Below are 57671 nucleotides of genomic sequence, written 5' to 3' on the forward strand. Positions count from 1 at the left end.
CGGATAGCGTCTGGATCTGCGGGCGCGAAGGCGTGCTGCTGCACGGCAGCTACGCACGCGGGTTCACGCCGGTCAATCTGCGTCAACAGCTCAATCTTTTTCACATGATCACGCCCTATCGAGGCAAACTTGTGTTGCCTTCGAGCGTTCGTCCCGGCGGCCTGTTCGAATTCGATCCTGGCACTTCCGATATGCGACGCTTCTCTCCCACTCTCCCCAAGCTGCGCGGTGAATACATCTTCTATGCCGGTGCCGTCGGTGATGTTCTGTGGGTTGTTGGCCAGAAGGATATTTTTCGGTTCGATGGAAGCGAATGGGAGCGGATTGAGCATCCCAGGCTTTAGAACGGGATTACGTCTTTGGTGGGAGTGTAAAGAGCGACTCGAGCGTCCGAAAGATCGCGATCTAAGGAAAACCATGACCGCAGCAGAGTTTCTCGAGACGCGAGGCAAACCCCACGAGGCAAGAAGAATTTCCGAGGCCGAAGCGGAAAGTGCGGTCGGGCGTGTTCCGGAGGAGCTGAGACAGTTCTGGATGCAACACGGCGTGGGGTACTATGCAAACAGGAACTACTGGCTGTGCACACCGGCTCTTTTCGAGGGCTTCTTCCGCCAGATGCTAGCCAATGTGCCGGAATTGAATGCCGATGACCTCGCCGCCTTCGGATATTCGAGCCTGGGAGCCGTCAATCTCTGGCACAAGACAGGACGGCACTTCACATTTTCGCTCGATGTCGCACTGCTGATGGATTTGACGAGCCGAAGCCGAACCGATCCCCCGCCCCATGATCTGGAGGAGATCTATCGCGCGGCCGGTGTGGACATGCCTCAAAACGCGGTCGAGCTGTTTCTGGAAGCCAGGTCTGCGCCGGAGGACATCTGGAACATATTGTTGGCGGCAACCAGCACGGATTCATACAAGACGATTTATGACGATAGTGGTAAAGCCCTCACGCTGCAGCTCCGCCGAAGCCTCGGTGAGCTTTCGCAGGACGAGATCTATTTTCGAGATAGGACTGCGGGGGAAAATACGGCTGACCACTATCAAAAGCTGAATATTTCCGAGGCTGTCTCGCGCGTGCCTGACGAGGTTTACTATTCATTCGCAATCGAAGTCGGAGGGAAGCAGCAAATTCTATCCCAAACGATCCCCGCCGATAGCGTTCGGTAATTTGCTTCGACGCCCCGGCTTGCCGGCAACGCGTGATGTCCTGAAGGTTGGTCGGCACCTATTGAAGTGACGAAACATGAAGCCATTCGATCCACTCCGCCTTGACTGCGCCATTGCCCTGGCGAAAGACACATTCTGCGTCGTGTTCAGCGGCAAGGATTACGAGGATATGCACTCGTATATCCTCGTTTACGAAGGCCAGTTGGAACAACCATGGTCCCGCTCCGACGTGCCGCGCAAGATCGATGGCCTTGCTGGCAAAATGGGAGCGGATGGACGACCGATTATCTACGCCCTCAGCGATGAAGGTGATGTTTATACGCTGCCGATGGGAGAGGCCACCTCCCATCGAAAAATAGCAGGCGCTGGAGTCTATTCCGAAGATGCGACCGACCTTGGATATGTCAACTCCATCGCCCTAGTTGGCGATGTCTTGTTGGTAACCGGCTATCACTCGCAGCTTTATCGTCTGACCGAGAGCGGCATGGACTGGTTTCACAAGGAAAAGCTGCCGCAAGCACCAGAGACCTACGATTATCTTGTCTTCGGCGATCTGAATGGCTCGACTGAGAGCGATCTTTACATGAATGTGATCTATTCGCCCATCAGTACGCGACGGGCGCTTACCGAGGAAGAAAATGCTCGGCGTCGTGAGCTTATTGAACAAGGACGAATAGAAGAAGCATCCGCGATTAGAGATGCTGCCAAGCGAGGGGCGCCGCGGGTAAACGAAGGCCGTCTCTACCACTGGGATGGGCAGGAGTGGCGGATCGTCGCCAAGCCGCGTTCCGGAAAACATTATTCCGAGCCAGAAACCCTTTCCGATATTTTCATAGAAGCGAACGACAAGATCTGGGCTGTTGGCGGTAATGGCGTCATTTTGTGCGGGAATGCCGAACATGGATTTCAGGATATTTCCTTCAAGGGAAATGATGAAAAACTGCGTTCGATTACGAAATTCAAGGATCGCATGGTGATCGCATCAGACTACGCTTTGCACTGGTTCGACGGGCACCTGCTGTCCCCTTTGAAGCCTGTCCTTGATCCGAGCATCAATCGCAACATTCCGAACCCTCTCAAAGTCCAGGCCGTCGACGACGTTTTGTATTATTTCGACTCGAAGCATGGCGTGCACACCTTTGACGGTGATCGCTGGACAGAAATCGAAATTCCACCTGAATTGTTGGAACGCGATTTCAAAGGGTTGCCGTCCAAGCCTCGATGATTGACGCCACTGACGATGAAGATTTCGAGGAGCTCTACGGAGCATGGGAGCCGACGCTTTACGCCGCGACCATGGCGGATGACCGATATTTTGCGCTTCTGGTTGGCGGCCCGCGCTGGGATGATCCATATACGATAATTCTGACCCGCGATGCCGAAGCGCAGACATTCTCGCGCCTCGACGTGCGGCGCGAACTGCGAGATATCAGGGTCGTAACGCGGGCCGGTGATGCGGATGAGCCGTCCTATGTGGCGCTCAGCCTGAACGGTGACATTTATGTAATCACGCCCAAAGGCGCGGAGCATTCGGTCATTCCCGGGACGCAAGCCGAATCCGATGATGCGTCCGAAATCCTGTTCAGCTCCATTCTGCCGGTCGGGGATCAGTGGCTGGTTGCGGGCGACGAAGGTTTTCTGAAGCTTGGCAAGGAAAAATCCTGGCAGGATGTGTCTCCCCCGCTGCAGACGGAATATCCTTACAAGGTGCCCGATTGGACGATCCTCGGGACCAATCAAAACGGCGATATTTTCATCGTCGCCACGCAGGCGGCGAACACGCGCCATTTTAATCTTTATCCCGGCCACCCTCTTTATCGCGAGGATATGCCTGATGAAGAGCGCTTTGAATTGAAGAAAAAACTTTATGCTGAATTGGACAGCTATCCGCGCCTGAAAACACTTTTCACCGGGCGGCCCGGCGCCTGGAAGCAGCAGGCATTGCCGGATCGTATCGCTCGATCTCTTCCCGCTTATTCCTACGTCTCCGATGTCGAGAGCGATGGCCCCGAAGCCGACTATGTCATCGGTTCTGACGGCCTGGTGATGAAGGGCAATCCGCAAGCCGGTTTTACCGACATCTCGTCCATTGCCGACCGAGAGAAGAATTTCAAGGACGGCGTTCGCTGGCGCAATGAACTGATCCTTGCAACTGGCACCGAACTGTTCCGGTTCGACGGCCATTTTGCAAAGCCATTCGCGCCCAAGGTGAAGATGAGATCCGCCCCCTTCGTCCTGCTGCCGAGCGCGATCTTCGCTCAGAACGATAAGCTCTACGTGTTCGACTACGGGCTTCGCTTTTACTCATTCGACGATGAGAGTTGGCATCAGCACGACATTCCGAAAGAGCTTTCGCAGAGGCCGTTCAAGGGCGGTGGCGGGACGGGATCGCCTTGACGAAATCGCGCGGCTGACGAGCTTGACGAATGCCGATAAACTCGTTCAGGAACATAAGACGTGGCTGAAAAATCAAACTACAACATCTTCGAGATCAAGTGGTTCGACGAATTTCTCTCGGCTTACAAGATCGACAATATCATCAACCCAAGCGAAGCTGAGATAGAGGGCTATCGCGGGAAGCTGCCGGATTTTCTTCTCCGTTTCTGGGCTGATCATGGCTGGTGCAGCTGGTCCGACGGTCAGTACTGGCTTTGCAATCCCTCCTTGCCGAAGCCGGTGCTGGACTATGTCTTCCGGGGCGATCCGGAGCTTAATCCCGAAAAGATGCATGCCTTCGGCTACACCGCCTTCGGTGAAATCGATATCTGGTATGGCGACGCCATGATCAGGTTGAATCTCCTAATGAACAAGGTGCGTGTCGATCCTCACGGGTATAACGAGGAACAACAGCGCGAATGGACCGATGAGGTCATGCTGGGCTTGCGCTTCTCAGGGCGATTCGCCCCGGTCACGCCGCCGTGGGAGGATGAAAAACGGAAAAACATGATGCCTCAGGGCTTTGGAAACGCTGGGGCCTCTCGCATGGGGCCAAATCTACGGTTTTGCGCCCGCACTTAGCTTAGGAGGCCGCAACATTTTGAAGAATCTTCAAAAGATGCCATTGGTCGAGCATCTGGTCTTTCTGGCTTCCATGGAACCGCCAACCTATTACGACTATACGCCACCCGCTCGGGGAGAACGTGGTCTTGGTACGGTGACGCCGCGCCGAACGATCGGGCCACAAAGCCGATGAGGCCGCGGCTGGTAGATTTCGCCGAGGCGGAGAGTATTGGTTTATAAACCGATGAAAATTTGAGGATGGCGGCTCCCGCCCCGACACAATAGTCATGTTTTGACAGCAAAATTGAGATTGAAGAATGCCATCGGTCGCGGAGACGATTAAAGCAAATCTGAACCACGAGAAGCGCGACATCCGGGGCTGGGTCGCGGATTCCTTCAACAAGGAAATTCTCTACGACGAACCGCTTTCTGAAACGATCGAGCCATTCGTTCGTGACGGGAAGAGCGAAAAGAAGCTGGTTCCGGATGCGCTCGGTTCCATGGCAAGCTGGCATATGCGGATGGCGATGGACAAGAGCCTCAACGAAGCTCTTTATCCTGCCGACGAGATTGCGAGGTCCGGCATTTACCGGTTCTGGCACTACGAATGTGCGCATGCGGTCATGGAATCGGACGATCCGGCCGGCTACAAATTTCCAATGCGGCCGTTCACCGACGTTTCCACCATGCTGGCGCTTGGTTGGCTGAGCCATGCAAACCGCCTCGCCGAGACGATTTTCGACCGGTGGGAGGCACAGACCGACGGTAACGGCGCCGTCGCGTGGAAAGATCTGCCGCAATATCTGCCATGGCTTTCAGTCAAACTCTACAAGGCGTGGCGGGGGAGCGACGAGGCCTATGATCTGGAGCCGGATGACGGAGAAATGGGTGAATTTTCCCCATTGCTCGAAACGCTCTTCGATCCGCGACCCCATGCATTCGGCGAGGCATTGGCAAAAGCTGCGGACTTCCATGCATCGGGGTGCGGGACGGATGACTACGACGTCATCAACGAAGAAGAATTGTGGTTCTTCCCGGTCGAATTGCTGGCCGCATGCCGGCTCCGCCAGCAACGTGGCCTGGATCTGCCGCCGCTGGATTATCCCCTGTTCAACGCCACGCCGCTTTGCCGCTTCCAGAATGCGCTGCCGGTTCCGTTCGACGAAACCCTGGCAAAACTTCTGCCGGCTTACGCCGCCGCGACCAACAAGTTCGATCTGAAAGTCTGAACGGGCAGTGGTATGCGATGCCGAATACAATGCGGAATTCGATGAGCATGCCGAGTGTCGACTTCCTCGTGGATGGCGAGATTACCGCGCGGGAGGAGCAATCGGTCAACAAGGTTCACGTGGGCTTTGAACTCGCCCGCCATGCCAAGCGTGCCGTGGCATTCGGTGCGGAGCAAACTCAACCTGTAACAGCTCCCCAGGAGGAGGGTATGAGTAACTGGCAAAAGGCTGGTGTCGCGCTCGGCGTAACAGCGGCAGGCATCGGCGCTGTCGCTTGCGCGATTCTGGAGCCATGCGGCGCGGTCGCGCTCGGAGCTTTGGGACTCGGAACAGCAACAACGCTTGCAACGCGGTGAGGGTATTTCCTTGAGTGACGCAATGCATTTAACCAAGGAACTCGCCGCTCAGATCGACGGCTTCTCATTTGCCAATGGCCATGGTTTTGTGGAGACCCGCATCGGTTTTGCGGTGGAGCTGTTCTTTCTGGGCGGAAGCGAAAGCCGAACCAGACTGATACTCTGCGACATGCTCCGTCAATATCATGCGCTGTTTACGGATGCGCTGTCGCATTTTCTCAAGCTGAATACGAGCCGCCTGACGAAAATCACTGGCAGCGATTACTTGGACTATTATGAAAATATCGCGCGGAAGCTGAGTTCAACCGAACCCATGGACGCAATGGTGTTCGGATATCCTGGCAAGAAAGTTGTCGATGAGCCGACGCCTCTAAGCATTTCTTTCAAGTGTGCCGGCCCCGATCCCATGAGTCCGCTTGGAAGATCGATGATCTGCGCCTATTTTCCGGCGTCCTTTGTGGCAGAACGCGGCTACGGCATTTTGCTCGATCTTACGAAGCGGTGGGCATCATCGGTCGAGCTACTTCATGGCGGCGCGGGCTATAGTCTTTTGTTCGAGCATGGGGTTTTTGCCGGCAGCAATACTGTCGCAGAGACCGTTCTGCCCCCACTCAAACGTTTTCCTGGATTGGATTTTTCCGATCCGCTTCATTTCGAAGTAGAATCGGATCTCGGCGATGGCCGTCAGATCAAGTCGATCAACTGGCTGACCGTCATCAACAACGAGATTGTCGGGAAGCTGGGAGGGCAGGGTGCCCTTGCCAAAGAACTCGGGGAGACTTGCCCGATCCACGGTATCAACGGCGGCCTGATTATACAGGCAGGCAGCGAGCCGCAACTGGGCGATGTCAACCGCGGTCTGGTTCTCGACGATTATCGCCGCGTCGCAAAAGTCTTGGAGCCCGTTCTTTTCAAGGATTATCGGCGGGGCCTTTTTGTCCTACCGGCACCATACGACAAGATCGAAGAAACGCGGAGGTGGCTTCGAAGGTATGAATAGCTGGGTTGAAACAGGGCTCTACCATAACGGTATCCGAGATCGCGATTTCGGGAGATACGAATGACCGCAGCAGAGTTTGTTGAGACGCGAGGCAAACCTCACGAGGCAAGACAGATTTCCGAGGCCGAAGCGAAAAGCGCCCTTGGGCGCGTTCCGGAAGACTTGCGAGAGTTCTGGATGCAATATGGCGTGGGGTACTATGCAAACAGGAACTACTGGCTGTGCACACCGGCTCTCTTCGAGGGCTTCCTCCGCCAGATACTGGCCAATGTGCCGGAATTGAATGCCGATGACCTCGCCGCCTTCGGATATTCTAGCCTGGGAACCGTCAATCTCTGGCACAAGACAGGACGGCACTTCACATTTTCGCTCGATGTCGCGTTGCTGATGGATTTGACGAGCCGAAGCCGAACCGATCCGCCGCCCCATGATCTGGAGGAGATCTATCGCGCGGCCGGTGTGGATATGCCCGAAAACGCGGTCGAGCTGTTTCTGGAAGCCAGGTCTGCGCCGGAAGACATCTGGAACATATTGTTGGCGGCAACCAGCACGGATTCATACAAGGCGATTTATGACGACAACGGTAAAGCGCTCACACCGCAGCTTCGCCGAGGCCTCGGCGAGCTTTCGCAGAACGAGATCTATTTTCGGGGTAGGACTGCAGGGGAAAATACGATTGACCAATATCAAAAACTGAAAATTTCCGCGGCTGTCTCGCGCGTGCCTGACGAGATTTACTATTCATTCGCAGTCGAAGTCGGAGGGCAGCAGCAAATTGTCTCCCAAACGATCCCCGTTGGTAGCGTCCGGTAAATTTGCCTCGGCTTACCGCTGGCCCGCAATGGGCGAGAGCATATTTGCGCTGCGTTCGCTGGCGCGCCCGGCAGCGTCGGTTCGCTCTAAGGAGGAATTGTGGTCGTACCCGTCAAGTTCGTTGTCGCTTGCGCCGCAGCCGACGACATCTTCCTTATCGCGACGATCCCTGACGAACTGCCGAAGGATGCGGAATTTACCCGTCTTTACTACCTGTGCCCAGAAACGGAAGAGGTGTGGCACTACCGGGATTGGCCCAACGAGCAGGTGGTGTCGCTGTGCCTGCGCCGGGAGCGGGAAGGGGTGAGACGCGCAGCCTGCGCCCTGACAGGGGAAGGAGACATCGAGATCGCGAACTCTGCTGAGGAGACCTATGAAAAAATCTCCGGCGCAGGTCTGATGGGAGCGCGCGCTCTGGGCGCGGTGACGCGGATCAGAGAAATAGGCTCTACCTTGTTTGTCTGCGGCAATTACGGACAGGTCTATCGGCGCGACGAGATCGGTTGGACACCTATCGATGAGGAAATGGCGGAACTTGGCAAAAGCGCCCTCAGCCTGCCGCTCCCAGATGCCGCGTCGGTTTCCGACGACATGTTGCGCCAGTTTACGCAATCGATGCGGCAGGCGCCCAATTTCAACGATATTGGCGGCATAAGCGAAACAGACTTTTATGTTTGCGGCAACGGTGGAAATCTCTTCCATTACGACGGCAAGGCCTGGGCGAAGATCGACATCAGAACAGATGCGATCCTGACCGCCATCATTGCATCTCAGCAGACGAAGTCTTGGTCGTGGGCGAAGACGGCACCGTTTTGACTGGGAACGCCCGGGCTGGCTTCCGTAGCTTGGGCGAATTTTTCCCCGGCGATTACATCTGGTCGGTCCGCAGCTTCCAAGGGAGGACCTATTTAGGAACCTTGCACGGCCTCTACGTGCTCGAAGGTTCTCGTGTGAGGCTGCTCACGAGCGGAAAGTTGGACGGCAAGACACAGGTCATCAGTCTCGACAGTGTGTCTGATAACGCTTTGTGGATAGCGTCCAATCGTCATGCGTTCCGTTACGACGGCAACGCTTTCACGTTCTATGAGCATGGCGACAATGTCGCGTACTGACGGCGTCACGACAAGAAATCAGGAACACACCATGACCGACACCGAAGCAGAGCTGTTGCGGACATTCATTGCCGACGAAAACGAAGCCTTTGCCGGTCGGCGCCAGGGGAAATTCTGGCCTGCCAATCATTATCGTATCGGGCCTTTGGCGACCAAAGTTTCGGGCCTGCTCGATCCGAACGAGCAAGTCGATTTCTATTTCCACTTCATGCGCATTGCCGGCGGGGCGCCCTTGGTCGGAGACAAGGAAATGCCGCTGCTGCTCGAGGCCTATCGGCGGATGCTGCCGTTTCTCGATCTTGGCGGCCTCATCCCGATGTCGCGGCGGCACAAACTGCTGTTCGTGTTCGGCTTTGACGATACCGGCGCCCTGCCGAGCGGCGAGACGATTTCCGCCAAGGCGCTAAAGGCGCGCCTCAAGCTCATCGCGCAGGTCGGCAATTATACGACGATGCCCGCCCAGCGCGACAAGAAGGCGAAGTTTGTTCCCTTTGCCGACAAGGCGGTGCGCATTCTCGAGGTTTTCCAGCATCTCGGCTATCGCCACGACCGACGTTATGGCGAAGACCTCTATGATGTCACCAATCTCAGTTTCTGGGGCATGGTGTTTATCTGCCTGCTCAACAAGGCGACCCGCGCCGAGCTTGTTGCCGATATGATCGAGGGCAAATATGATCTGATGCGGCGCGTCGAGCAACTGGCGATGTTGCACCGCTATATCGAGACAGTTCTGCCGGATATCGCGCCTGACGAAGAGCGTTTCCGTTCGCTGGCGCGGCAGCTCAAGGACATCGAGCTTGCGCGCCGCAATGCCACCGAATCCGTCGCCCTGGCGCAAAAGCTGGGCCTGCCTTTTGTCGACGACGAGGACTGGGAAATCCATGTTGCGATCCCGCTGCGCGGCGCTGAAGGTCATCCGCTGATCGCCAGGAACGTCGTACGATTGCAGATCCGGCCGAACCCGGACTGGCAGTGGGAACTGAATGCACGCACCATCGAGCGCGGAGAGTTCTCGGAAAGCGAGAAAAAGACCTACCGGAACGATCTCGGGTTTCCCGTTCTTGGGTGCGGAAATCTTCATGCCTTTCCGACGTGGCTGAGACAGGTGCGGGAGAAAAACGGCCTGGATTTCGACATCGACGCGGCCGACATTCGTGTGGGCCGCAAGCGGGCGGCAGCCAAGCTTATCGCCCAATGGCTGGAGAGCTGAACGCGGATCGATCGCAGTGGCGGGCGCCGCCCACGCCACTGAAGCATCTTCCTAAGGGCGGTGCGAAATCTCTTTCGCCGATCTGAGCATAGGCCGTGCCACGATCGCAATGGCGTCGTGGCACGGTGACTTCTGTAAAACCGGCTCAGAAGGGATAGTGCTGGTCGGAATCCTCTACCGTGATCCAGCGCAGGTCGGTGAATTCGGCGATCGCCGCCTTGCCGCCGAAACGGCCATAGCCGCTGCCCTTGACGCCGCCGAAGGGCATTTGCGCCTCATCGTGCACGGTCGGGCCATTGATGTGGCAGATGCCGGATTCGATCCGTGCCGCAACGGCCATTGCCCGCTGGACGTTCCGGCTGAAGACGGCGGAGGACAGGCCGTATTCGCTGTCGTTGGCGATGCGGATTGCTTCTTCTTCACCGGAGACACGAATGATCGGCTTGACCGGGCCGAAGGATTCTTCCGCATAGACGCGCATCTCGGGCGTGACGTGATCGAGCAGCGTCGCCTCGACCACAGTGCCCGAGCGCTGGCCGCCGGCCACGAGTTTTGCCCCCTTGGCGATCGCATCGGCAATCAGCTCATCCATTTTCTTCGCCGCGTCGAGGCTGATCAGCGAACCGAGAACGACGTGGCCGCGCGGATCGCCGGCCGGCAGCTGGCTGGCGCGGGCGGCCAGTTTGGCGACGAACTGATCGGCGATCGTCGCGTCGACGATGATGCGTTCCGTCGACATGCAGATCTGGCCCTGGTTCATGAAGGCGCCGAAAATGGCGGCATTGACGGCACCGTCGATATCGGCGTCGTCGAGAATGACCAGCGGCGCCTTGCCGCCGAGTTCGAGGAGGGCGGGTTTGAGATGCCTGCCGCAGGTCTCGGCGATGATCTTGCCGACCTTGGTCGACCCGGTGAAGTTCACGCGCTTGACGGCAGGATGGGCAATCAGCGCCGCGACGATCTCAGGCGCATCCTCCGGCGCGTTGGTGATGACATTGACGACGCCGGCCGGCAGCCCGGCTTCGGTCAGCGCGGTGGCGATCATCCGGTGCGTGCCGGGGCATTGTTCGGATGCCTTGAGGACGACGGTATTGCCGCAGGCGATCGGCATGGCGATGGCGCGGGTGGCGAGGATGACCGGCGCGTTCCAGGGGGCAATTGCCAGGCAGACGCCCGCAGCCTGGCGAACGCCCATGGCGAGCGTGCCGGGCTTGTCGGAAGGGATGATTTCGCCTGATATCTGCGTCGTCATGGCGCCGGCCTCGCGCAGGATGTTGGCGGCAAACATGACATTGAAGCCGGCCCAGGGCGCGGTGGCGCCCGTTTCCTCGATCATCAATTGGGTAAACTCGCCCACCTTGGAATCCATGATATCGGCGGCCTTCATCAGGATGGCGCGGCGCTGGCCGGGGCCTGTCTTCGACCAGGCGCCGAAGGCGGCGCTGGCGGCATCGACGGCAGCGGCAGCATCTTCCAGGCTTGCCGCGGCGGCGCGGCTTGCGAGCTTCTCGGTGAAGGGATCGATGCGATCATAGGTGCGGCCGCCGGAGGCCGCGCGGTCTGCGCCGTTGATGAGGAGGGAAATATTCATCGGAGGTCTCCTTGGGACAAGAACTAGAAGCCGAGGACTTCGGCGTTGATGGAAGCTTCGAGGCCGCCGTCGGCGGCAAGATTGGCGCCGTTGATCCAGCGTGCGCCATCCGAGCAGAGGAAGAGCACGGCGGGCGCAATATCGGCGGAGGTGCCGGCGCGGCCGACGCGGGTGATGTCGCTATCGACCCTGGCGTCGCCGAGCACGGCGCGGAACTGCTTGAGGATCGGCGTTTCCACCGGTCCGGGGCTCACCGCATTCACCCGGATGCCGCGGTTCTTGAACAGCGGCTGATGGGCCGCCCGCATGGTCCAGAGCAGCAGCAGCTCCTTGGAGAGCGGGTAGCCTTCCTCATCCTTCAGACCGTGTTCGGCGACGAGCGCCGCCACCTCGGGAAAGCCTTCAATTGATGTCAGCGACTTTGCCCGCTCGAGATTGGCGCGCCAGCCATAGCCGGCGATCGAGGCGACGTTGACGATGGCCCCACCTTCGCGCAGGCGGGGCGCCACGGCTTCCGACAGGGCGCGAAGCCCGTAGAAATTGACGGCGAGCGTCGAGGCGATGCCGGTGCTGCCGGAGAGGCCGGCGACATTGGCGAGCGCATCGAGGCGCACCGGAAGCTGCGCGACGATCTCGGCTACGCCTGATGCCGTGGAGAGATCACCCTTGATGAAGGCGGCACTTCCACCCGCCGGCTCGCGCACATCGACGCCGATCACCTCGGCACCCATCTGGCCGGCCAGTTCCGCCGTGCGGGCGCCAATGCCGGAAGCCACGCCGGTCACCAGGATTGTTTTACCAAAAAGCATGAACGTCACCTTTCGCAACAGAATCCGGAAGCAAGCCGGCTCATTCTTCCCATTTGATTTTATGCGGACCGGGCAATTTCAGCCGGTAGCCGACCGGCAGAAGTTGAAAATCGAAGCGGCGTTCGATTTCGCCCCAAAGGCCGCGCGGCAGGTAGAGCGAGAAAATCAAAGCCGTGGCGCCGAGGCCGATCAGATACCAGACGCCGGCGCCGCCGAAGACGGTTTCGATCACGAAGAACAGGATGGCGCCGAGGATCGCGCCTTCGAACTTGCCGATCCCGCCGACCAGCACCATGAAGATCATGTAGGCCGTCCATTGGACGCTGAAATAGGTCTTCGGCTGGAAGGTGGTGGCGGTCGCCAGCCACAGGCCTCCGGCAACCGCAATGCCGAAGGCGGCGAGCACGAAGAGCAGCCTTTTGGTCGCGATCACCCGCACGCCGACCGAGGTTGCCGCCTCCTCATTGTCGCGGATCGCCTGCATGGCCGCACCGGCGCGGCTGCGCATCAGGATAAAGAGAGCACCGAGCAGGGCGGCCATGGCCGTCAAGGCGAGCCAGTAGATCGTTGCCCGCCGCGTCGCGCCGTCATAGACGTTGAGAGAGATCAGCGAGGTTCCCGTTTCCCCCTGGATCAGCCGGTCGAGGTTGACGAGCAGGTGGGCGAGTTCCGCTATCACCCACATGCCGATTGCGAACTCGCCGCCCTTCAGGCGCAGCATGAACAGCGAAAGCGGGATCGACAGCGCACCGGTCACGATCGCGGCGGCAAAGAGCGCGACGAAGGGATTGAGCCCTGCATCCGCCAGGCGGATGGTGAAATAGGCGCCGAGGCCGAAGAACACCTGCTGGCCGACCGAGACCAGCCCACCGAAACCGGCAAGCGCATTCCACATGGCGGCAAGGATCACGTAGATGAACAGGGCCGTCATCCGGTCGATCGCGCCGGCGCCGAGCACGGCTGGGGCAAACATCAACACGGCAAGCACCGCGGCCATGCAGCCGAGCGCCACCCGTGACGCCTTCGTCCAGCGTTCTATCGATATTCCGTTGGAGGCAAGGGTCGCGTTGGGGCTCATGTCGGGCTCCGGAGACGGGTGCGCAGGGAGGCGGCAAGTTTGTCGAGAGCCGGCATGCCGAACCGGGACAGCCTGACGAAAAGCACCAGCAGGAACACGGCATGGCCGCCGATCAGGAAGCCTTGCGGATGCAATTGCGCGCCGAGCGATTGGGCAAGGCCGAGAACGATGCCGCCGGCAAGTGTGCCCCATAACGATCCCGCTCCGCCGATCACGGCAGCCTCGAAGGCGAAGAGAAGCTGCGGGCCGCCGGAATAGGCGCTGAAGGTTGCCCGCATCCCGAGAAAAGCACCGGCGATCCCGACCGTGACCATGGTGATCGCGGTGGCGACGGCGTTGACCCTGCGGGCATCGATGCCGACCAGCCCGGCCGTATCGGGATCTTCGGCCGTGGCGCGGATCGCGCGGCCAAGCGCAAAGCGGCTCAGGAAGAACTGCAGCCCGCCGAGAATGAGGACTGCCGTCACCATCATCATGACGGCAAGCTTGCCGACGTAGATGTGGCCCGGCAGTTGCCAGGACGCATAGGACAGGTTGCCGATGAACGGCGCGAGCGAGCGGGTGTCTGCGCCGAACTGCTCGAACAGCAGGTTGTCGATGACGATCGACAGGCCGAAGGTCGTCAGGATCGGCAGCAGCGTGCCGCCGCGGGCGCTGCGCTCCAGAATGAAGCGCTGCAACAGCCACCCGGCCGCCGCCATGATGGGCAGCACGATCAGCAGGCCGGCGAAGGGCGGAATGCCGGCTTTGGCGGCGAGCAGCCACAACCCGTAAGCGGCTGCGACCGCCAGGCTGCCATGCGCCAGATTGATGATCCGCATCACGGAGAACATGAAGGACAGTCCGCAGGCGATCACGGCGTAGTAGCCGCCGAGCAGAATGCCCTGGAGCAGGGTGTTGATCACGATGCGCTCCTTTCGCCGGCTGCCCGGTGCAATCCGAAATAGGCTTGGGTGACGTGCTCGCGCGTGACGGCGGCGGCCGGCCGGTCGAGGACGATGCGTCCTTCCAGCATGCAGATGACACGGTGTGCCACGCTCATGGCGCGGGCGAGATCCTGCTCGACGAGCACGATGGTCGTTCCCGAGGTGAGCAGCGCCTGCAGCTGGGCGTAGACGCGATCGACGACCAGAGGCGAAAGCCCGAGCGAGACCTCGTCCAGGAGAAGAATATCGGGATTGCTCATCAGCGCCCGGCCGATCGCGGTCGCCTGCTGTTCTCCGCCCGAGAGGTGTCCCGTTTTGGCGTGACGGCGGGGTTTCAGGTTCGGAAAGGCGTCGAGGACCCGGTCGATACTCCACTCGCCCTTGCGGCCGGAACTCTTTCCGAGAAGCAGGTTCTCTTCCACCGTCATCTGTGAAAACAGGCGCCGGCCTTCCGGCACCAGGGCGATGCCCTTGGCGATCCGTTTGTGGGACGGGACGGCGGCCAGATCTTCGTCGTTGAGGAGGACGCGGCCGGAGGATGGCAGATGGGCGCCGGCGATTGATCTGAGCAGCGTCGTCTTGCCCGCACCATTTGCGCCGACCAGCGCCAGCACCTCGCCCTTGGCAAGATCGAAACTGACGCCGCGCACCGCCTGGAGCAGGCCGTGGCGGACGTCGAGGTCGCGGATGGAGAGAAGGCTCATGCGGGTGTCCCTCCGAGATAGGCCTTGACCACCTCCGCATTGCTCATGACCATTTTCGGTTCGCCATCGGCGATGATCCTGCCGGCGTCCATGCAGATCAGCCGCTCCGCCACCTGCAGGAGGATATGAACGATATGCTCGATCCAGACGATGCCGATGCCGCGGCGGCGCAGTTCCAGGATGGTTTCCACCAGTTCGCTCGCCTCGCCATCGGTCAGGCCGCCGCCGATCTCGTCGAGCAGCAGCAGCCTCGGCTGCGTGGCAAGCGCACGGGCAAGCTCCAGCCGTTTGCGGTCCAGCAGGCCGAGCGTGTCGGCGGGGCGGTTGGCGACGCCAAGCATGCCGCAGAGCGAAAGCGAATCCACCACGCGCTCATAGGCCTCGTCGCGGCTTGCGGCATTGCCGTGCGATGCGGCGACGAAGACATTTTCGAAGGTCGTCATGCCGCCGAAGGGTTTGGGAATCTGATGGGTCCGGACGAGCCCGGACCGGCAGCGCTCCGCCGCCGTCCGGCGCGTGACGTCGACGCCGTCGAAGGTGATGCTTCCCTCATTGGGCGGGAAGGCGCCGGCGAGCACGCTGAGCAGGGTCGTCTTGCCCGCGCCGTTCGGCCCGACAATGCCGATTGCCTCGCCATCGCCCATGGAAAAATCAAGATTCTCCAGCACCACCAGCGCGCCGAACCGCTTGTGGATCCCCTTGGCCGAGAGAAAGGCTCCCCCCGGCCGTCTTTGAGCTTCCCGCTGCAGCACTGTGCGTTATCCGTTATAGGCGGTGAGCTTGGCGCCGACCGGGACGTTGGGGTCGGTGGCGTTTTCGGTGACGACATAGTCGAGCGCGAATTTCGAGCCCTCCGGCGCTTTCACCCATTGCGTGCCGATGATCGGTCCGGGAGAGACGTTGGCGACGGGACCGCTGGTGAAGTCGACCTTGCCGGCAATTGTGGTCGTCTTCAGCGTGCTGATCGCCTTGGCCACAGCCTCCTTGCTCTTGACGTCGGTGCTGGCCTTCAGCGCATCGAAGCCGGCGTCGAGAAGCGCAAGGCTGGCGCCGAGCTGCTGCGTCCACTGCTTGCCGCTTGCCGTTTCATAGCCGTCGGCAAGTTCGGTTCCGGAAACGCCCGTCAGCGTGGATTTGTAGGGGAAGGCCTTGTGCCAGTAGGCGGCGCTGCCGATGTTCAGGCCGAGGTCGCCAAGCGCCTCGATGTCGGACGGAAACAGGCCCGTCTTGGCGATCTGGCAGATCTTGATCTGCTGGGTAAGGCCCTGCTGCGCGGCCTGACGCCAGAAGGCGGCGAAGTCGGGCGGTATGGGGAACGAGTTGAAGATCTCCACGCCCTCCTGCCTGAAAAGAGCGATCTGCGCGGTAAAGTCGGTGGTTCCGGTTTCGTAGGCTCCGGGATCGACGATGGTGAAGCCTGCCTTGGAAAGCGCCGGCGCCAGATGGGTGCGGATCGCATTGCCGTCGGCGTCGTTGGGATACATGACGCCGACCTTCTTGTTGGTCTCGATCAGGTTCCACTGCGAAACATAGGCCTTGTGGAACTCTTCGACGCCGAAGCCGAAATGATAGGTCCACTTGAACGGTGAGGGTGCGCCCGGCTTGGCGCCACGGCCGAAATACCAGGCTTCCCAGGGCATGACCGTCGAGAGGCAGGGAATGCCTGATGCTTCGCAGGCGTCGGCCACCGGGTTGATAGTTTCGGGCGTCGAGACGGCGAGCATCAGGTCGATCGCCTGGTTGTTGATCAGGTCCTTCGCCAGCTGGCCGGCGCGCGAGGGATCGGACTGGGTGTCCTGGTCGAGAATGTCAACTTTCCAGGTCTTGCCGCCTGCCTGCAGGCCGTTCGCCAGCGCCTTGCGCGCCAGTTCCAGCACATAACCGTCCGTCTCGCCGAAGCCGCCGAGAGGGCCGGTGCGCGGGCTGATGAAGCCGACCTTCAGCGTATCGCCGCTCTGAGCGAAGGCCGTGCGGCCGGAAAGCGCCAGCGCCGCGCCGCCCGCCACGGTCGATGCGATGAAAGACCGGCGGCTCAGCGATGCCGCGGTGATTTTGCCGTTGCGGAAAATGCCGTTCATGTAATCATTCCTCCCTCTTGATCGGGCCTCCCAGCCCGTTCCCATTGTTCATGTCGGCCGATCTATTAGATCGGGTAGTGCCGTTTTGCCGAGGCCATGGTGATCCATCTGAGCTCGGTGAATTCATCGATCGCGGCCTTGCCGCCGAAGCGGCCGTAGCCGCTTGATTTGACGCCGCCGAAGGGCATTTGCGGCTCGTCGGAAACGGTCGCCTCGTTGATGTGGCAGATGCCGGATTCGAGCCGCATGGCAACGGCAAGCGCTGCATTGACGTCGGCGCTGAAGACGGCGGCCGACAGCCCGTATTCGTTGTCGTTGGCAACGGTCACGGCCTCGTCGACGCTGCCGACCCGGACGATCGCCGCGACCGGTCCAAAGCTCTCCTCGCGGTAGATGCGCATGGCAGGCGTCACGTGATCGATGACGGTCGCGTCCATCAGCGTGCCGTTGGCCTGGCCGCCGCAGACGAGGACCGCGCCCTTCTGCAGGGCATCATCGACGAGCGACCGGACGCGGCGGACGGCCTCAGTGTTGATCAGCGTGCCGAGCGGTGTGTTGCCGTCCCTGGGATTGCCGGCGACGAGGGTTGCGGCTTTCGTCCGGAACTTGCCGACGAAGCCATCGGCGATCTCGTCCATCAGGATGATCCGCTCGGTCGACATGCAGATCTGGCCCTGGTTCATGAAGGCGCCGAAGGCGGCGGCACGCACGGCCTCGTCGATATCGGCATCGGCAAGGACGATGAACGGCGCCTTGCCGCCGAGTTCGAGCAGGCAGCGCTTGAGATGCCTTGCCGCGGATTCGGCAATGATCCTGCCGACGCGGGTGGAGCCGGTGAAGTTGATGCGGCGCACGGCCGGATGGGCGATCAGCGCATCGACGACGGCGGCGGCATCGCTCGGCGCATTGGAAACGACATTGACGACGCCGCGCGGAAAACCGGCGTCACGCAGGATGTCGCCGATCAGGCCATGGGTCTTCGGGCAGAGTTCGGAGGCCTTCAGGACGACGGTGTTGCCGCAGGCAAGCGGCATGGCGACGGCGCGGGTGCCGAGGATAACAGGTGCGTTCCAGGGGGCAATGCCGACGCAGACGCCTGCCGGCTGGCGCACCGCCATGGCAAGGCTTCCCGGAATGCCGGAAGGAATGATCTCGCCTGATATTTGCGTGGTCATCGCCGCCGCCTCGCGGAGAATATCCGCGCCGAGCCCGCAATTGATCGCCGCCCATTGCGCGGTGGCGCCGGTTTCTCCGGTCATCGCGGCAACGAGTTCGGGTGTGCGGGCCTCCAGGATATCGGCTGCGGCATTCAGAAGCCTGCGCCGTTCGCCCGGGCCGGTCTGCGACCAGTCCGGAAAGGCGGCGGCGGCCGCATTGGCTGCCCTCGTCATGTCGGCAACGGATCCTGCCGAGGCGATCGTTGCGACGTCGCCGGTCAACGGATCGATGCGTTCGAAGGTGGCCCCTTCGGAAGCGTCCATCGCCTCGTTGTTGATCATCAGCTGTGCCGAAAACACCGTTCCACCCATTTGCCACGCATTGGCGCCACGTGCTGACGCCAGATGCCGGTTTGCATTGTTGCCATGGGAGAAAACGAGCGGACGCGGCGCCACGAGGGGCTGCCTGACCGTTCCTGCATCTGTTGAAGTGCCTCCTCCCAAAGGCTGATGAAGAAAAGGTTACGCCGATCTGGCGCGGATGGAATGCGATTTACTGGGTTAATATTGTAATTATCTGGCGATTGTCGCATGCTTGACGCGGGAATGGAGGAGAGGGCCTTGGCGACGGACGGAGGGATTCATCACTATGCCAGGGGCGAGTGGCACGGGCCGTCGCTGTCGCACCGGCGCATCCGTTTCCAAAAAGGACTCTATGCCGATTTCCACCATTTCCTTCTGCTCGGGGAGGGGAGTGGCGAACTTCATTTCGACAATGGCGAACATCGGCCGCTGCACGGACCGCTGCTTGCCTTCCTGCCGCCGCAGGCGCGCTGCGACCTGTCGATATCAGCCGGAACCGCGGCTCATCTGGTCGGGGCTTCGCCGCAGATCATGGTCGATGCGATCGGCGACAAGGTGGAATCCTATTCGCTGCGCATCTTCACCGAACAGCGCAAGCTAGTCGAGGCATTGGATCCCTCGGCGGTGGCCGAAATCAGCCCGCTGATATCAGGCTTCGTGCGGGAACTCGGCGATCCCTCCCGCTCCTCCTGGATGGTCGCATCCGCCTATATCAGGCTCATCCTGATGGCGCTTTGGCGCGGTTCCGATGGCGAGAGAAGCGAGCAGCGCGGGCAGGGCGAAGTGGGATTGATCCTGCAGCGATATCGGCAACTGGTCGAGGCCGGTTTCCGCCTGCGCCGGCCGATCAGCGATTATGCCGCGGAACTGGGCGTCACGGCCGACCGGCTGCATTCCACCTGCCAAAGGGCGCTCGGCCGCTCGCCGATCCAGCTTCTGCACGAGCGCGTGGTGCAGGAGGCAAAGCTGAGATTGGAGCGATCGGCCCGCAATATCCAGGAAATCTCCGACAGCCTCGGCTTTCGCGACCCGACCTATTTCAGCCATTTCTTCAAGCGCAAGACCGGGCTTTCACCCGCCGGCTACCGCGAGATCGCCCGCGCTTCAGCCGGCTCGGAAAACAGCATGCTGTCTTCGGGTTATGCCGATTGGCCTTAGGCGGAGGGCATCGATCAAAGCGAGAATTTGCGGTCTGTCGAAGCATCACGCCAGCTTTGCGCCGGGAGCGGACATCATTTCAAGTGCATGCTGAACAACACGAGTGCGACGAGCGTCACCAAGATTGCGTTCACAGCGCGCTCTACCCATCGCATAAACTTAGACTTGGAGAGGCGGCCCGATAGCGTCGCTCAAAAGCTGTCCAAGAAACAGAAGCAAATTATCCATCGCGTCTCGATCTGGCGGCTGGGCCTAAAGTGTCATCTCCTGCGCTCATCACGCCTCCGGCAAGGCTCGATTTCAAAATCCTCCTGAACACCTGGGATCGATCTCGCCGGTTTGTAATCGGGCATTTACCAGCTTTCAATCTGAACGAACCCTCATCTTGGAGGCAACGGTTGTTTTGCTTACAATCAAATTGCTAACAAGGGTTGCGCTGATTGCTCTTCATTAAGATTGGATTTCCTGTTGCTCATATTGCCCTGGTCGCAGCCATCTTCACTCTTCGCGACAGCGAGCATCTATGGGTGCTTGGCTTGATGTTTGCCTGGTATTGTCTCGCTATGCTTGGCTCCATCGCCGCCATACGGCTTCACTATAAAAGATCGACCCAGCGGGGGAGCCGTTACCCTAGATGCAGAGCCATTCATTTTTGGAACCAGGCGGTCCTGGGCTTATGCTGTTGGCGGCGGAACAGCTCCCAGTCTTCTTATACGTACCCTCGAAGCGCAACGATCTCGGTGGACATTGATAATGACAATCCTCGTTCGGTTGCTGAGGATCGCGCTTGTCACAATCCTATGCATCGTCGCTTTCGCGGCATTGTTTGAATTCTTGAACGCCGTTCCGACACATCTTTCTCTCCCCGATCATCCTCAGGGAGGCGTCGCAAATCCGAGAGGTTCGCTGGTTTTCGATGCGCTCGTGTGGGGAGTGGTATTCCGTGCGCCGGGCTATCTCTTCAATGGCACGATCCCGTTGCTGATCGTTCTGGCGGTGACAGAATGGAAATCGGCGAAGAGTTGGAGATGGTATCTCACCATCTGGATCATCGCCGGGCTGCTGGCAACGGGTATCCCCGTCAATGATCCCTTAAGGCTTTCAGCCGCGCTGCTTGCGGCTGCTGCAACTGGCTATCTTTACTGGCTTCTCGCCGGAAAATCAGCAGGTGATTGGCTGCAGGCCTGGCAGATGCGGGAACCCAATGCTGGCCGCAAACTGCCGAATTATGCCGCTTATGTCGTCCTGGCATATCTCGGTTACCAACTTTCCGGCTATCTCTATTATGGCGGCAAGCTGCTTTGGGTCAGTTCTGGTCCCGAGCCTGACCCTGGGACGCCTCCATTTCATGTCAGATTCGAACGAGAAATGACTGCGTCCCAGAAGGTCGCCATGATGGATTTTCCTGATCCAGCTTCCTGTCTCAAGGAGGCAGAGACGGATGACCTGTCGACAGATCGCCTAAAGGAGATGGACTGGGATCGGATAGACAACGAGGACGAAGCGGAGGTCTGTATGTTCAGACTGCTGGGTTCCTACGAGAACTTATCCTACGCAACCGACTGGTTCGAAGCGCAAGGCTTTGACGTGCCCCCGAACTTCAGTAGCGCTCGCCCTTACATAGAGTCGGACGGCACGCAGCGGGTTACTGGCGGGTATTCGATCCGAAAGAACGGCCCCAAATTTCCGACTAAGGGAGTCATTCGTCGGGCTTTTAGATCGATACCATATGGCATGTCCGTTGATGCGACGTGGTCGAAGGACGGTAAGCAGTTGCTGTGGGTGCAGACGGGCTTCAACACTCTGTGAGGGAGGAGCCGCGATGTTAATTGCGACCTGGTTACAGGGGAAAACAAGGAAATGGACAGTTTGCTTTTCTTCCTCGGAGACATCCTGAGCGAGTGGTTATCGGGGAATTCATCGAAATCCGTGTTTATGCGTTGGGTGGAGCGCATAGTTATCGCGGTGGTAATCATGCTCATCACCCTCGTGCTGTTTTACATGTACCGCACTTGACGCCGGGCATTGGCGTTGGGGGCCACAGCGGTGAGCCACAGGTGGATTCACAACGGACCTGAATAGGAAAAATTGATGCCAAGATTTTTTACTGCAATCATTTTTCTTGCGACGCTTTGGGCGGTCTCCGCTGAGAAATCATCCGCAGCCATGTGGCTGATAAGGGGGCCAGCCAACACTAGCATGGCTGCCGACCCCGCCTGTAAAGGTCGCGACACGGAGCGCAGCGCGCCTGACGACAATCATCTGTGGATTGACTGCTGGATTGGGGAAAAGCATGTCACGCTTTTGATCTCTTCGGTCGCGCCTTTCGTTGCAAAGGACTTCACCTACAAAAATGCCGCCGCGATGTTTGAGAGGATTACCGCCGGAACAGAATGGTCGGCCTTCAAGGATAAGGTTAAGTTCATAGGCGGTTCGACTTTCCAAGGTTTCGAGCCTTTCGCTCAAATGAGATTGATTGGCAGGCTGTGCGATGTCGGGGAGCAATGCCCGACCTCACAGGAAAGAATCGTTGCCCTCAAGATGCTGGGAACTTCCAGGGTGACGGTTTCGCTGATTGTGATGGGAGACGTCGAGCAAAAAGACTACATTGTGCATGGGAAGCGCGTTGCAACTTACCGGTATTTCCCAGACCCCATTGCTACCATGGTTGACACATTTAACTTTGCGACCATTCAAAACCCGCCGTACTAAATGGATGATCGTCGTCGAAGACGGAAATCTCGCCTCGCTCTCCAACCACGGCAGCCGTGATGTCTATCGTGTCAGGCGATAGCGTGGGGCTCCAAGCTTGACGTCGAAGAGCAGACCACCCTCACGACAGCGCAAAAATCCTTACCTCTCTCCCGATACCCTGAAGCTCCGCCATCCGGGAGGCCGATGTGATGCCACTGTCGCGGAGGATCTCTGAAACCTGGGCATCCTCGACGATCGCCTCCGTTGTCATGATTACATTGGGATCGGCAAGGCCTTGGACGCGGGAGGCGATATTGACGGTCTGGCCGAAGTAGTCCTGCCGGTCGTTCAGGTTGACGGCGAGGCATGGTCCCTCATGGATGCCGATCTTCAGGAGGAGATCGTCGCTGCCGTGTTCGGCATTTAACCGAAGCATCGCCTCCCGCATCTTGAGTGCCGCCGCCACGGCGCGGTCCGGGCTCGGGAAGGTCGCCATCACGGCATCGCCTATGGTCTTGACGACTGCTCCGGCCTCTGTAGCGACGATCTCGTGAAGAACCCGGAAATGGGCGCGCACCAGATCGAAGGCGGCAAGATCTCCGACGCGCTCGTAAAGCGCGGTCGAGCCCCTCAAGTCGGTGAAGAGGAAGGTCAGGCTGGTGATCTTGAGGCGCTGGTCGACGTCGAGTGTGTCGGTCCGATAGATGTCGCGGAAGCTCTGGTTCGTCAGCAGACGCTTGGCTGTCAGAAAAGGCCGCCTGCGGCCCAGCAGGTCGTGCAGCTCGTCTCCTGCGATGCAGACATTCGGCACCACTCTGCGATCGGTGTGGTTTTCGAGCGTGAGCCGCAGTGAGCCCGGGCGCAGGGTCAGCGTTTCGTTCAGCGCATGCGTCCGACTGATGATCATCGAGAGGGTTTGACGTTCGTCGGTGGGCTCGCCCTGCACGTCGATGAACTGCGCCGAGTGTGTCACCGGATCGAAGATGATGACGAACTGCGCCGGCAGTTGCAGGGAGACGAAGGCCTTCTCGCCCGGAGCCAATTCGATCATCTCCAACTGGATGCGCGAAAACCTCGCTTCGAGATCGTCAGGCAGGTCGACGCCCGAGCTGAAGAAGATCTGGCGGTAGTACTCGAGCGGCGGCAACCGATCGGGATCGTGACCGGCAATCCTGCGCACGCGCGGGCTGACCGTAAACGTGACCTCGACCATCTCGTCGAGGGTCGGCTCGTATCCGGCCGCGCAGAGCGCGCAATGGTACGTCTCGTGGACGACGGTTTTGAGGGTTGCGCCGCTGTCGAGGACGCCGCCGCATCCCGGGCAAAGCACATTCCAGGTCATCTCGAATGCGCCTATGCGGGCTGCATGGAGAAACGCAGCGATCGTTTTCTCTTCATCGAGATGGTGCTTATCGGCGAAAGCGAGCGCATTGATGCGATTGAGCTCGCGATCCGAGCCATGCAGGACGGCGTTCTCGATGCACTCGACCGTCCGCGGGTCAGCCGCCTGTCGCAGGGAGGCAAAAAGGACGTCCACTTCGCTCATTAGACAAGTCTCCGTGTGCAGAACCCACGGCGGACGACGCCAGGACTGCGATTATACCACGGGAGTTTCCCAATAGAAATCTGTAGGCTTGGATGCTGCTCGCTTCCCGAGCGAAGGCGGGTTTCACTTCCCCTTATATATCCGCTTCAGCGCCGTCAGCAGCGCATCCAGTTCGTCGCGCGAAAACAGCTCGATGAAACGCTGCTCGTGCATGTCGATCAGCTCACGCGCCCGGGCGAGCATTGCGCCTCCCGCCTTCGTCAGATGAAGTTCCTGGCGCCGGCGGTCGGCCGCGGAGGGGCGCCGCTCGATCAGGTCGCGGGCTGCCAGCCGGTTGACGAGGGCCATCATCGTCGCCCGGTCGGTGCCGAGCGTATTGGCAAGGTCGATCTGCGATGCGCCCGGATTGCCGGCGACGAGTTCCATCACCGCCAGCTGCTTCTGCGTCAGCGCCAGTTCTTCCACGGTTTCGGCGAAGTCGCGATAGATCGCGACATGGGCCATGCGCAGATGAAATCCCAGCAGGTCGCCAAGCCGGCCGACGTCGAGGCCCGGCGTCGCGGGCGTATCTTCGCCCTCGAAATCGTCCTGCGGTGATTTTGTCGCCATCGTTGTTCTCGCCTCGTCCAGGCGCCATAACCATCAAAATCAGCAGGTTAGTCAATATCCGTATTGCGGATTTCCGCGCGCCATTCGAGCGATCGGATTTGCTTTAAACAGCCTCTTGCATCCTGTCGGGAAAAGATATTAGTATGTGTTGCATACAAATATGATGCCTGCCGCGGGGAGCAGCGGGCATGGGAGGAGAAAATGGCGCATTCCTTTTCCGGGGTGGTTTCGTCGGCAGATTGCGGACTGGTGAAGGATGATCCGATCCTCTACCGCGCCGGCGTCGCACCGGACCGTCCGGCTCTGTTCGAGATCGCCACCGGCCGGCAACTCAGCTATGCCGAGCTCGATGCGCGGATCGCCCGCTGCGCCGGTTTCCTGAGCGATGAACTCGGAGCACGCCGCGACGGCGCGCGTGTCGCCATGCTGGCGCGCAATTCCATGGATTCGATCGTGCTTGCCTTTGCCTGCCAGCGTGTCGGCGCCATCTACGTGCCGCTCAACTGGCGCCTCAACGCCGCCGAGCTTCGGCCGATCCTTGCCGATTGCGCGCCGGCTCTGCTCGTTCACGACGAGGAGTTCGCCGCAACCGTCGCCAGCTTGGTGAATGCCGATCCAGAGATGGCGGTGATATCGACGGCCGACGGTCCGGCCGGGTTCGCCGCGCGGATCGAAGCGAGCCTTCCGGCCGCTCCGGTGCCCGCCGATGCCGATGGACCCTGCGTCCTTCTCTACACCTCGGGCACGACGGGACAGCCGAAGGGCGTCGTCATCACCCGCCGCAACGCCTTTTTCGCGGCCATCAATTTTTCCGTTGTCGGCGAGATCGGGCCGAGATCCGTCGCGCTTTGCGACCTGCCGTTCTTCCACACGATCGGGCTGATTGCCGTCGCGCGCACCACATTGATGCTGGGCGGCACGCTCGTTGTCTCCGACCGCTTCACGCCGGCGCGGACACTCGCAGCCCTTGCCGACCGGCAGCGTGCCATCACTCATTATTTTGCCGTGCCGCAGATTGCGCTCGCCTTGCGCAACGATCCCGCCTATAGCGCCGCGGCGCTGGCCGGTCTGCATGCGCTCTTCGTCGGCGGCGCGCCGCTGACGCAGGCGCTGATCGAAAGTTATCTCGACGACGGCGTTGCGCTGGTCAACGGTTATGGCATGAGCGAGGCCGGAACGGTGCTGCACGTGCCGATCGATCGGCGCGCCGTGCAGGACAATCCCGGCAGCGTCGGTCTTCCGGCACCCTTGCTCGACATTCGCATCGTCGACGAGAACGGCCGGGAGGTTGATGACGGCGAGATCGGCGAACTCTGGCTGCGCGGGCCGGCGGTGACGCCGGGCTACTGGAACAAGCCTCAGGAAACCGCTGCCGCCTTCACCGACGGCTGGTACCGCACCGGCGATCTCGGCCGACGCGAAGCGAACGGCTTCTATCGCATCGTCGACCGGTTGAAGGACATGTACATCAGCGGCGGCGAGAATGTTTATCCAGCCGAGGTCGAAGCAGCGCTCGCAAGCCATCCCGATATCCTCGACGCCGCGGTCGTCGGCATTCCCGACATCCGATGGGGCGAATGCGGTGTCGCCTATGTGGTGCTGCGGCCGGGTGCCGTGGCAACCGGCGATGAGATCGCCGGCCATTGCACCGCAAGGCTCGCCGCCTTCAAGCGCCCGGCGCGCATCCTCTTCGTCGAGGCCATTCCCCGCACCGCCTCCGGCAAAGTGCAGAAACATATCCTGCGCCAGTTCCATTTTGACGAAACCCTTCAACGACAGGCCCTGTGAAGCGGCCCCCGGCATTCACGCCGAAACCCATGGAGTAACCTCATGACCGATATGCAATCGCCGGTTCTGGTCGAATTCGATAATGGCATCGCCTTCGTGACCCTCAACCGTCCGGAAAAGCGCAATGCGATGAACCCGGCCCTGAATATCAGGATGCTCGAAGTGCTCGACGAGCTCGAGGGCGACGAGCGCTGCGGCGTGCTCGTCTTGCGCGGCGCCGGCGAATCCTGGTCGGCCGGCATGGATCTGAAGGAATATTTCCGCGACAATGACGACAAGCCGCGTGACGTCACGCTGAAGGCGCGGCGCCAGTCCGGCAACTGGTGGGGCCGGCTGATGTATTTCGAAAAGCCGACGATCGCCATGGTCAACGGCTGGTGCTTCGGCGGCGCCTTCACGCCGCTGGTTTCCTGCGATCTCGCCATCGCCGCCGAGGAGGCGAATTTCGGTCTCTCCGAGATCAATTGGGGCATTCTGCCGGGCGGCAATGTCACCCGTGCGGTCGCCGAAGTGATGCGCCATCGCGACGCTCTCTACTACATCATGACCGGCGAGTTGTTCGGCGGGCGCAAGGCCGCCGAAATGGGTCTCGTCAACGAGGCGGTGCCGCTGGCAGAGCTTGAAATCCGGGTCCGCAAGATCTGCGCCAGCCTGCTCGAAAAGAACCCGGTGACGCTGAAGGCCGCCAAGGACACCTACAAGCGGGTGCGCAACCTGCCATGGGATCTCGCCGACGATTACATCTACGCCAAGCTGGAGCAGATGCTGTTTCTCGACAAGACCAAGGGGCGCGACGAGGGGCTGAAACAGTTCCTCGACGACAAAACCTATCAGCCGGGGCTCGGCGCCTACCAGCGCGACCGCTGAGCACGGGCCCGGTTCGCCGGGCCGTTCACGAGCCGATCATCGGGAGGAGGAAAGCAATGAAAATCCATGCCGCGGTGGCGCGTGCGCCCCATACGCCGTTTTCGCTGGAAAGGCTCGATCTGGAGGAGCCACGTGAGGGTGAAATCCTGGTTCGCGTCGTGGCGACAGGGGTTTGCCACACCGATATCGTCATGCGTGACCAGCATCTGCCGGTGCCGCAGCCGGTCGTGCTCGGCCATGAAGGCGCCGGCATCGTCGAGCGTGTCGGGCCGGGCGTTGCCAAGGTCAAGCCCGGTGATCACGTGGTCATGACCTTCAATTCCTGCGGTCATTGCCCGAGCTGCAACGATCACCAAGAGACCTATTGCCACGAATTCTTCCCGCGCAACTTCTTCGGTGCGCGCGCCGATGGTTCGAGCGGGCTCTCATGCGAGGGAGAGCGGGTTCACGGCAATATTTTCGGCCAATCCTCCTTCGCCAGCCACGCGCTGTGTCATGAGCGCAATATCGTGAAAGTGCCTGAGGATGCGGATCTGGCACTGCTTGGGCCGCTCGCCTGCGGCATCCAGACCGGCGCCGGCGCGGTCATGAATGCGCTGAAGGTCGAACCGGGAAAAGTGCTCGCGGTTTTCGGCATGGGCTCCGTCGGTCTTGCCGCCGTGATGGCGGCGCGGATCGTCGGCGCTTCACGGATCATGGCCGTCGACGTCAACGAGACGCGGCTGGCGCTTGCGGCGGAACTCGGCGCGACCGACATCGTCAACGGCAAGGCAAGCGACGCGGTTGCCGCGATCATGGCGCTGACCGGCGCCGGCGTCGATTATTCGATCGATGCCTCCGGCGTGCCCGCCGTCATCGACCAGTGCGTGCGGGTGCTGGCGCCGCGCGGCACCTGCGGCATCGTCGGGGCCTCGCCTCATGGCGCGACGCTGACGCTCGACCTCACCCATATCCTGTCCGGCGGGCGCCGGGTCCGCGGCATCGTCGAGGGCGATTCCAATCCCGACGTGCTGATCCCGTTGTTGATCGACCTGCATCGGCAGGGCCGCTTCCCCTTCGACAGGCTGATCACCTTTTATGATTTCGCCGACATCAATCAGGCGGTGGAGGATTCGGAAAAGGGCATCGTGCTGAAACCGGTCGTGCGTCAGCCGGCCGCCTGACACCGTTCAAGGGAGGAAACAATGAACACCGTCACCCCAATCGCCACCGATACCAGCCCCGATGTCATGAAGGCGCTGCTTGACCGGCAAAGGGCGTCTTTCCTGAGGGAAGGCCCGCCGGGCATCGACACCCGCATCGATCGCATCGACCGCGTCATCGCCCTTCTCGTCGATCATAAGGATGCGATTGCGGCTGCCCTGTCGGAGGATTTCGGCAGCCGCAGCGTCGAGGCGAGCCTGCTTCTCGACGTCTTTACCTGCGTCGGTTCGCTCAAATATGCCAAGGCCCATCTTGCCGAATGGCTGAAGCCCGAGCAGCACGAGGCATTGTTCCCGGACGCGGTGGCCGAAGTGGTCTATCAGCCCAAGGGCGTTGTCGGAATCCTCAGCCCGTGGAATTTCCCCTATCAACTCGCCCTTGCGCCGCTTGCCGGCATTCTTGCCGCCGGCAACCGCGCCATGATCAAGCCGTCGGAGGTAACGCCGGCCTCGGCCGCCTTGATGGCGGAACTCATTGCCGGCGCCTTCGACGAAACGGAAATCGCCGTCGTTCAGGGCGGGCCGGCCACGGGCACGGCCTTTACATCGCTTGCCTTCGACCATCTGATCTTCACCGGCGGAACCGCAATCGCCCATCATGTCATGCGCGCGGCGGCGGAAAACCTGACGCCGCTGACGCTCGAACTCGGCGGAAAATCACCCGTCATCGTCGGCCGCTCGGCCGACCTCGCAGACGCGGCGCGCCGTGTCATGACCGTCAAGACGCTGAACGCCGGCCAGATCTGCCTGGCGCCGGACCATGTCTATGTGCCCGAGGAAAGCGTTGAGGCCTTTGCCGGGCACGCGGTCGCGGCGGTCGGCGCGATGTATCCGGCGCTGAAGGAAAATCCTGATTACACCTCGATCGTCAATGCCCGCCATTTCGCCCGCATCCAGGGCCTGATCGACGATGCCAGGGCCAGGGGCGCCCGTATCGTCGAGATCAACCCGGCGGCAGAAAATTTCTCCCAGCAATCGGCGCACCGCATGCCTCCGACCCTGATCCTCGATCCCACGGAAGACATGCGCGTCCTGCAGGAGGAAATCTTCGGACCCGTGCTGCCGGTCCTTCCCTATCGCGATATCGCCGACGTCATCGATCGTATCAATGCCAAGCCGCGCCCGCTCGCTCTTTATTACTTCAGCCAGGATCAGCAGGAGGAGGCCCGCGTCCTCGACAATACGACTTCCGGCGGGGTGACGGTCAACGACTGCATGAGCCACGTCACGGCGGAAGGCCTGCCCTTCGGTGGCGTCGGCCATTCGGGCATGGGCGCCTATCACGGCAAGTTCGGCTTCCTCGCCTTCTCGCATCCGCGCGCCGTCTATCACCAGAGCAGGATGGTGGAAGCGGAATACATGATGCGGCCGCCTTATGGCGAGGCGATGCGCGGCTTCTTGGCGGCGGCGATCTGCAAGTAGTCGAAGAAGCGTTGGACGATGCCGTCGGCAGCCGCGGTTGCTGGCGGCATCGGATGGCCCGATTGCGCAGGTTTATCCGGATAACGCTATATTGTGTCATCAGGATACGTGTCCCGACGCCGAGAAGGCCGTTGTTAAACATGCCTTATGGCATCGGCTGTTAGCCGTTGAACCGCAGGGCGTTTCGGACATGATGTCTCCTGCCGCCCGCGAGTATGACCTTTTAATTTCCGGTTTCGCGTATTTCTCATGTCGTCAATCTGGCAGCAGGGCCTCTCTGCCCATACCTCATCGTCGCGGCGAACGCCCGCTTTCCTGTCGCCGTATTGCTTCCGACCGACCTGGAGACGCAACTGCTGACGAATATAGGCTGACGGGTCTGCGGCTTAACGAAGCTCAAACCAGTGTTGCCCTATGATTGGTTCGGTACATGTATTGGAAGGTGGATCCAACGCAGTGAATGGCATCTGGACGCAATTCGGTGGCAACCTGTCATTCGTGTGCCTGGCGATTTCGCTCTGGGCGCATTTCTCGATCCAATTTCAGAGTCGTTCGGTCACACAGGAAAAAATCGCCTTCGGAATCATAGCCGGCGCCGCCTCCATCGGGTCCATATTGCTGGCCGTCGAAGTCAATCCCGGCATCTATATCGACATCCGCTTCTCGCCGCTTGCTTTGGCGGGCATGTTTGGCGGACCGATCGCGGCCGCCTTTGCGGCGTCGTTGGCGATGGTCTTCCGCTTTTGGGTCGGCGGCACGGCCATGATCGATGGCCTGATCGCAATTGCTGTCGCAACCGGCATTGGCCTGGCTGCCAATGTCTGGATCCGGAAGAGATCTGCCGAGCTCATGGACGTTGCGCTGCTGAGCCTCGCGCTCGGCGTTGCACTTATCGTATTGATGGCGGTGCTTCCCACACTGGTGCACGCCCGCGTATTGGCCATCATCGGTCTGCCGATGACGGTATTGAACTGCCTGGCGACGGCGCTGTGTGGTTTCGTTCTGTTGAAGACGCAGCAATGGGAGCTGGAGCGGAGCATCTTGGTGACCGCGTTTTCGCAGTCGCCCGACTATCTCTACGTGAAGGACAGAAACAGCCGGTTCATCACCGTCAATGAAAATATGAGCCGCCTTTTTCGTTTCAGAACCACGGCGGAGATGACCGGATTGTCGGATTTCAATCTTATATCGCGGCCGCGCGCCGAAGAATTTTACTATCTCGAACAGCAGGTCATGGACACCGGGGTGCCCCTGATCGACTCCGTCGAGCGTATCGAAGACAGATACCTGCTCGCCTCCAAGGTGCCGCTGAAGGATAGGCAGGGACGGGTGATCGGCCTTGCCGGCGTCACGCGTGACGTGACGGAGCGGACTGCCCTGGAGCGGGAATTGCGCAAGAGCAAGAATCTGTTGTCGCATGCGATGGCCGGCATGTCCGATGGCATCGCCATGTACGACAGCAAGGGTTTCCTCGTTTTTTGCAACGACCAGTATCGCACCGCCTTTCCGCTATCCGGGGACGCTCGCGTGGTTGGCGCTCATATCAGCGACATCCTTCGCCGTGTTGCCGAAACCGGCGAGCGCACCGGTATCCCGGACGCTGACCGCGAAGAGTGGATCAGGTCCGTCAGTGCTACGTTGCATAGCAACAAGGACGAAGAGGTTCAGCTTCACAACGGCGACTGGCGCAGCATCCGGACAAGGCTTGCGGAAGACGGCACGGCGATGGCCGTCGTCTCGGACATCACGGCGACCAAGCAGGCGGAAATCGCCCTCAGGCTGTCGGCTGAGCAACTGAGGAATCTCGCCGAGACCGATGGGCTCACCGGCATGGTCAACCGCCGGGCCTTCGACGAGGCTTTCGCGCGTGAGACCGCGGGCAGCGCCAGGAAAAACACGCCGTTCAGCCTTCTGATGGTCGATATCGACCGCTTCAAGGCCTATAACGACACCTATGGTCATCCCGCCGGAGACCAATGCCTGCGTGTCGTCAGCAGGTGCCTGCGCCAGTCCGTAAGCCGCCCGGCCGACATCGTCGCACGCTACGGCGGAGAGGAATTCGTGGTTCTGCTGCCGGCAACCAGTGCGAAGGGGGCGATGATCGTTGCCGAACAGTTCGCACGTCTCCTAAGCCAGGAGAATATCGTTCATTCCGGCAGCGAATTCGGACGGGTGACCGCCAGCATCGGCATATCCTGTGCGACGGGAGCCACCTTGAGGATCAACCCGAACCGCCTCCTGAGCGAGGCCGACGCCGCGCTCTACGACGCCAAGACTCAAGGCCGCAATCGCATCCTGGCGCATTCGCCCGAGGAGCGGCACTCCATGAAGGACGTCGGTTAGATCGAATCCTTGATAGGTTTTTCCTATCGAGCCATCGCGCGGGCGCCCTTGATGTTTTCCCCGCTTCGGCAATACAGGGCGCATGGACACAAAATTCATTGGTAAGAAATCGGCGGCAGCCGGCGGCTGGGGCGCTTTGAAGAGCTGCGGCAAGCAGTTGCTGCAAAGCGGCATGCCGATTTCAGGGGCGCGGACGATGCTGAAGGCGAACCAGCCGGATGGTTTCGATTGCCCGGGCTGCGCCTGGGGCGATCCGGAGCACGGATCGTCGTTCGAATTCTGCGAAAACGGCGTGAAGGCCGTCGCCTGGGAGGCGACGGAGAAGCGGGCCACGCCCGCCTTCTTCGCGGAAAACACGCTGTCGCAGCTTCGCCAGCTGACGGATTATGAACTGGAACTCAACGGCCGCCTCACGCATCCGATGCGCTACGATGCGGCGAGCGACCGTTACCTGCCGGTCGCGTGGGCGGATGCTTTTGCCGAGATCGGCAGCATTCTGAGGGGGGTCGATAGCCCCAACCGGGCGGAATTCTATACGTCGGGCCGGGCGAGCAACGAAGCCGCCTTCCTCTACCAGCTGTTCGTGCGTATCTACGGCACCAACAATTTTCCCGACTGCTCCAACATGTGCCACGAGGCGAGCGGCATCGCCATGCGCCAGGCGGTCGGTGTCGGAAAGGGCACCGTGCTGCTGGAGGATTTCGAGGAGGCCGACGCGATCTTCGTGATCGGCCAGAACCCGGGCACCAACCATCCGAGGATGCTCGGCGACCTGCGCCGGGCTGCCATCCGCGGCGCGCGCGTCGTCGTCTTCAATCCCATCCGCGAACGCGGCCTGGAGCGCTTCTCCGACCCGCAGGACAAGGTCGAGATGCTGCGCGGCGGTTCGACCGATATCGCCAGCCTTTATCTGCAGCCGCAACTCGGCGGCGACATGGCCGCGGTGCGCGGGATGGCGAAGGCCGTGCTGGCCGCGGAAGACGCAGCGGTCGCTGCCGGCCTGCCCTCCGTTCTCGATCATACATTTCTCGCCGAACACTGCGCGGGTTTTGCAGAATACCGGGCAGCGGTCGAGGCGACCAACTGGGCTGAGATCGAGGACCAATCGGGACTGAGCCGGCAGGAGATCGAACGGGCGGCCGATGTCTATCTCAACGCCGAGCGGGTCATCTGCACCTGGGCTATGGGCGTGACCCAGCATCTGCATTCGGTGGCGACGATCCGCGAGATCGCCAACTTCATGTTCCTGCGCGGCAATATCGGCCGGCCGGGTGCCGGCCTTTGCCCGGTTCGCGGCCATTCCAACGTGCAGGGCGACCGCACCGTCGGCATCAACGAAAAGCCATCGGATGATTTCCTCGATGCGCTGGAGAAGCATTTCCGCTTCACCGTTCCCCGCGAACATGGCCACAATGTCCTTGCCGCGATCGGAGCGATGCTCGATGGCTCGGCCGAGGCCTTCATCGGGCTTGGCGGCAATTTCGCCCGCGCCACGCCCGACAGCGCACTTGTTGAAAAGGCGCTGCGGCGGCTGAAGCTGACGGTGCACATCGCAACCAAACCCAACCATTCGCATCTCATGCCCGGCGAGACGGCCTTCATCCTGCCGTGCCTCGGGCGCACCGAGATGGATCTGAATGCGGCGGGCAATTCCCAACTCGTGAGCGTCGAGGATTCGATGAGCATGGTGCATGGTTCCGCCGGCATCAATCGTCCGGCCTCGCCGCATCTCCTCTCGGAAGTCGCCATCATTGCCGGCATTGCACAGGCGACGGTCGGCTCCGCCGTGGTCGACTGGTCAGAGCTTGCCGACGACCACGACCGCATCCGCGATCATATCGAGGCGACCATTCCAGGCTTCGAAAACTACAATGCGCGCCTGCGCAAACCGCGCGGTTTCCACCTGCGCAATACGGCAGCCCATCGGGAGTGGGATACGCCGGCAGGCAAGGCATCATTCTCTTCGGAAGCGCTTCCGGAGGAGACGGTGCATCAGCGGGCGCGAAAGGGCGAGGGGCGCTTCGCCCTGCAGACGTTCCGGTCGCACGATCAATACAATACGACGGTCTACGGTCTCGATGACCGATACCGCGGCGTCTATGGGGAGCGGCAGGTCATCTTCATTCATCCAGCCGACCTGAAGGCGATGAATGCCGAGGCCGGCGACCGGGTCGACGTGGTCGGCGAGCATGACGACGATATCGAGCGCATCGCTGAGAATTTCCGCTTTGTGCCCTATGACATTCCGCGAGGAAGCATCGCGGGTTATTATCCCGAACTGAACGTGCTCGTGCCGCTTGGCAGCGCGGGCGTGGAAAGCGATACGCCCACCTCGAAATCCATCATGGTGTCCTTCCGCCGGCGACAAGCCGCGTGAGCGAAGAGGCCTCCGAGGCCGATCGTTTTCTTGCCCTCGTCGCTGCGGCGCAAGGCAGGGATATCAGGCTGACATCCATCCAGGCCGGTCTCCTTGTCGCCGCGGATCTGGGGATTGCGCGTGACAGCCGCGCCTTTGCGCGCATGCTGGGGATCGCGCATTCTCTCGTGCTCCGGGAACTCAACGTCCTGGCGGAACGCGAAGGGGTGCTGCAGATCGTGAAGCGGGATCCGAGGACCATGCGAGTGCACTACACATTGCCGCCGCCGGATGAGGCGTAAACACCCCCGCGTTAGCGCCGGCCACCTGCTTACTCGCCGCAAGCTGAGGCCTTTATCGTCGCATCACGCGCTTCCTGGTGTCGGAAGGGTATTCTCCGTATGTGGTTTTATAGACTGCCGAAAACCGGCCGAAATGAAAGAAGCCCCATTTGAGGCAGATGGCCTTCATGGTCTCCTTGCTCTCGGGATCGAGCAGTTCCTGGCGCGCGGCACGCAGCCGAAGCGTCAGCAGATAGGCGGCGGGAGAGGTTCCCCTGAACGCACGAAAACCGGTCTCGAGCGCCCGGCTGGATACGCCGGCCGCTTCGGCCACCTTCGGCATGGTAATCGGCTGATCGATATTGGCATGCATGAATTCGATCGCCCGGCGGACATGCCGGGGGGCGATCAGGGCCGGGCCACTCTCCAGGAAATGCGACAGCCGGTGCGGCACCAGGCGTACCACCAGATCGGCGAGCGCCTGCGTCATATGCGCCATGGCGATCGGCGACTGCAGCAAGGGGCCATCGTCGCGCATGCCTAAGATGATCGTTTCCGTGAGATTGCCGATCAACCGGCCTTCCGGCTTGGACAGATCCAGCTCGGGCAGCAGGTCGAGGGAGCCGCTGAACGGCATCTCGAACGTCTGGCCGATCGTTTGCAGGATGACAGGCCAGTTGATCAGCAACTCGTCGATGACGTTCGATCGCCCATGCATGATGACGCTGTTGGGCTCGAAATTATTATAAAGAAGCAATTTTCCTTGCCCGGCCTCGGCGACGCGGGACCCGTAGGTTACCCCCATGCCACCGCTGCGTGGCACGACGATCGACAGATACTCCGCCGTATCGACGGTTGGCTCGATGTTGAACTGAAACTCCGCCTCGTGATAACCGGTGAGCAGGACGGCCTTGTCACACACCGAGAAATCCAGTCCCCAATGGAAGTCCTGGGCGCGGCCGACAGGCTCTGCATCAAACGCACCGAAAGCGCCGCCCAGCGTTTCGACCATGTTGTCGAAGGACGAGCCGCTAAATCGAAATGAGAATGGCGCAGTGCTATTTTCTGTCATCCTGCTCCCATTGTTCGAGGTGGCTGTTTCGACATGCCCTTCTCCGCCGCTTGCAGGTGCCGGCGCGACGCGACGCCGGCGAGAGTGTCGGATTGGTGCACGTACTTCTGCAAGTGCCAGTCGTCATGGATGGTCGTCCTGCCCCGCGGCGCTTCATCAGAGCCTGTAGACGGCATGGATGAGCGGCCTTGGACGTATATTAGACGATTGTTGGATAGAGTGCAGCAGCTTGTAGCGGAGCAGGTGGATCTCCGCGTGATACCGGCATCGAGATCAGCGGTTTGTGCCAGCTGATGCAGGCCGAATTCGGGCATGGCAGAGGTCAAAAAGACCAACCCATTGAATGCATTAGTTCCCATCCGGACCAGGAACTGACAGAACCCGCGGCCATTGGCAAGACGTCACGCTGCCTGCGATGACGACAACCCGCTGATAAAACGATTGCGCTGAAGGAGCGATTTTAAAGCTGTATCCGCCATGCCACAGGTTCAACCGCGGCGATCTGGCCGAGATGCGCATCATCTGGAGCTTGTAGAGAGCGCCCCAATTCGCAAGCCGCGCAGTCGCCTGCCGAAGGGTCTTAGTGGACCGCTTAAAGATGGCCTTCGGCAGGCAGACAGGCATGCAGGCATACGCACGGGATGGAGTGCGTATGTACGAGCCCTTCCATCCTTTGGGGGGTGATGGATGGACGGGCTTGGCTTTGGGACCGCAAACCATCATGGCCTTGGTCGAGATTGATCTTACTGTTCCTCAGCTATGGAGCAATTGTCACGTCCCGATTTTGTCGGCCAACCGGCTTTTCGTGACGCAGTCTGGACTGACCTTGCGCAAAATGTATAGGTAAGCACTTGCTTGAAAGCTGCCTGTCTTGCGCAACGAGCTGCGGAAAGAGGATAGAGATCTTCAATTTCCCAATGCGCACCAACGATGGGAACTTCGGCATGATGCCGCCGGGCACGATGCATTCGGTTCTTTGAGTTGAGTAATGATTTTCTTACTGAAGGCGCAAGCGACGGATCGTTTCCAACACGCCTATATCGATTTCAAGGCTATCGGTTTCCGTGACGCTCGCGGGCATCGCTCTGTCTCCGGGGATACGGACTCCCTTGGAGCGCAGCCGTTCCAATTGGGCCTTGGCGCGCTCCGGGAAATCCGAATCCACGGCCGCGGGGAAGAGCGCGATCACGGTCATTCCTGCATTCACCGGGTGCTCGCCCGAGAGAAAGTGGCCCGCATCGAGCGACCATGCGGCCCCGGAAAGACCCGCAGCGAGCATCTCGACGATAAGGGCGATATTGCCGCCCTTGTAACCGCCGAAGGGCAGGAGAGCGCCGAGCATCGCCTTGACCGGATCGGTGGTGATTGCGCCGGTCTCGTCGATGGCCATGCCGTGAGCAATCGGCGCTTGCGCCTTTGCCGCCTCGGCAAGCGTTATGAACGCCGTGGCACTCGTCGCCTGGTCGATGACGACGGGCGGCAAGGGTTCCGGTAAGGGCACGCCGAAAGCGAGCGGATTGGTGCAGTAGACGCGCTCCCCGCCCTCGGCAGCGGCCATCAAGGCCGGTCCGTTGGCGGCGGCGATAGCTATCAACCCGTCCTGAGCGAGGCGCCGGACGTAGTATCCCAGTTCCCCGGCGGTATAGCTGTTTCTTTGCGTGAGGACGGATATGCCGAAGGTTTTCACGCGCGTCGTGAAGTCGTCGAAAATGAGGTCAAATCCGAGCTGCGCTATGCCGCCGTCCGCATCGGCCTGGATCAGGGCCGGCAGCACATGGTCGAAGCGGGGGTTGGCGTCTCCGTTGATCCGCCCCTCGCGCAGGCTGGTGAGATAATCGACGAAATGCGGAAAACCGAGTTCGGTGCGCCCGAAGCAGGCGGCCGACAGCGTTGCATCGACGAGCGCCTTTGCCATGGCCGGGCTGCCGCCGCAGGCGAGGCAGGCTTCGAGCGCCAGGTGGCGGAGCTCGTCGATCGGCATTCTTATCCTCTGCCCGGCCATCACAGCTCCAATGCGGCTCGTCTGCCCAGGCCGATCAGCGAAAACAGACGCGGGAAGAGTTTTGACATGGTGATCCCCCAGGCGTCAGGCGGCCGACTTCCCAGTTCCAGCGATGGCGACGTGCCTGATATCGGTGTCGCCAACGAAACGGAAAGACGGCCGCATTTGGAGCGTCAAAGTGCGACCGAGAGGGCGCTGTCGCGTCGGGGAGCCGCCTCCTGCGAGTTCACCATCGCGCCCGCGAGCTGGCGGAAGGTGACAAGCCCCAATGCTTCCCCGGATGGTGAAACCACCCTGGCATCGTCGTGCGCCGCCGATGCCAGGATCCGGACGGCATCTTCGACGGTCGTGCCGGATGCGATCGTCAATCCGCCCGGCACCGCACCGGAATGCAAGGATGTCATGATGGCATCGACCTGGATGACCCGGCCTCGATTGACCTCCTTGACGAAGTTGGCGATGTAGGAGTCGGCCGGACGCAGAACGATGTCCTGGCTGGTGCCCTGCTGGATGACTTCGCCATCGCGCAGGATCGCGATCTGGTCGCCTAGCCGAAGGGCTTCGTCGAGATCGTGGGTGATGAAGACGATGGTCTTCTTGATCTCCTTCTGAATGTCGAGAAGGACCGTCTGCATATCGGTGCGGATCAAAGGGTCGAGCGCCGAATAGGCCTCGTCCATCAGCAGAACCGGCGCATCGTTCGAGAGGGCACGCGCCAGCCCGACGCGCTGCTGCATGCCGCCCGAGAGCTGGTTGGGATATTTGCTCTCGAAGCCCTTCAGGCCCACCCGCTCCAGCCAGCCCATGGCGACGTCGACGGCTTTCGAGCGCTCCATGCCCTGCACTTCGCGGCCGAAGATGGTATTGTCGAGAACATTCCTGTGCGGCAGAAGTGCGAACTTCTGAAACACCATTGCCGTCTGGTGCCGGCGAAACGTCCGCAATTCGGTCTCGTTCATTTTCACCACATCGACGCCGTCGACAAGCACTTCGCCGGCGGTTGGATCGATCAGACGGTTGATGTGGCGGATGAGCGTCGATTTGCCCGAACCCGAAAGGCCCATGATGACCTGGATGCGGCCCGAGGGTATCTCGACATTGATATCTTTCAGGCCGAGCACGTGGCCGTGCTTTTCGTTGAGCTCGGTCTTCGACAATCCCTTCTTGACGGCATCGACATGAGCGCCAGGATTGGGACCGAAGATCTTGTAGAGGTGGCGGATCTTGATGCCGCCGAAACGTTGATCAGCCATGGACGATCTCCCGATGCTTCTGGAGCCGTTTGCCATACGCCTGGCTGACCCGGTCGAAGATGATGGCAATGCCGACGATGGCAAGGCCGTTGAAAATACCCAGGGTGAAGTACTGGTTGGCGATGGCCTTCAGAACCGGCTGGCCAAGGCCCTGGACGCCGATCATCGAGGCGACGACGACCATGGCGAGCGCCATCATGATGGTCTGGTTGATGCCGGCCATGATGGTGGGAAGCGCCAGCGGCAGCTGGACCTTGAACAGCTTCTGCGAGCTCGACGTTCCGAACGCATCGGCTGCCTCGAGCACGTCCTTGTCGACCAGGCGGATACCGAGGTCGGTCAGCCTTATCATCGGCGGGATGGCGTAGATGACGACGGCAATCAGTCCCGGCACCTTGCCGATGCCGAGCAGCATGACGACAGGGATCAGATAGACGAAGCTCGGCATGGTCTGCATCACGTCGAGGATCGGATTGATAACGCGCTGCAGCCGGTCGGAACGCGCCATCAATATCCCCATCGGAATGCCGATGGCGATGGAGAGCACGGTACAGACGAAGATCATCGAGACCGTCCGCATCGTATCGTCCCACATGTCGAAATAGCCGATCAGCAGCAGTGTGACGAGACAGCCGAGGACGATCTTCAGGCTGCGGCTCCCAAACCATGCGATGACAAGGATGATTGCCGTAATGATCGGCCACGGCGTCTGCGTCATGAAGCGGTCGGCGGCGATCAGGAAATGCTGCAGTGGGGAGAACAAGCTTTCGATCGCGTCGCCATAGCTGCGGGTAAATGCGCGAAAACCGTCATCGATCGCCTTCTTCAGATTGCGAAGGGCATCGTCATCCATATGCGGGAATTTATAAAACCATTCCATTCGGTTCCCCTTTTTCTTCAAAGAGCCGTGGCAGTCTTTTTGATTTTATCGGCAGCGAGAGGCGGTGCGCACTAAGCGCACCGCAGTAGTCGGCGTTAAAGAGCAGCTTCGATCTTCGTGGCTGCCTCAGGCGAGACCCACTTGGTCCACAGGTCCTTGTTTTCTTTGAGGAAGTGCTTGGCACCGTCCTCGCCGGTCGCCTGGTTGTCGGTCATCCACGCCATGAGCTTGTTGACCGTGTCGTTGCTCCAGGAGCGCTTCGTCAGGTAGTCCATGACTTCAGGGCCGACCTTTTCCGAGAAAGGCTTTGCAACGAGGGTGACGATCTTGTCGACCGGCCATGCATTCGGCTTCGGATCGGGGCAATCGGCGACGGTATTGCAGCGCTTCCATTCGGCGGCGTCGTTCGGAACGCCGGCTTCCAGCTTGACCATCTCATACTTGCCGAGCAGCGCGGTCGGCGCCCAGTAGTAGCCGGCCCAGCCTTCCTTGCGTTCGTAGGCCTTGGAGATCGAGCCATCGAGGCCGGCAGCCGAGCCGGTATCGACGAGGGTGAAGCCGGCCTTGTCGGCTTCGAAGGCCTTGTAGAGCTGCGTGGTCACCACGGTGCCGCCCCAGCCCTGCGGCCCGTTATAGATGGCGCCCTTCTTCGCATCCTCAGGAGCGGGGAAGAGTTCCGGATGCTTCAGCACGTCGCCGATGGTCTTGATGTCAGGATGGGCGTCGGCCAGATATTTGGGAATCCACCAGCCCTGGACGCCGCCATCGGGCAGCGGAGAGCCGACCTGAACGATCCGGCCTTCTTCCGTTCCCTTCTTGACGACGTCGGGGAGCAGGTCGATCCAGGCTTCGGGCGCGATGTCCGGCTGGCCCTTTTCGGCCATCGAGGTGATCGTCGGGACGGTATCGCCGACGGTGATTTCGGCCTCGCAGCCATAACCTTCGTTCAGGATGAACTTGTCGAGGTTGGAGAGAACCTCTGCACTCTGCCAGTTCATGCTGGCGATGGTGACAGTGCCGCATTCGGCGGCGCTGGCGAAAGACGCCCCGCCGATCAGGCCGAACGTCAGACATGTCGATGCGAATAGTTTTTTCATTCTCGTTCCCTCTGTTTAGCGGCCGGTTTTGCTGAGCGGGGCGCCGCAGGACCCACTCCAACGGTTGTCAGGAAGCGTCTCCCATACTCACCGATTTCTTGAATGCCGCCGATAGTCCCTTCGCGACCGAAGCGTCGAACCCCGCAACGCGCATACCTTCGATGGCTGCCGCAGTCGTGCCGCGATAGCCGAGAAAGGTTTGAACGACATCGTCAGGAGATTCATCTTGGCGCTCCAGCAGACGGCCGGCGCCTGTGATCACCTTGTTGACGGCGCGCCGCGCAATCTCCGCCGGCAGGCCATTGGCGACGGCGTCGCGCATCATGGCGGCGGCGAGCAGCGCCGGGAAAGCCGGTCCGGAACCGGAAAGACCGGTGAGGTAATCGATGTCGCTTTCCCTTGCGACCTCGTCCTCGGATCCGCATGCCTGAAAAATCGCGCGGACGACTGCCCGGTCGTCTTCGGTGACACCGCTCGCACCAATCCACGGCGTATAGGACTTGGCCACTTCGGCGGCGGCGTTCGGCAAAGCGCGGATGACGCGGCCGGTGTTGTGGCGCTCGGAAAGTGCGTCCAGGCGGATGCCCGCCATGACCGAGATGATGAGCTTGCCGCCGGCATCGACATCAAGAGCATGCCAGTCATAAGGACGGACCGAGAGGACGATCACATCCGAGCGGTCGGCAAGCGCCTGATTGTCGGTGGTCAGGAAAGAATCCGGGAAACGGCGCGGCTGCTCGCTGCGATAGGAGAGGGAGAGGTTTCGAGGTTCGACCAGCCTGGCATCAAGGATCGAGCCGGCGATTGCTCCGCCAAGCCAACCGCCGCCGCCAATGATACCGATCCTCAAGGAAGCGCTCATCCGGCTCTCCCTAACCCGGCCTGTAGCCATGCCGCGAGAAGAAGCGATCGAGCTCCCTCTGCTGCGGCACTTCGCCGGTGTAGATCGCGATATATTCGGGGATCCGTTTCATGCGGACGGCGAGTTCCTCCTTGGCTTGCATCGAGATGTATCCGATCTGCACGAGGTAAGTTGTTCGCGCTCGGACATCTGATGTCGCTTCTGGTAGCCCGAAGCGAATAAACATCCGCTTGAGGGCTTCCAGGCGAAGCTGGTCGGCTTGCCGAACCTCGGCGAGAATCTCGTCGGACTGCAGCGCCCAGCTGCGCACGGCGAATTCGAACCTGGCGTCGAACAGATCATTGTTGAGCCAGCAGTCGAAGACGTTGAGCATCGCCTCGGCGAGCGATTCCGCGTAGGCTTCGGACTGCTTGACGATGTTGCCGGTGTTTTTGTCGCGCCACCGCGCCACGAGCCCGGCCAGCAGTTCCTCCCGGTCCTTGAAGAACCAGTAGAAACTCGTGCGCGAGAGGTTGAGCTTCTTCGCCAGCGGCAGAATTTTCACCGAATCCACGCCGGAATCCAGCAGCGAGTGGTAAGCTGCTTCCAGCCATCCCTCCTGTGATCCGCGCCAGCCAGTGTCGTTCAAAGCCTGATCCATGGGCTATCTCCTATCAAATTGTGAGGCGGCACACAAGAAAAATGTACATCAGTGTCGAAAACAACGACCAGGTTGTTTTCAATATTGACACATATGTACATTGTGCTTAGCGTCTCCTCTGATGTTTTTAATCCGGAACCACGGCCCATGTCGAACGATCCCCTTCTTCAGCCCTATCAGCTCAAGCATTTGACGCTGCGCAACCGTATCATCGTGACCTCCCACGAACCGGCCTATCCGGAAGACGGCATGCCGAAGGAGAGGTATCGCGCCTATACCGTGGAGCGGGCAAAGGGCGGGGTGGCCTTGACGATGACGGCAGGCTCGGCCGCGGTTTCCAGGGACAGTCCGCCGGTCTTCAACAACCTGCTCGCCTACAAGGACGAGATCGTGCCCTGGATCCGGGAAATGACCGATGCTGTGCATGAAGAGGGTGCGGCGATCATGATCCAGCTCACCCATCTCGGCCGGCGCACGCGCTGGGACAAGGGCGACTGGCTGCCGGTCGTGGCGCCGTCGCATCATCGCGAGGCTTCCCACCGCTCCTTCCCGAAGAAGATGGAAGATTGGGACATTGAGCGCATCATCAAGGATTTCGCCGACGCTGCCGAGCGCATGAAGGCGGGCGGCATGGACGGTGTCGAACTGGAAGCCTACGGCCACCTGATCGACCAGTTCACGTCTCCGCTCACCAACGAGCTCGACGGTCCCTATGGCGGCTCGCTCGATAACCGTTTGCGCTTCTGTCTCGACGTCTTCAAGGCAATCCGGCAAAGAGTGGGGAACGACTTCATTCTGGGCGTGCGCTACACTGCCGACGAATGTCTTCCCGGCGGCACCGGCAAGGGTGACGGCATCGAAATCTCCAGGCGCCTGAAGGCAAGCGGCCTCATCGATTACCTCAACGTGATCCGCGGCCACATCGATACCGATGCGGGTCTCACCGACGTGATCCCGATCCAGGGCATGGCGAATTCACCGCATCTCGATTTCGCCGGCGAAATTCGCGCCGCAACCGATTTCCCGACCTTCCATGCGGCGAAAATCCCTGACGTCGCCACCGCGCGCTACGCGATCGCCTCCGGCAAGGTCGATATGATCGGCATGACCCGCGCCCACATGACCGACCCGCACATCGTCCGCAAGATCATCGAAAAGCGGGAAGACGATATTCGTCCCTGCGTCGGCGCCAATTACTGTCTCGATCGCATCTACCAGGGCGGGGCCGCCTTCTGTATCCACAATGCCGCCACCGGCCGCGAACTGACCATGCCGCATATCTTGGAAAAAGCCGACGCCAAGAAAAAGGTCGTCATCGTCGGCGCCGGCCCGGCCGGTCTGGAAGCGGCGCGCGTCGCCGGAGAACGCGGCCACCAGGTCGTGGTTTTCGAAGCGGCGAACAATCCCGGCGGCCAGATCCGCCTCACCGCCCAAAGCGAGCGCCGCAGGGAGATGATCAGCATCATCGACTGGCGCATGAGCCAGTGCGAAAAATACGACGTCACCTTCCATTTCAACACCTGGGCGGAAGCCGATACCATCGAGGCCGAGAACCCCGATGTCGTCATCATCGCGACCGGCGGCTTGCCGCATACCGAGGTTCTCGCCAGCGGCAACGAGCTGGTGGTCTCGTCATGGGACATCATCTCCGGCGACGTGAAGCCTGGAACCAACGTGCTGATCTTCGACGATGCCGGCGACCATGCCGGCCTTCAGGCGGCCGAATTTCTCGCCAAGGCCGGCGCCAAGGTCGAGATCATGACGCCGGACCGGTCCTTCGCGCCTGAGGTCATGGCCATGAACCTGGTGCCTTACATGCGGTCTCTGCAGAAGCATGACGTGACCTTCACCGTTACCTACCGCCTCGAAGCCGTCGAGAAGAGCGGCAACCAGCTCGTCGCCCATGTCGGCAGCGATTACGGCGGGATTGCCAGGCAGCAGAGCTTCGACCAGATCGTCGTCAATCATGGGACCATTCCGCTCGATGAGCTCTATTTCGAGCTGAAGCCCAGCTCGAGCAATCTCGGCGAGATGTCGCACGATCAGCTTCTTTCCGGAGAACCCCAGTCCGTCATTCGCAATCCTGACGGCAAGTTCCAGCTGTTCCGGATCGGCGATGCGGTCGCCGCACGCAACACGCATGCCGCCGTCTATGACGGGCTGCGCATCGCGAAAGATATCTGATCGCAAGGAGCGGGCCGCTTGCCGGCCGATCGTCTCGGGAGGTGATGACATGAGTTTACGCAATGAAAGCCTGCAGACTTTCGTGGATGCGGCTTTCGTGGCTTTTGACCAGTTCGCCGAGGCTCCGGAAGCCCGCCGCTCGATCCGCCAGATTTTTGCAGCGCTGGAGCGCCCGGGAGCCCCGCGTGCGGGAGAGGGAAGCCGATTGCCCGTGTGCGCTCAGCTTGATGTAGCGCTCTCGATCGATACGTCCTATCCTTCGCTGACGAGATTGATCGACGGGTTCAAAGGCATCGAGCCAATGCTTGAATGGCGTCGGCGCACCAAGTATGACCACACGGCCAGCGACAATTTTGTCGATGGGCATGCCAATGCGATGATTATCGGCCCGGGAGGATTGGAGGAGCGGAGCGACCTGTGGTTCGGCGTGACGTTGATGGCGCCTCAGGTGCGCTATCCCGACCACGTTCATGCGCCAGAGGAGGTCTACCTCGTACTGTCCGAGGGAGAGTTCCAGCAGGGGGAAGGGGACTGGTTTTCGCCTGGTATCGGCGGATCCTTCTACAATGTCCCCGACATCAAGCATGCCATGAGGTCGCTCGACACGCCGCTCTTCGCCTTCTGGGCATTACTTGCCGAACGGCCAGCAGTTTAGAAATAAAGGGGGGTTGCCCATGAAAATTCTCGTGCCCGTCAAACGGGTTGTCGACTACAACGTGAAGATCCGGGTGAAGCCGGACGGCACGGGTGTCGAGCTGACCAATGTGAAGATGTCGATGAACCCGTTCGACGAGATCTCGGTGGAAGAAGCGTTGCGGCTGAAGGAAGCCGGCAAGGCCGAGGAAGTGGTCGTCGTTTCGATCGGTCCTGCCAAGGCCGAAGAGACGCTGCGCACCGCACTTGCCATGGGCGCCGACCGGGCGATCCTGGTCGAGACAGACGATGCTGTAGAACCGCTCACGGTTGCCAAGATCTTGAAGGCTGTCGCCGATGCCGAACAGCCCGGTCTGATCATCGTCGGCAAGCAGGCGATCGATGACGACAGCAACCAGACCGGCCAGATGCTGGCGGCGCTGATGGGAATTGCCCAAGCGACCTTTGCCTCGAAGATCGAGATCGGGGACGGCAAGGCTCAGGTCACCCGCGAAGTCGATGGCGGCCTGCAGACGATCGAGATCAAGCTGCCGGCGGTTGTCACCACCGACCTGCGCTTGAACGAACCGCGCTATGCCTCGTTGCCGAATATCATGAAGGCGAAGAAGAAGCCGCTCGATAAGAAGAGCCCTGATGATTTCGGTGTCGATACCACGCCGCGCCTCAAGGTGTTGAAGACCGAGGAGCCGTCGGGCCGCAAGGCCGGCGTCAAGGTCAAGTCGGTCGCCGAGCTGATCGACAAGCTCAAAAACGAAGCCGGCGTGCTTTAAGCCAGAACTAAGGAGCCATCATCATGACCATTCTTCTTCTGGCTGACCACGACAATGCAAGCCTGTCCGACCAGACCGCCAAGGCGCTGACGGCAGCCGCAAAGATCGGCGGCGACGTGCATGTGCTGGTTGCCGGCAAGGCCGCCAAGGCTGCTGCCGATGCCGCTGCCAAGCTTGCCGGCGTCTCGAAAGTGCTGCTGGCCGAAAGCGACGAACTCGCCAACAACCTTGCCGAACCGCTCGGTGACCTGATCGTTTCGCTGGCTGGCGCCTATGACACAATCATTGCCGCCGCGACCTCCGTCGGCAAGAACGTTCTGCCGCGCGTCGCAGCCCTGCTCGACGTTGCCCAGGTCTCGGAGATCATCGAGGTGATCTCGTCCGACACCTTCAAGCGGCCGATCTATGCCGGCAACGCCATCCAGACGGTGCAGGCAACGGACGCCAAGAAGGTGATCACCGTGCGCACAGCATCCTTTGCTGCTGCGCCCGAAGGTGGCTCGGCAACGATCGAGGCGATCCCGGCGGTTTCCGATCCTGGGCTTTCGACCTTCGTCGGCGATGCGCTGTCGGCCTCCGATCGTCCGGAACTGACATCGGCGAAGATCATCATCTCCGGCGGCCGGGCACTCGGCTCGGCCGAAAAGTTCAGGGAAGTCATCCTGCCGCTCGCCGATAAGCTCGGTGCTGCCGTCGGCGCATCCCGTGCTGCCGTCGATGCCGGCTATGCCCCGAACGACTGGCAGGTCGGCCAGACCGGCAAGGTGGTGGCGCCGCAGCTCTATATTGCCTGCGGCATTTCAGGCGCCATCCAGCATCTGGCCGGCATGAAGGATTCGAAGGTCATCGTCGCCATCAACAAGGACGAGGAGGCGCCAATCTTCCAGGTCGCCGACTACGGATTGGTCGCCGATCTCTTCGATGTCTTGCCGGAATTGGAAAAGGCGCTCTAGCGGGGGAGACCGAACGTGGTGCGCGTCGTGGGACGTCCAAACAAACCTGGTGCCGACCTTCTCCTGAACGATGACGAAAAGCCGGCATACATACGGCTGCACGACATCGGGAGGGAGAGGCGCTCTCGGCCGCTGCAGGAATTCCTCAATGATGTCGGCGGCCTGATGCTGTCGGCGGAGGCTCCTGCCGTCGCCAGCTTCGTCGCGGGCAAGGTTCTCCAGAGGCTGCTCAAGACCGGCAAGGTGCGTCCGGAGGGCGGGCCTCTTCCCGGTGCGCCGGAAGGGCTGGATGACGCCATCGGCCATCTTGCGAAATCCGGACGGAAATACGAGGCGATCGCCGGCCAGTTCCAGAGTCTCGCCGATAAGCTGCTCTGGAGACGCGGCCGCTCCGGTCCGTTTGCAAGTCTGAATTTTGGCAATACGCACTCCCATGCGGTCTTGGTCGGTCCCGGCGGCATGGAGGAACGCGCCGACCTCAGGGTCGGCGTGATCTACATGGATCGCTACACAAGATTTCCCGATCATGTTCAGACGCAGCCCCGCGCCTTCATTCTGCTTTCGCCGGGTGAAATCTGCCTTGGCAATTCCCAATGGTTCTCTGCCGGTATCGGCACGGTCTTTGCAAACGACGCCGGGCAATCCTTCGCGATAAGATGCACAGCCCGGCCGCTGCTTGCTGTCTGGTGCCAGATTGAGCGGGAGACGTGATGGGGTCCTTGACGACAATGGGTCCGAGATGAACAAAAAGCCCGAAGGCGAGAGCTTGAAGTCTCGGCGGTAACGCAGCGAAGCAGATCGGTGAGAAGCCGCCCCTTCGAATATGTAGCATCAGAATTCAATTTAAGAGGAAGGATATCAAAATGGACGTTCGCGCCGCCGTTGCCGTTCAGGCAGGAAAACCGCTCGAAGTGATGACCGTGCAGCTGGAAGGGCCGCGGGCCGGCGAAGTGCTGGTGGAGGTCAAGGCGACGGGCATCTGCCACACCGATGATTTCACCCTGTCGGGCGCCGATCCGGAAGGCCTCTTCCCGGCGATCCTCGGCCATGAGGGCGCCGGCATCGTCGTCGATGTCGGCCCCGGCGTCACTTCGGTGAAGAAGGGCGACCACGTCATTCCGCTCTACACCCCGGAATGCCGCGAATGCTATTCCTGTACCTCGCGCAAGACCAACCTCTGCACCTCGATCCGCGCGACCCAGGGCCAGGGCGTGATGCCGGATGGCACCTCGCGCTTCTCGATCGGCAAGGACAAGATCCATCACTATATGGGCTGCTCGACCTTTTCGAACTTCACCGTGCTGCCGGAGATCGCCCTTGCCAAGGTCAATCCCGACGCGCCGTTCGACAAGATCTGCTACATCGGCTGCGGCGTGACCACCGGCATCGGCGCCGTCATCAACACCGCCAAGGTCGAGATCGGCTCGACGGCCATCGTCTTCGGGCTCGGCGGTATCGGCCTCAACGTTCTGCAGGGCCTGCGTCTTGCCGGTGCCGACATGATCATCGGCGTCGATATCAACCCTGACCGCAAGGCATGGGGCGAGAAGTTCGGCATGACCCACTTCGTCAATCCGAAGGAGGTCGGCGACGACATCGTGCCCTACCTCGTCAACCTGACGAAGCGCCACGGCGACCTGATCGGCGGCGCCGACTACACGTTCGACTGCACCGGCAACACCAAGGTGATGCGTCAGGCACTGGAAGCATCGCACCGCGGCTGGGGCAAGTCCATTATCATCGGCGTTGCCGGCGCCGGCCAGGAAATCTCCACCCGTCCGTTCCAGCTGGTTACCGGCCGCAACTGGATGGGAACCGCCTTTGGCGGCGCGCGCGGGCGCACCGACGTGCCGAAGATCGTCGACTGGTACATGCAGGGCAAGATCCAGATCGATCCGATGATCACCCACACCATGCCGCTCGAAGACATCAACAAGGGCTTCGAGCTGATGCACAAGGGCGAAAGCATCCGCGGCGTGGTCGTGTACTGAGCCATGAAGACGATCTCGACCGAAAATTCTCATGGCGGCACCCAGGGCGTTTACGTCCACCGCTCGGATGTCTGCGACTGCGACATGACCTTTGCGGTCTTCCTGCCGCCGCAGGCCAAAGCACGAAAGCTGCCGGTTCTATGGTACCTTTCCGGTCTGACCTGCACTCATGCCAACGTCATGGAAAAGGGCGAGTATCGGCGTCTTGCCGCAGAACTCGGAATCATCATCATCTGCCCCGACACCAGTCCGCGGGGCGATGCCGTCCCGGACGAACCGGATAATTGGCAGTTCGGCAAGGGGGCCGGCTTCTACGTCGATGCCACCGAGCCGCCATTCGCACAGAACTATCGGATGTACAGCTACGTCGTCGATGAATTGCCGAAGCTTATCGCCGCCGAGTTTCCGGTCGACATGACGCGACAGGGGATCTTCGGTCACTCGATGGGCGGACATGGCGCGATCACGATCGCGCTCAAGAACCCTGGACGCTTCGGCAGCTGCTCGGCCTTCGCGCCGATCAGCCATCCCTCGGTCTCCGGCTGGTCAAAGCCGGCATTCCAGAAATACCTCGGATCGGATGAGACGGCCTGGCGGGCATATGATGCCTGCTCCCTTATCGAAGACGGGCACCGGTTCCCCGAATTCCTCGTCGACCAGGGGACGGGGGATAGCTTCCTGGAGGATGGATTGCGCCCCGAAGAGCTCAGGCAAGCCTGCGAGACGGCCGGCATCAGCCTGCGGCTTCGCATGCAGGAAGGCTACGGCCACTCCTACTTCTTCATTTCGACATTCATGGAAGACCATCTGCGCTGGCACGCGCGGAGATTGGGAGACTGATTGCAGAGCTTGGCCGGGCATATCGCAAACGGCCCAGAAGGGGAGGAGAAACCCATGACCAGCATAGCCATACATCCGGCAGTGGATTCAGGCTTTCGGGCGACTGACGCTGCTTTCGCAGGCGGGACGCTCGTCTGCAAGTGCACAAGCAACCCCGTGAAGGTCAGGATCAAGAGCGATATCGCCCACAATCACGCCTGCGGCTGCACGAAGTGCTGGAAGCCCGACGGCTTCGTCTTTTCAGTCGTGGCCGTTGCGCCGACCGAAAGCGTCGAAGTTCAGGAGAATGGCGACAAGCTCGCCGTCGTCGATTCCACAGCCTTGATCCAGCGCCACGCCTGCAAGGAATGCGGTGTGCATATGTATGGGCCGGTCGTGCGCGAACATCCGTTCCAGGGATTGTCGTTCGTCCATCCGGAACGCTTTCAGGAAAGCGGCTGGGCGAAGCCGGGCTTTGCGGCCTTCGTGTCGTCGATCATCGAAAGCGGCTTCGACCCCGCGAAGATGGACGCCGTGAGAGCGCAGTTGAAGACGTCCGGCCTCGAGCCTTACGATTGCCTAAACCCTGGCCTTATGGACTACATCGCAACCTGGATGGCCAAGAAGAGCGGCGTCCTGGCCGCGTGATTTGACCCTGGGGAGCGCCGACGCGGTGCTCCCCAGCAAAGCCGCCGCTATCCGGATATCGAGATATTCCGTGATGGCCGCGCGCCGGCCTGCCGGCCGCCCGGGCTAGCCGGATCGAAGCCAAGGGAAACATTGGACAAACCCATTTTCATTGACGATCATGATCCGCTAGCGCATGTCTTTCGGATTCGATGAGCACGCTCTTACAGGCGGCAGGGGGATGAATATGCGATCCGGGCAGCAGCGGCAGGGAGACGACGCCGCGAGGGCGGCTGAGCGGCTCAAGGTGGGCTTCGTTCTGGCGCGATCGTTCACGCTGTCCGCCTTCGCGCTCTTCGTGGATACGCTGCGGCTTGCCAGCGACGAGCAGGATCGTTCCGGAAGGGTCCTTGCCGACTGGCAGGTGATCGGCAGCACGCGGCACCTGATCACCTCGAGTTGTGGCGTCCAGGTCGCTCCCACGTCCGATTTCGTCGATCCGTCGAAGTTCAATTACATCGTGGTCGTCGGCGGCCTTCTGACGGTGGAGAACCCTGTCGACCAGGAGACCATCGCTTTTCTCAAGCAGGCGGACGCCAAGAAAGTGCCGCTGATCGGCGTGTGCACGGGTTCGTTCATTCTTGCCGCGGCTGGCCTGATGAAGCGGCACGAGTCCTGTGTGAGCTGGCTGCATTATAAGGAGTTTCGGGAGCGGTTTCCCGACCTCAGCGTTCGCTCCGATCGGCTCTTCAATCTCGATCGCCAGCGCGGATCGTGCGCAGGCGGCAGCAGCTCCGCCGACATGGCGGCGTTGCTGGTCCGAAAATGTATCAGCCGCGACGCCGAACGAAACGCGCTGGAGGTCCTTCAGATCGAAAAGGCCCGTGCTCCGGCCGACATACAGCCCCGGCGTCCGCTGTACGACGACTATGACGACGCCCGCGTCAAGGCGGCGATGATTACGATGGAACAGTTCGTCGATGGCAGCATGTCTATCCAGAAGCTTGCCGCCATGGTTGGTCTGTCGAGGCGGCAACTGGAGAGGATCTTCATCGACAAGACCGGAATGTCTCCTGCCAAGGCCTACAATCGTGTTCGCATGGAGCGGGCGAAATCGATCCTTGTCCAGTCGAAGGCGCCGCTGATCGAGATCGCGCTGGATGTCGGCTTTGAAAACGCCTCGCAGTTCACGAGAACCTTCAAGCGCACATTCGGGCAAACGCCGTCACAGCATCGTGCCGCTTCGAGAGCGCACTGAGCCCGCAATCTCGCAACATCTAAGTAAGTCCCTGTTATGTCGGCGTTCACCGCTCGATGACCAGATCGCTGAGCGGCTTGGAGCAACAGGGCAGGAAGAAGCCGGCGTCGATTTCCCTCTGACGGATTCCGCCATTGTGGTTCATGTCGACCGTGCCTGACGTAAGCTTCGACTTGCAGGTGCCGCACACGCCATTCGCGCAGGACGACGGGATCCTGACGCCTGACTTCTTCGCACAAGAGAGCACGCTCTGGTCGCCTGTTACCTCGATGCTGCGGGCCTGCTTCGAGAAGGTGACCTGAAAGACCCTCGCCGCGGCCTCCTGAGCCGCAGGGATTTCGGGCTCGTCGATGACCGCTGCGTCGAAGCTTTCCTCGAGGTAGTTCGAGCCGGGCACGCCGAGTTCGGCGGCAATGCCGCGCGCGGCGGCCATGAACGGGGCGGGGCCGCAGCACATCACGGTTCGCTCGGCGATATCGGGAACGGCAAGCCGCATATAGTCTTTCGAAATGCGACCGGTCAGGCCGGGCCAGGACGGCTCGCCGGCCACGGTCTCCGGGAGGAAATGCAGGCGAAGGCCTTTCAGCCTGCGGGCGATGCAGGCCAGTTCGTCGCGAAAGATCAGATCCTGCGGCGTCCGTCCCGCGTGCATGAAGACGACGTCGGCAGGTTCGCAACTGTCGGCGAGTTCCCGCAGAATGGACATGACGGGGGTAATGCCGGAGCCACCGGACAAAAGCAGAAGCTTGCGTCCCGCCGTCTCGGGCCTGACGAAGTGGCCGAGTGGCCCGTTCGCCTTAACGGTCGCGCCGGGAACCAGGGTGTCGTGAAGCCAGTTGGAGATCTTTCCGCCGGGAACGCGCTTCACCGTCACGGAGAAAGCGTTCGTCCGATGCGGCGAGGAGGAGATGCTGTAGCACCTGTTTTCAGCGTCTCCATTATGTTCCAGGTCGAACAGAAAATACTGCCCGGCCTTGAACGCGAACCGCTTGCCTTCGCGCGATGCGAAGGTGAATGTCTTGACGTCGTGGGTTTCCTGCTGGACGTCAAGGCAGACGAGCGCGTCGTCTTCTTCCGGGTTCCAGACGTCGTGAAGGGCGGCCCTGGCTGCGGGCATCTGCGGGCTTCTAGTATCCATGGGCGCGCATCCGATCGATGTACCAGCTGGCGAACTTGTCGAGATTCGTCTCGGAAAAGCGGGAGTAGGGGCCTGGCTGATAGGCCGGGTCGAGAGTGCCTGCATGGGAGCGCGCGACGAGATCGGCGTCCTGGTCAGTCGTCGCGACCCAGACATCCGTCAGCTTGTCGAGATCGTAATCCACGCCTTCGACGGCGTCCTTGTGGACTAGCCACTTGGTTCTCACAAGCGTCTTGCCCGCCGAGAGCGGAATGACGGTTGCCACCACAGCATGGTCGCCCATGAAGTGGTTCCAGCTGTTGTGGCCCCAAAGATGCGTGTCGCCGAGATCCTTGCGGGTCATGTGCCCAAGAAGCTTGGAGGATGCGGCGGTGGCGTCGTGGGTCTGGGATTCGCCAGCGCCTGCGATGATCAGCCGCTGGGTGCGGAAGTTGGTGGCGCAGTCGGCGAGCTGCTCGACGGCCGCCGAGGGGAAGCCGTCGGACTCCCAGGCGTTCGTGCGCTCTTCATACAGCCTGAAATGCTCCTCGGCCTGTTCGCGATCCTCCGGGCTCAGCGTCTCGGGGTCGAAGCCGAAGTCGAGATCGACGAAGGAGACACAGAGCTCCGGATGGTTGGCGGAGCAATGGTAGCATTCGCGATTGTTTTCCATCGTGAGCTTCCAGTTGCCATCCTCGATGACATCCGTTTGGAAGGCAACCTTTGCGTTCCGGATGTCGTAGGGGGCGAGGCGCTCGGTCATGGCCTGTTCGAGGATAGCAATGTCCTCGGGCGGATTGTCGGAGAGACAGACATAAATCAGCCCGCCGATCGACTTGAAAGTGACGGGCTTGAGGCTCCGACATTCCTTGTCGAAGTCCTTGCCCATGTGAGGCGCGTAGCTGAGCTCACCCGTCAGTTCGTATGTCCAGGTGTGATAGGGACAGACGAGTTTTGAAACGATCGTCTTGCCCGGATCGAGAAGGCGGGAGCCGCGATGGCGGCAGACATTGTGCAGGACGCGAATTTCTCCGTTGTCGTCACGCAGAAGGATCAGGCTCGTCTTGCCGATATCGATCACCGTGGCGTCACCGGGTTCGGGAACATCGCAATCGAGACCGACACAGATCCAGTGATTGTGGAAGAAGACGTCGATATCTGCTTCGAACACGTCTTCCCTGACGTAAAGGCCGGCCGGCAGGGAGTGACCGTTGGCACGAGCGTCGAGAAGGGCAGAAATGGAAGATGGGAGCTTGTTTAGCATCAGAACCTCTTATGCGAGAGTTTCCCTAGATTGCCCTTGCAGTGCCGCTGTTTCAACGGCATAAAAAATTAGGTTCGCATAAGTTTTTATCATGCGATGAGGAATTCTGGGATGCACTTTAGAAGACGGATCCCGTCGCTGACGGCACTGGTGACCCTGGAGGCGGTGCTCAGAAAGAAGAGCTTCACCACGGCTGCGACCGAACTTGGTGTCACCCAGGCGGCGGTCAGCAGGCAGATTGCATTGCTGGAGGAGGAATTCGGCCAGCCCCTATTCGTGCGCAAGCATCGAGCGATCGAGCCGACGGCGGCATGCATCAACCTCGGAGCCACGCTGGCCAAGAGCTTTGCCGATATTGCCGAGAGCGTGGAAGCGCTCCAGTCGCGCAGCCAGGACGTGTTGACCATAGGGGCGACCGTTGCATTCTCTTCCTTCTGGCTGCTGCCGCGGCTGGCCGAGTTTCGCCGTGCGAACCCCGGCATCCTGGTGCGGGTGATATCCCAGGACAGCCCGATCGCTCTCGATGACGGAGAAGTCGATGTGGCAGTTCGATATGGTGTGCCTCCGTTCAGCGATAGCACCGTCATCGCCTCGCATGGCGACGTCATCTGCCCCGTCTGCTCCCCCGACTATCTCAAGCGTCGCGGAGATGGCGCGCTCGGCTCCGCCGACGAATTCATCGAGACGGATGTTCTCGATCGTTCCTGGTATAGCTGGGCGCAGTGGTTTTCGCTCACCGGCGCCAACCTCGAGGTAAAGCCGTCGCTTCGGTTCAACCACTATACCGAAACCATCGCAGCCGCGCGCGCAGGGCAAGGGATTGCGTTGGGATGGCGTATGCTGGTGGGCACCTTTCTGGAGGATGGAACCCTGGTGCAGGTCGACGGCGGCGAGCTTGCCGCGGAAGATCGTTACAACGTGATCGTGCCCGTCAAAGCCAAGCGAAGCAACGCACGCGACCTTGCCGCCGCCTGGCTGACGGCATCACTGCACGGGTGATCGAAGCGTAGTCACAAACCCAGTCCCACAGCTGCCGTTCGGTGAACGCCTTTCGGGACGAAGGCGAAGCGATCCGCCAGTCCCAGGAAATCGGCCGCCAGGTGAATGACGGAAAGCCACATTTCCGTCCCCTGCAGGCTCGGTTCGGCACCATCGGCAAAGGGGAATCCCTCGCCATCCCGCCATCTATCCAGAGCCCTTGATATGACCTTGCGGGCGATCGCCTCGCCGTCGGCTCGTCTGTAGTCGGTCTGCCGGGCAATCAGCAGCAGAGGATGAATCGTATCGAGCAGGTTGCACGCATTGTATTTTGCAGCAACGAAGCCCTTGTGGTTGCGGTAGTTAAGGTGAACCGTTTCGAGTGAGGCGTGCGGGTGGGGAAGTGCCACGCCGAACTGGGCGTAGGTGCCGCGCGTCAGGCGATAAAAGCCGTTCACCGGTTGAAGCCATCCTTCCGCCGCGGTCGGTTCACCCCACAGTCCCGAAACGCTGTTGGCATTGCGGCTCAGCCACTCGAAGAGCGCCTGCCGTGAATGCCTGATGCCGAAATACCTAGCATTGAAGTACATGGCGGTTCCGATCGCATCGACCACGCTTCCGGCGTGCCATGCCCGGGGCGACCAGGGCAGGCCGCTCAGCCATTCATCCAGCTCCCCGGCGCCGAGCTCGACCGCATGGACCGGTTGGCGTGGACCGGAACCAAGCAGTTCAAGCGCATAGCCAACCGCAAGGACGTTATAGAGCGCCTTTGGGTCATCCCTCAGCGCCTTGCCATGCATTCGCGCATGCTCTTCCGGGAAAAGGCCGGTCTCTTGGTCCTGCAGACCTTGGAGACGCTCGACGGTCTCCGCCGCATCGAGATCGGGCGGCAGGTGGCCGAAGCCGGCAGCGATCTCGATTGCATCGCAGAGATGCCGGATCGCCGGTCTGCGGATGCCGTCCGCTTCCAGCGATTCATAGGATCCTTGCGTTTTCCAGCGTGCAAGGATGTCCGGCCACTGGTCCTGCGCTTTCTGGCCGAGCCTCACCAATTGATCTTCGATGTCGCCGGTGCCGGTTTTCCGGGGTGCCGAGCCTCGGCTCCGCAACACCCGGGCCGGTACGCCACCGGCAATCGCCATGGCGGGAATGTCTCCAGCGACCACCGCTCCGGCGGCGATCACCGCACCATTTCCAATCGTGGCGCCATCGAGGATCACGCAATTGGCGCCGATCCAGACATCGTCGCCGATCACGATGCCGATGCTGACGACACCCTGGCGGTGTATAGGAATAGTCGGATCGTCGAAGCCATGATTGAAGCCGACGATCGAGGCATGCGAAGCAATCCGCACGCCATGACCGCACGTCACCTTCCCGGAAACACAGGCATAGGGATTGATGGTGCAATCGTCGCCGAGGATCACATGGCCACGAACGAGGGCGTACCCGGCGATCCACGACCGCTCGCCCATCGTGAGGCTTTCGGTGAAGATTGCGGCATTCTCGGCAATGTAGGACGTTTCGGCTAGCTCCGCACTGCATGATCGCCTGAGTTCCGCCTTGCGGGCAAGGTGGGCCGGATGACGGAGGTCGGACGCAATGTGTTCCCAGGTCAGGTATTGAAGCCTGCGCGCTTCCCTCTCTTCGCTTGCCGAGGTTTGCTGGCTATTGACGTGATCCATCCTGCTCCTCATTCCCAGGTTCAACCGCCGAATATTCGTCTGATTCAGCGATCCGTTACCTCGCTGCATCAGACGGCCTGATTCGTCCAAAAGCAAGACTTCCGGCAATAGCGGCGCAGCCTTCGTCGAGATGGCTCCAATTGCTTTGATCGGGTTCGGCCTCGCGCCGGTCCGAATTCGCGATTTGGAGAGACGTCATGCGCCACGCACCGATCATCGGCAACGTGCTGAGCCATCTGGAAACTTTGAGGCGAGTTATGCGGCGTTCAGAAGTTCAGCGCTGACCGGCATTCCCATATGAAAGCCCTGGACGCGGTCGATGCGGAGATCCTTGAGAAGGGAAAATTGTGCTGCAGTTTCGACGCCTTCCACCAGGATCGTATTCCCACGATTGCGGATGAGAGCAATCATGTCCTGAAGCATCATCAAACCGCGTGGGTTCGAGCAGTCGTGCAGGAAGGTTCTATCGACCTTGACCGTCTGAAACTCGATTGCCCTCAGCCAAGAGAGGCCCGCGAAGCCGCAGCCGAAGTCGTCAAGCCAGATCTCGACGCCGAGTGCCCGCAGATCGGCAATGCATTTAAGCACCTCCGACTGCATATCCATGTCCAGGCCCTCGGTGACTTCCAAGGCTAGTCGCGACCCGCAGACCCCGCATCGAGCAAGGATATCAGCGACACTGGCAGCAAAGCCGGGGGAACGC

General features: G+C 60.7%; 55 protein-coding genes (2 of these 55 running past the window's edge). 34 read left to right on the top strand and 21 right to left on the bottom strand.

Annotation, left to right across the window (positions count from 1 at the left end; translation table 11 throughout):
- The 13 genes from GR198_RS08990 to GR198_RS09045 all read left to right on the top strand — a co-directional run.
- A protein-coding gene (locus GR198_RS08990) for a hypothetical protein (protein WP_164068415.1) crosses the window boundary here: on the top strand, positions 1-344 show its 3' end. The gene continues 706 nt to the left of window position 1, outside the view; only the last 344 of its 1050 coding nucleotides appear in the window; its start codon lies off the left edge, out of view; its stop codon occupies positions 342-344.
- Positions 345-417: 73 nt separating this feature from the next.
- Positions 418-1170 (top strand): GAD-like domain-containing protein, encoded by a 753-nt coding sequence (locus GR198_RS08995; RefSeq protein ID WP_029871439.1) that lies wholly within the window; start codon positions 418-420, stop codon positions 1168-1170.
- A 76-nt stretch (positions 1171-1246) separates the two neighbouring features.
- Positions 1247-2395 (top strand): hypothetical protein, encoded by a 1149-nt coding sequence (locus GR198_RS35335; RefSeq protein WP_204337054.1) that lies wholly within the window; start codon positions 1247-1249, stop codon positions 2393-2395.
- A 182-nt stretch (positions 2396-2577) separates the two neighbouring features.
- Positions 2578-3567, top strand: coding sequence for a hypothetical protein (locus tag GR198_RS09005; protein ID WP_312876442.1), 990 nt, complete (start codon positions 2578-2580; stop codon positions 3565-3567).
- A 60-nt stretch (positions 3568-3627) separates the two neighbouring features.
- The gene (locus tag GR198_RS35735) at positions 3628-4188 is read left to right on the top strand and encodes a GAD-like domain-containing protein (RefSeq protein WP_312876443.1); all 561 of its coding nucleotides are present in this window, start codon (positions 3628-3630) and stop codon (positions 4186-4188) included.
- A complete protein-coding gene (locus tag GR198_RS35740) occupies positions 4130-4363 on the top strand; it encodes a T6SS immunity protein Tdi1 domain-containing protein (RefSeq protein WP_246711080.1) in 234 nt (77 codons plus the stop codon). The genes GR198_RS35735 and GR198_RS35740 overlap by 59 nt, the downstream gene beginning before the upstream one ends.
- Positions 4364-4487: 124 nt before the next feature.
- Positions 4488-5399, top strand: coding sequence for a hypothetical protein (locus GR198_RS09015; protein ID WP_164068419.1), 912 nt, complete (start codon positions 4488-4490; stop codon positions 5397-5399).
- Positions 5400-5446: 47 nt separating this feature from the next.
- The gene (locus GR198_RS09020; RefSeq protein WP_164068421.1) at positions 5447-5755 is read left to right on the top strand and encodes a hypothetical protein; all 309 of its coding nucleotides are present in this window, start codon (positions 5447-5449) and stop codon (positions 5753-5755) included.
- A 10-nt stretch (positions 5756-5765) separates the two neighbouring features.
- A complete protein-coding gene (locus GR198_RS09025) occupies positions 5766-6755 on the top strand; it encodes a type VI immunity family protein (RefSeq protein ID WP_164068423.1) in 990 nt (329 codons plus the stop codon).
- Between the two features lie 60 nt (positions 6756-6815).
- Positions 6816-7568, top strand: coding sequence for a GAD-like domain-containing protein (locus tag GR198_RS09030; protein WP_164068425.1), 753 nt, complete (start codon positions 6816-6818; stop codon positions 7566-7568).
- A 99-nt stretch (positions 7569-7667) separates the two neighbouring features.
- Positions 7668-8384 (top strand): hypothetical protein, encoded by a 717-nt coding sequence (locus tag GR198_RS09035; RefSeq protein ID WP_164068428.1) that lies wholly within the window; start codon positions 7668-7670, stop codon positions 8382-8384.
- Positions 8360-8680 (top strand): hypothetical protein, encoded by a 321-nt coding sequence (locus tag GR198_RS09040; RefSeq protein WP_164068280.1) that lies wholly within the window; start codon positions 8360-8362, stop codon positions 8678-8680. The genes GR198_RS09035 and GR198_RS09040 overlap by 25 nt, the downstream gene beginning before the upstream one ends.
- Before the next feature lie 31 nt (positions 8681-8711).
- Entirely contained in the window at positions 8712-9890 is a 1179-nt protein-coding gene (locus tag GR198_RS09045; protein ID WP_164068430.1) for a hypothetical protein, read from the top strand.
- A 145-nt stretch (positions 9891-10035) separates the two neighbouring features.
- Here the strand turns inward: GR198_RS09045 and GR198_RS09050 are convergent, their stop codons facing one another.
- The 8 genes from GR198_RS09050 to GR198_RS09085 form a co-directional block, all read right to left on the bottom strand.
- Positions 10036-11481 (bottom strand): aldehyde dehydrogenase, encoded by a 1446-nt coding sequence (locus tag GR198_RS09050; protein ID WP_164068431.1) that lies wholly within the window; start codon positions 11479-11481, stop codon positions 10036-10038.
- 23 nt (positions 11482-11504) lie between these two features.
- Entirely contained in the window at positions 11505-12290 is a 786-nt protein-coding gene (locus GR198_RS09055) for a coniferyl-alcohol dehydrogenase (RefSeq protein ID WP_164068433.1), read from the bottom strand.
- A 40-nt stretch (positions 12291-12330) separates the two neighbouring features.
- Positions 12331-13368: a branched-chain amino acid ABC transporter permease gene (locus GR198_RS09060; RefSeq protein WP_164068435.1), complete on the bottom strand. Its 1038-nt coding sequence runs from the start codon at positions 13366-13368 to the stop codon at positions 12331-12333.
- Complete coding sequence (locus tag GR198_RS09065) at positions 13365-14273, bottom strand: branched-chain amino acid ABC transporter permease (RefSeq protein WP_164068437.1); 909 nt, start codon at positions 14271-14273, stop codon at positions 13365-13367. Before GR198_RS09065 ends, GR198_RS09060 begins: the two co-directional genes overlap by 4 nt.
- Positions 14270-14998, bottom strand: a complete 729-nt coding sequence (locus GR198_RS09070; RefSeq protein ID WP_164068440.1) for an ABC transporter ATP-binding protein — start codon at positions 14996-14998, stop codon at positions 14270-14272. The genes GR198_RS09065 and GR198_RS09070 overlap by 4 nt, the downstream gene beginning before the upstream one ends.
- Positions 14995-15750: an ABC transporter ATP-binding protein gene (locus tag GR198_RS09075; RefSeq protein ID WP_312876444.1), complete on the bottom strand. Its 756-nt coding sequence runs from the start codon at positions 15748-15750 to the stop codon at positions 14995-14997. The genes GR198_RS09070 and GR198_RS09075 overlap by 4 nt, the downstream gene beginning before the upstream one ends.
- Positions 15751-15756: 6 nt before the next feature.
- Entirely contained in the window at positions 15757-17076 is a 1320-nt protein-coding gene (locus GR198_RS09080) for an ABC transporter substrate-binding protein (protein WP_164068442.1), read from the bottom strand.
- Between the two features lie 65 nt (positions 17077-17141).
- Complete coding sequence (locus GR198_RS09085; protein WP_164069040.1) at positions 17142-18605, bottom strand: aldehyde dehydrogenase; 1464 nt, start codon at positions 18603-18605, stop codon at positions 17142-17144.
- Positions 18606-18854: 249 nt separating this feature from the next.
- Here GR198_RS09085 and GR198_RS09090 point away from each other — a divergent pair, with 249 nt between their 5' ends.
- From GR198_RS09090 to GR198_RS09100, 4 genes are all read left to right on the top strand, one after another.
- Positions 18855-19754 carry a helix-turn-helix transcriptional regulator gene (locus tag GR198_RS09090; protein ID WP_164068444.1) on the top strand — a complete coding sequence of 300 codons (900 nt, stop codon included), beginning with the start codon at positions 18855-18857 and terminating at the stop codon, positions 19752-19754.
- A gap of 753 nt (positions 19755-20507) precedes the next feature.
- Positions 20508-21563 (top strand): hypothetical protein, encoded by a 1056-nt coding sequence (locus GR198_RS09095; protein ID WP_164068446.1) that lies wholly within the window; start codon positions 20508-20510, stop codon positions 21561-21563.
- A 51-nt stretch (positions 21564-21614) separates the two neighbouring features.
- A complete protein-coding gene (locus GR198_RS35340) occupies positions 21615-21770 on the top strand; it encodes a hypothetical protein (protein ID WP_204337055.1) in 156 nt (51 codons plus the stop codon).
- 75 nt (positions 21771-21845) lie between these two features.
- Entirely contained in the window at positions 21846-22466 is a 621-nt protein-coding gene (locus GR198_RS09100) for a hypothetical protein (protein WP_164068448.1), read from the top strand.
- A gap of 121 nt (positions 22467-22587) precedes the next feature.
- Here the strand turns inward: GR198_RS09100 and GR198_RS09105 are convergent, their stop codons facing one another.
- Together GR198_RS09105 and GR198_RS09110 are read right to left on the bottom strand one after the other, a co-directional pair.
- Positions 22588-23994 (bottom strand): adenylate/guanylate cyclase domain-containing protein, encoded by a 1407-nt coding sequence (locus GR198_RS09105; RefSeq protein WP_164068450.1) that lies wholly within the window; start codon positions 23992-23994, stop codon positions 22588-22590.
- 123 nt (positions 23995-24117) lie between these two features.
- Positions 24118-24603, bottom strand: coding sequence for a MarR family winged helix-turn-helix transcriptional regulator (locus tag GR198_RS09110; RefSeq protein ID WP_164068452.1), 486 nt, complete (start codon positions 24601-24603; stop codon positions 24118-24120).
- Between the two features lie 201 nt (positions 24604-24804).
- Between GR198_RS09110 and GR198_RS09115 the strand changes: the two genes are divergently transcribed.
- From GR198_RS09115 to GR198_RS09145, 7 genes are all read left to right on the top strand, one after another.
- A complete protein-coding gene (locus tag GR198_RS09115; protein WP_164068454.1) occupies positions 24805-26391 on the top strand; it encodes an AMP-binding protein in 1587 nt (528 codons plus the stop codon).
- 42 nt (positions 26392-26433) lie between these two features.
- Complete coding sequence (locus GR198_RS09120) at positions 26434-27258, top strand: p-hydroxycinnamoyl CoA hydratase/lyase (RefSeq protein ID WP_130788669.1); 825 nt, start codon at positions 26434-26436, stop codon at positions 27256-27258.
- Positions 27259-27314: 56 nt separating this feature from the next.
- Complete coding sequence (locus GR198_RS09125; RefSeq protein ID WP_164068456.1) at positions 27315-28421, top strand: NAD(P)-dependent alcohol dehydrogenase; 1107 nt, start codon at positions 27315-27317, stop codon at positions 28419-28421.
- Positions 28422-28442: 21 nt separating this feature from the next.
- A complete protein-coding gene (locus tag GR198_RS09130) occupies positions 28443-29882 on the top strand; it encodes a coniferyl aldehyde dehydrogenase (protein ID WP_164068458.1) in 1440 nt (479 codons plus the stop codon).
- Between the two features lie 414 nt (positions 29883-30296).
- Positions 30297-32225 (top strand): diguanylate cyclase, encoded by a 1929-nt coding sequence (locus tag GR198_RS09135; RefSeq protein WP_164068460.1) that lies wholly within the window; start codon positions 30297-30299, stop codon positions 32223-32225.
- Positions 32226-32307: 82 nt separating this feature from the next.
- The gene (locus tag GR198_RS09140) at positions 32308-34602 is read left to right on the top strand and encodes an FdhF/YdeP family oxidoreductase (protein WP_164068462.1); all 2295 of its coding nucleotides are present in this window, start codon (positions 32308-32310) and stop codon (positions 34600-34602) included.
- Positions 34599-34883: a hypothetical protein gene (locus GR198_RS09145; protein WP_164068464.1), complete on the top strand. Its 285-nt coding sequence runs from the start codon at positions 34599-34601 to the stop codon at positions 34881-34883. Before GR198_RS09140 ends, GR198_RS09145 begins: the two co-directional genes overlap by 4 nt.
- 52 nt (positions 34884-34935) lie before the next feature.
- Here GR198_RS09145 and GR198_RS09150 read toward each other — a convergent pair whose 3' ends face one another.
- The 7 genes from GR198_RS09150 to GR198_RS09180 all read right to left on the bottom strand — a co-directional run bounded on the left by GR198_RS09150 (position 34936) and on the right by GR198_RS09180 (position 42668).
- Positions 34936-35934 (bottom strand): AraC family transcriptional regulator, encoded by a 999-nt coding sequence (locus GR198_RS09150; RefSeq protein WP_164068466.1) that lies wholly within the window; start codon positions 35932-35934, stop codon positions 34936-34938.
- Between the two features lie 997 nt (positions 35935-36931).
- On the bottom strand, positions 36932-37936 hold the full coding sequence (locus tag GR198_RS09155; protein ID WP_164068468.1) for an Ldh family oxidoreductase: 1005 nt from the start codon (positions 37934-37936) through the stop codon (positions 36932-36934).
- A gap of 173 nt (positions 37937-38109) precedes the next feature.
- Positions 38110-39189: a quaternary amine ABC transporter ATP-binding protein gene (locus GR198_RS09160; protein ID WP_164068470.1), complete on the bottom strand. Its 1080-nt coding sequence runs from the start codon at positions 39187-39189 to the stop codon at positions 38110-38112.
- Positions 39182-40069 carry an ABC transporter permease gene (locus GR198_RS09165; RefSeq protein WP_012755274.1) on the bottom strand — a complete coding sequence of 296 codons (888 nt, stop codon included), beginning with the start codon at positions 40067-40069 and terminating at the stop codon, positions 39182-39184. The genes GR198_RS09160 and GR198_RS09165 overlap by 8 nt, the downstream gene beginning before the upstream one ends.
- A 95-nt stretch (positions 40070-40164) precedes the next feature.
- Positions 40165-41166, bottom strand: coding sequence for an ABC transporter substrate-binding protein (locus GR198_RS09170; RefSeq protein WP_164068472.1), 1002 nt, complete (start codon positions 41164-41166; stop codon positions 40165-40167).
- A 67-nt stretch (positions 41167-41233) separates the two neighbouring features.
- Complete coding sequence (locus tag GR198_RS09175) at positions 41234-42028, bottom strand: pyrroline-5-carboxylate reductase family protein (RefSeq protein ID WP_164068474.1); 795 nt, start codon at positions 42026-42028, stop codon at positions 41234-41236.
- A 10-nt stretch (positions 42029-42038) separates the two neighbouring features.
- Positions 42039-42668: a TetR/AcrR family transcriptional regulator gene (locus GR198_RS09180; RefSeq protein WP_029871401.1), complete on the bottom strand. Its 630-nt coding sequence runs from the start codon at positions 42666-42668 to the stop codon at positions 42039-42041.
- A 147-nt stretch (positions 42669-42815) separates the two neighbouring features.
- Here GR198_RS09180 and GR198_RS09185 point away from each other — a divergent pair, with 147 nt between their 5' ends.
- The 9 genes from GR198_RS09185 to GR198_RS09225 all read left to right on the top strand — a co-directional run bounded on the left by GR198_RS09185 (position 42816) and on the right by GR198_RS09225 (position 51924).
- A complete protein-coding gene (locus GR198_RS09185) occupies positions 42816-44852 on the top strand; it encodes an NADH:flavin oxidoreductase (RefSeq protein WP_164068476.1) in 2037 nt (678 codons plus the stop codon).
- 49 nt (positions 44853-44901) lie between these two features.
- Positions 44902-45507 (top strand): dimethylsulfoniopropionate lyase, encoded by a 606-nt coding sequence (locus tag GR198_RS09190; RefSeq protein ID WP_029871399.1) that lies wholly within the window; start codon positions 44902-44904, stop codon positions 45505-45507.
- Between the two features lie 19 nt (positions 45508-45526).
- On the top strand, positions 45527-46276 hold the full coding sequence (locus GR198_RS09195; RefSeq protein ID WP_164068478.1) for an electron transfer flavoprotein subunit beta/FixA family protein: 750 nt from the start codon (positions 45527-45529) through the stop codon (positions 46274-46276).
- Between the two features lie 23 nt (positions 46277-46299).
- Entirely contained in the window at positions 46300-47229 is a 930-nt protein-coding gene (locus tag GR198_RS09200; RefSeq protein ID WP_164068480.1) for an electron transfer flavoprotein subunit alpha/FixB family protein, read from the top strand.
- Positions 47230-47244: 15 nt separating this feature from the next.
- A complete protein-coding gene (locus GR198_RS09205) occupies positions 47245-47940 on the top strand; it encodes a dimethylsulfonioproprionate lyase family protein (RefSeq protein WP_164049259.1) in 696 nt (231 codons plus the stop codon).
- A 152-nt stretch (positions 47941-48092) separates the two neighbouring features.
- On the top strand, positions 48093-49220 hold the full coding sequence (locus tag GR198_RS09210; RefSeq protein ID WP_003551033.1) for an S-(hydroxymethyl)glutathione dehydrogenase/class III alcohol dehydrogenase: 1128 nt from the start codon (positions 48093-48095) through the stop codon (positions 49218-49220).
- A 3-nt stretch (positions 49221-49223) separates the two neighbouring features.
- Complete coding sequence (gene fghA / locus GR198_RS09215) at positions 49224-50060, top strand: S-formylglutathione hydrolase (RefSeq protein WP_164068482.1); 837 nt, start codon at positions 49224-49226, stop codon at positions 50058-50060.
- A gap of 54 nt (positions 50061-50114) precedes the next feature.
- Positions 50115-50687: an S-(hydroxymethyl)glutathione synthase gene (gene gfa, locus GR198_RS09220; protein WP_164068484.1), complete on the top strand. Its 573-nt coding sequence runs from the start codon at positions 50115-50117 to the stop codon at positions 50685-50687.
- A gap of 226 nt (positions 50688-50913) precedes the next feature.
- A complete protein-coding gene (locus GR198_RS09225; RefSeq protein ID WP_164069041.1) occupies positions 50914-51924 on the top strand; it encodes a GlxA family transcriptional regulator in 1011 nt (336 codons plus the stop codon).
- 46 nt (positions 51925-51970) lie between these two features.
- Here GR198_RS09225 and GR198_RS09230 read toward each other — a convergent pair whose 3' ends face one another.
- Both GR198_RS09230 and GR198_RS09235 read right to left on the bottom strand, forming a co-directional pair.
- Complete coding sequence (locus tag GR198_RS09230; protein ID WP_204337077.1) at positions 51971-53041, bottom strand: FAD-binding oxidoreductase; 1071 nt, start codon at positions 53039-53041, stop codon at positions 51971-51973.
- Between the two features lie 10 nt (positions 53042-53051).
- Positions 53052-54305, bottom strand: coding sequence for an aromatic ring-hydroxylating oxygenase subunit alpha (locus tag GR198_RS09235; protein WP_164068487.1), 1254 nt, complete (start codon positions 54303-54305; stop codon positions 53052-53054).
- Between the two features lie 111 nt (positions 54306-54416).
- On the opposite strand from GR198_RS09235, the gene GR198_RS09240 reads away from it, so the two are divergent.
- Positions 54417-55304 carry a LysR substrate-binding domain-containing protein gene (locus GR198_RS09240; RefSeq protein WP_164068489.1) on the top strand — a complete coding sequence of 296 codons (888 nt, stop codon included), beginning with the start codon at positions 54417-54419 and terminating at the stop codon, positions 55302-55304.
- Positions 55305-55315: 11 nt separating this feature from the next.
- Here the strand turns inward: GR198_RS09240 and GR198_RS09245 are convergent, their stop codons facing one another.
- Together GR198_RS09245 and GR198_RS09250 are read right to left on the bottom strand one after the other, a co-directional pair.
- Positions 55316-56968, bottom strand: coding sequence for an acyltransferase (locus tag GR198_RS09245; protein WP_164068491.1), 1653 nt, complete (start codon positions 56966-56968; stop codon positions 55316-55318).
- Positions 56969-57223: 255 nt separating this feature from the next.
- Positions 57224-57671: the 3' portion of a putative bifunctional diguanylate cyclase/phosphodiesterase gene (locus tag GR198_RS09250; protein WP_164068493.1), read on the bottom strand. Its footprint extends 1550 nt past the window's final position; the window shows 448 of its 1998 coding nt (coding positions 1551-1998); its start codon lies beyond the right edge, outside the window; its stop codon occupies positions 57224-57226.

This window comes from Rhizobium leguminosarum (assembly GCF_010668065.1).
GTDB lineage: Bacteria > Pseudomonadota > Alphaproteobacteria > Rhizobiales > Rhizobiaceae > Rhizobium > Rhizobium leguminosarum_S.

What these genes read in the sequence shown, in the direction of transcription:
- GR198_RS08995 (WP_029871439.1), top strand. Translation starts at nt 418, where the DNA reads ATGACCGCAGCAGAGTTTCTCGAGACGCGAGGCAAACCCCACGAGGCA.
- GR198_RS35335 (WP_204337054.1), top strand. Translation starts at nt 1,247, where the DNA reads ATGAAGCCATTCGATCCACTCCGCCTTGACTGCGCCATTGCCCTGGCG.
- GR198_RS09015 (WP_164068419.1), top strand. Translation starts at nt 4,488, where the DNA reads ATGCCATCGGTCGCGGAGACGATTAAAGCAAATCTGAACCACGAGAAG.
- GR198_RS09020 (WP_164068421.1), top strand. Translation starts at nt 5,447, where the DNA reads ATGCCGAGTGTCGACTTCCTCGTGGATGGCGAGATTACCGCGCGGGAG.
- GR198_RS09030 (WP_164068425.1), top strand. Translation starts at nt 6,816, where the DNA reads ATGACCGCAGCAGAGTTTGTTGAGACGCGAGGCAAACCTCACGAGGCA.
- GR198_RS09045 (WP_164068430.1), top strand. Translation starts at nt 8,712, where the DNA reads ATGACCGACACCGAAGCAGAGCTGTTGCGGACATTCATTGCCGACGAA.
- GR198_RS09050 (WP_164068431.1), bottom strand. Translation starts at nt 11,481, where the DNA reads ATGAATATTTCCCTCCTCATCAACGGCGCAGACCGCGCGGCCTCCGGC.
- GR198_RS09055 (WP_164068433.1), bottom strand. Translation starts at nt 12,290, where the DNA reads ATGCTTTTTGGTAAAACAATCCTGGTGACCGGCGTGGCTTCCGGCATT.
- GR198_RS09060 (WP_164068435.1), bottom strand. Translation starts at nt 13,368, where the DNA reads ATGAGCCCCAACGCGACCCTTGCCTCCAACGGAATATCGATAGAACGC.
- GR198_RS09070 (WP_164068440.1), bottom strand. Translation starts at nt 14,998, where the DNA reads ATGAGCCTTCTCTCCATCCGCGACCTCGACGTCCGCCACGGCCTGCTC.
- GR198_RS09080 (WP_164068442.1), bottom strand. Translation starts at nt 17,076, where the DNA reads ATGAACGGCATTTTCCGCAACGGCAAAATCACCGCGGCATCGCTGAGC.
- GR198_RS09085 (WP_164069040.1), bottom strand. Translation starts at nt 18,605, where the DNA reads ATGGGTGGAACGGTGTTTTCGGCACAGCTGATGATCAACAACGAGGCG.
- GR198_RS09095 (WP_164068446.1), top strand. Translation starts at nt 20,508, where the DNA reads ATGACAATCCTCGTTCGGTTGCTGAGGATCGCGCTTGTCACAATCCTA.
- GR198_RS35340 (WP_204337055.1), top strand. Translation starts at nt 21,615, where the DNA reads ATGGACAGTTTGCTTTTCTTCCTCGGAGACATCCTGAGCGAGTGGTTA.
- GR198_RS09100 (WP_164068448.1), top strand. Translation starts at nt 21,846, where the DNA reads ATGCCAAGATTTTTTACTGCAATCATTTTTCTTGCGACGCTTTGGGCG.
- GR198_RS09105 (WP_164068450.1), bottom strand. Translation starts at nt 23,994, where the DNA reads ATGAGCGAAGTGGACGTCCTTTTTGCCTCCCTGCGACAGGCGGCTGAC.
- GR198_RS09110 (WP_164068452.1), bottom strand. Translation starts at nt 24,603, where the DNA reads ATGGCGACAAAATCACCGCAGGACGATTTCGAGGGCGAAGATACGCCC.
- GR198_RS09115 (WP_164068454.1), top strand. Translation starts at nt 24,805, where the DNA reads ATGGCGCATTCCTTTTCCGGGGTGGTTTCGTCGGCAGATTGCGGACTG.
- GR198_RS09120 (WP_130788669.1), top strand. Translation starts at nt 26,434, where the DNA reads ATGACCGATATGCAATCGCCGGTTCTGGTCGAATTCGATAATGGCATC.
- GR198_RS09125 (WP_164068456.1), top strand. Translation starts at nt 27,315, where the DNA reads ATGAAAATCCATGCCGCGGTGGCGCGTGCGCCCCATACGCCGTTTTCG.
- GR198_RS09130 (WP_164068458.1), top strand. Translation starts at nt 28,443, where the DNA reads ATGAACACCGTCACCCCAATCGCCACCGATACCAGCCCCGATGTCATG.
- GR198_RS09135 (WP_164068460.1), top strand. Translation starts at nt 30,297, where the DNA reads ATGATTGGTTCGGTACATGTATTGGAAGGTGGATCCAACGCAGTGAAT.
- GR198_RS09140 (WP_164068462.1), top strand. Translation starts at nt 32,308, where the DNA reads ATGGACACAAAATTCATTGGTAAGAAATCGGCGGCAGCCGGCGGCTGG.
- GR198_RS09150 (WP_164068466.1), bottom strand. Translation starts at nt 35,934, where the DNA reads ATGACAGAAAATAGCACTGCGCCATTCTCATTTCGATTTAGCGGCTCG.
- GR198_RS09155 (WP_164068468.1), bottom strand. Translation starts at nt 37,936, where the DNA reads ATGGCCGGGCAGAGGATAAGAATGCCGATCGACGAGCTCCGCCACCTG.
- GR198_RS09160 (WP_164068470.1), bottom strand. Translation starts at nt 39,189, where the DNA reads ATGGCTGATCAACGTTTCGGCGGCATCAAGATCCGCCACCTCTACAAG.
- GR198_RS09165 (WP_012755274.1), bottom strand. Translation starts at nt 40,069, where the DNA reads ATGGAATGGTTTTATAAATTCCCGCATATGGATGACGATGCCCTTCGC.
- GR198_RS09170 (WP_164068472.1), bottom strand. Translation starts at nt 41,166, where the DNA reads ATGAAAAAACTATTCGCATCGACATGTCTGACGTTCGGCCTGATCGGC.
- GR198_RS09175 (WP_164068474.1), bottom strand. Translation starts at nt 42,028, where the DNA reads ATGAGCGCTTCCTTGAGGATCGGTATCATTGGCGGCGGCGGTTGGCTT.
- GR198_RS09180 (WP_029871401.1), bottom strand. Translation starts at nt 42,668, where the DNA reads ATGGATCAGGCTTTGAACGACACTGGCTGGCGCGGATCACAGGAGGGA.
- GR198_RS09185 (WP_164068476.1), top strand. Translation starts at nt 42,816, where the DNA reads ATGTCGAACGATCCCCTTCTTCAGCCCTATCAGCTCAAGCATTTGACG.
- GR198_RS09190 (WP_029871399.1), top strand. Translation starts at nt 44,902, where the DNA reads ATGAGTTTACGCAATGAAAGCCTGCAGACTTTCGTGGATGCGGCTTTC.
- GR198_RS09195 (WP_164068478.1), top strand. Translation starts at nt 45,527, where the DNA reads ATGAAAATTCTCGTGCCCGTCAAACGGGTTGTCGACTACAACGTGAAG.
- GR198_RS09200 (WP_164068480.1), top strand. Translation starts at nt 46,300, where the DNA reads ATGACCATTCTTCTTCTGGCTGACCACGACAATGCAAGCCTGTCCGAC.
- GR198_RS09210 (WP_003551033.1), top strand. Translation starts at nt 48,093, where the DNA reads ATGGACGTTCGCGCCGCCGTTGCCGTTCAGGCAGGAAAACCGCTCGAA.
- fghA (WP_164068482.1), top strand. Translation starts at nt 49,224, where the DNA reads ATGAAGACGATCTCGACCGAAAATTCTCATGGCGGCACCCAGGGCGTT.
- gfa (WP_164068484.1), top strand. Translation starts at nt 50,115, where the DNA reads ATGACCAGCATAGCCATACATCCGGCAGTGGATTCAGGCTTTCGGGCG.
- GR198_RS09225 (WP_164069041.1), top strand. Translation starts at nt 50,914, where the DNA reads ATGCGATCCGGGCAGCAGCGGCAGGGAGACGACGCCGCGAGGGCGGCT.
- GR198_RS09230 (WP_204337077.1), bottom strand. Translation starts at nt 53,041, where the DNA reads ATGCCCGCAGCCAGGGCCGCCCTTCACGACGTCTGGAACCCGGAAGAA.
- GR198_RS09235 (WP_164068487.1), bottom strand. Translation starts at nt 54,305, where the DNA reads ATGCTAAACAAGCTCCCATCTTCCATTTCTGCCCTTCTCGACGCTCGT.
- GR198_RS09240 (WP_164068489.1), top strand. Translation starts at nt 54,417, where the DNA reads ATGCACTTTAGAAGACGGATCCCGTCGCTGACGGCACTGGTGACCCTG.
- GR198_RS09245 (WP_164068491.1), bottom strand. Translation starts at nt 56,968, where the DNA reads ATGGATCACGTCAATAGCCAGCAAACCTCGGCAAGCGAAGAGAGGGAA.